Origin of the sequence: Methylobacterium sp. 1973 (assembly GCF_040545035.1) — a bacterium.
Lineage (GTDB): Bacteria > Pseudomonadota > Alphaproteobacteria > Rhizobiales > Beijerinckiaceae > Methylobacterium > Methylobacterium fujisawaense.
Map to the genome: position 1 here is coordinate 1 of NZ_JBEPLA010000004.1, position 56,431 is coordinate 56,431.

Annotated in this window: 53 protein-coding genes (1 of these 53 cut by a window edge); 21 read left to right on the top strand and 32 right to left on the bottom strand. The window is 68.7% G+C overall.

The features are described from left to right. The coding region (locus ABIC70_RS09540; RefSeq protein WP_354439574.1) for a CHASE3 domain-containing protein at positions 1–980 on the bottom strand (980 nt) is incomplete at its 3' end. Positions 981–1,316: 336 nt separating this feature from the next. On the opposite strand from ABIC70_RS09540, the gene ABIC70_RS09545 reads away from it, so the two are divergent. Beyond that, entirely contained in the window at positions 1,317–3,650 is a 2,334-nt protein-coding gene (locus ABIC70_RS09545) for a putative bifunctional diguanylate cyclase/phosphodiesterase (RefSeq protein WP_179696851.1), read from the top strand. Positions 3,651–3,657: 7 nt separating this feature from the next. Here ABIC70_RS09545 and ABIC70_RS09550 read toward each other — a convergent pair whose 3' ends face one another. Continuing rightward, complete coding sequence (locus tag ABIC70_RS09550) at positions 3,658–5,424, bottom strand: acyl-CoA thioesterase (RefSeq protein ID WP_354439576.1); 1,767 nt, start codon at positions 5,422–5,424, stop codon at positions 3,658–3,660. A 281-nt stretch (positions 5,425–5,705) separates the two neighbouring features. Beyond that, positions 5,706–6,587 carry a LysR family transcriptional regulator gene (locus ABIC70_RS09555; RefSeq protein WP_354439577.1) on the bottom strand — a complete coding sequence of 294 codons (882 nt, stop codon included), beginning with the start codon at positions 6,585–6,587 and terminating at the stop codon, positions 5,706–5,708. 173 nt (positions 6,588–6,760) lie between these two features. Here ABIC70_RS09555 and ABIC70_RS09560 point away from each other — a divergent pair, with 173 nt between their 5' ends. The 6 genes from ABIC70_RS09560 (at position 6,761) to ABIC70_RS09585 (ending at position 12,915) form a co-directional block, all read left to right on the top strand. Continuing rightward, positions 6,761–8,071, top strand: a complete 1,311-nt coding sequence (locus ABIC70_RS09560; protein WP_354439578.1) for a dicarboxylate/amino acid:cation symporter — start codon at positions 6,761–6,763, stop codon at positions 8,069–8,071. 51 nt (positions 8,072–8,122) lie between these two features. Continuing rightward, complete coding sequence (locus ABIC70_RS09565; RefSeq protein ID WP_354439579.1) at positions 8,123–8,962, top strand: bifunctional allantoicase/(S)-ureidoglycine aminohydrolase; 840 nt, start codon at positions 8,123–8,125, stop codon at positions 8,960–8,962. Beyond that, entirely contained in the window at positions 8,959–9,471 is a 513-nt protein-coding gene (locus ABIC70_RS09570) for an ureidoglycolate lyase (protein ID WP_354439581.1), read from the top strand. The genes ABIC70_RS09565 and ABIC70_RS09570 overlap by 4 nt, the downstream gene beginning before the upstream one ends. A 257-nt stretch (positions 9,472–9,728) precedes the next feature. Beyond that, positions 9,729–10,763: a TRAP transporter substrate-binding protein gene (locus tag ABIC70_RS09575; protein WP_043758226.1), complete on the top strand. Its 1,035-nt coding sequence runs from the start codon at positions 9,729–9,731 to the stop codon at positions 10,761–10,763. Next, the gene (locus ABIC70_RS09580; protein WP_354439582.1) at positions 10,763–12,400 is read left to right on the top strand and encodes an acyl-CoA synthetase; all 1,638 of its coding nucleotides are present in this window, start codon (positions 10,763–10,765) and stop codon (positions 12,398–12,400) included. The genes ABIC70_RS09575 and ABIC70_RS09580 overlap by 1 nt, the downstream gene beginning before the upstream one ends. A 350-nt stretch (positions 12,401–12,750) precedes the next feature. After that, entirely contained in the window at positions 12,751–12,915 is a 165-nt protein-coding gene (locus tag ABIC70_RS09585) for a hypothetical protein (protein ID WP_167337807.1), read from the top strand. 15 nt (positions 12,916–12,930) lie between these two features. Here the strand turns inward: ABIC70_RS09585 and tkt are convergent, their stop codons facing one another. From tkt to ABIC70_RS09640, 11 genes are all read right to left on the bottom strand, one after another. After that, on the bottom strand, positions 12,931–14,925 hold the full coding sequence (gene tkt / locus ABIC70_RS09590; RefSeq protein WP_354439583.1) for a transketolase: 1,995 nt from the start codon (positions 14,923–14,925) through the stop codon (positions 12,931–12,933). Positions 14,926–15,082: 157 nt separating this feature from the next. Continuing rightward, entirely contained in the window at positions 15,083–16,975 is a 1,893-nt protein-coding gene (locus ABIC70_RS09595; protein WP_354439585.1) for a TRAP transporter large permease, read from the bottom strand. A gap of 137 nt (positions 16,976–17,112) precedes the next feature. Further along, positions 17,113–18,129, bottom strand: coding sequence for a TRAP transporter substrate-binding protein (locus tag ABIC70_RS09600; protein ID WP_354439586.1), 1,017 nt, complete (start codon positions 18,127–18,129; stop codon positions 17,113–17,115). A gap of 131 nt (positions 18,130–18,260) precedes the next feature. After that, positions 18,261–19,148: an NAD(P)-dependent oxidoreductase gene (locus ABIC70_RS09605; RefSeq protein WP_354439587.1), complete on the bottom strand. Its 888-nt coding sequence runs from the start codon at positions 19,146–19,148 to the stop codon at positions 18,261–18,263. Then, positions 19,139–20,161 (bottom strand): transketolase family protein, encoded by a 1,023-nt coding sequence (locus ABIC70_RS09610; RefSeq protein ID WP_354439588.1) that lies wholly within the window; start codon positions 20,159–20,161, stop codon positions 19,139–19,141. Before ABIC70_RS09610 ends, ABIC70_RS09605 begins: the two co-directional genes overlap by 10 nt. Further along, on the bottom strand, positions 20,158–21,021 hold the full coding sequence (locus ABIC70_RS09615) for a transketolase (protein ID WP_051044879.1): 864 nt from the start codon (positions 21,019–21,021) through the stop codon (positions 20,158–20,160). The genes ABIC70_RS09610 and ABIC70_RS09615 overlap by 4 nt, the downstream gene beginning before the upstream one ends. 10 nt (positions 21,022–21,031) lie before the next feature. Next, the gene (locus ABIC70_RS09620) at positions 21,032–21,781 is read right to left on the bottom strand and encodes an SDR family NAD(P)-dependent oxidoreductase (protein ID WP_043758211.1); all 750 of its coding nucleotides are present in this window, start codon (positions 21,779–21,781) and stop codon (positions 21,032–21,034) included. A gap of 225 nt (positions 21,782–22,006) precedes the next feature. Next, positions 22,007–22,903, bottom strand: a complete 897-nt coding sequence (locus ABIC70_RS09625; protein WP_182591663.1) for a LysR substrate-binding domain-containing protein — start codon at positions 22,901–22,903, stop codon at positions 22,007–22,009. A 108-nt stretch (positions 22,904–23,011) separates the two neighbouring features. After that, complete coding sequence (locus tag ABIC70_RS09630; RefSeq protein WP_354439589.1) at positions 23,012–23,242, bottom strand: hypothetical protein; 231 nt, start codon at positions 23,240–23,242, stop codon at positions 23,012–23,014. A 398-nt stretch (positions 23,243–23,640) separates the two neighbouring features. Next, positions 23,641–23,781, bottom strand: coding sequence for a hypothetical protein (locus tag ABIC70_RS09635; RefSeq protein WP_164706378.1), 141 nt, complete (start codon positions 23,779–23,781; stop codon positions 23,641–23,643). A 660-nt stretch (positions 23,782–24,441) separates the two neighbouring features. Beyond that, the gene (locus tag ABIC70_RS09640) at positions 24,442–25,659 is read right to left on the bottom strand and encodes a flagellin N-terminal helical domain-containing protein (RefSeq protein ID WP_354439590.1); all 1,218 of its coding nucleotides are present in this window, start codon (positions 25,657–25,659) and stop codon (positions 24,442–24,444) included. Between the two features lie 295 nt (positions 25,660–25,954). Between ABIC70_RS09640 and ABIC70_RS09645 the strand changes: the two genes are divergently transcribed. Then, positions 25,955–26,590, top strand: coding sequence for a glycosyltransferase family 2 protein (locus ABIC70_RS09645; RefSeq protein WP_354439591.1), 636 nt, complete (start codon positions 25,955–25,957; stop codon positions 26,588–26,590). An 83-nt stretch (positions 26,591–26,673) separates the two neighbouring features. Further along, positions 26,674–27,471 (top strand): glycosyltransferase family A protein, encoded by a 798-nt coding sequence (locus ABIC70_RS09650; RefSeq protein ID WP_354439592.1) that lies wholly within the window; start codon positions 26,674–26,676, stop codon positions 27,469–27,471. Positions 27,472–27,564: 93 nt separating this feature from the next. On the opposite strand, the gene ABIC70_RS09655 is transcribed toward ABIC70_RS09650, so the two are convergent. Further along, a complete protein-coding gene (locus tag ABIC70_RS09655) occupies positions 27,565–28,776 on the bottom strand; it encodes an ATP-grasp domain-containing protein (protein WP_354439593.1) in 1,212 nt (403 codons plus the stop codon). A 197-nt stretch (positions 28,777–28,973) separates the two neighbouring features. Then, complete coding sequence (locus ABIC70_RS09660) at positions 28,974–31,292, bottom strand: Tex family protein (protein ID WP_354439594.1); 2,319 nt, start codon at positions 31,290–31,292, stop codon at positions 28,974–28,976. 285 nt (positions 31,293–31,577) lie between these two features. Here ABIC70_RS09660 and ABIC70_RS09665 point away from each other — a divergent pair, with 285 nt between their 5' ends. Then, entirely contained in the window at positions 31,578–31,778 is a 201-nt protein-coding gene (locus ABIC70_RS09665) for a hypothetical protein (protein ID WP_043352604.1), read from the top strand. A 39-nt stretch (positions 31,779–31,817) separates the two neighbouring features. Here ABIC70_RS09665 and ABIC70_RS09670 read toward each other — a convergent pair whose 3' ends face one another. The 3 genes from ABIC70_RS09670 to ABIC70_RS09680 form a co-directional block, all read right to left on the bottom strand. Beyond that, entirely contained in the window at positions 31,818–31,985 is a 168-nt protein-coding gene (locus ABIC70_RS09670; RefSeq protein ID WP_164706379.1) for a hypothetical protein, read from the bottom strand. Between the two features lie 158 nt (positions 31,986–32,143). Then, complete coding sequence (gene mdoH, locus ABIC70_RS09675; protein ID WP_354439595.1) at positions 32,144–34,303, bottom strand: glucans biosynthesis glucosyltransferase MdoH; 2,160 nt, start codon at positions 34,301–34,303, stop codon at positions 32,144–32,146. A gap of 56 nt (positions 34,304–34,359) precedes the next feature. Beyond that, on the bottom strand, positions 34,360–35,928 hold the full coding sequence (locus ABIC70_RS09680; protein ID WP_043352603.1) for a glucan biosynthesis protein D: 1,569 nt from the start codon (positions 35,926–35,928) through the stop codon (positions 34,360–34,362). Positions 35,929–36,083: 155 nt separating this feature from the next. Between ABIC70_RS09680 and ABIC70_RS09685 the strand changes: the two genes are divergently transcribed. The 3 genes from ABIC70_RS09685 (at position 36,084) to ABIC70_RS09695 (ending at position 37,620) form a co-directional block, all read left to right on the top strand. Beyond that, on the top strand, positions 36,084–36,680 hold the full coding sequence (locus ABIC70_RS09685) for a ribosome hibernation promotion factor (protein WP_043380150.1): 597 nt from the start codon (positions 36,084–36,086) through the stop codon (positions 36,678–36,680). A gap of 143 nt (positions 36,681–36,823) precedes the next feature. Further along, complete coding sequence (gene ptsN / locus ABIC70_RS09690; protein WP_043351295.1) at positions 36,824–37,291, top strand: PTS IIA-like nitrogen regulatory protein PtsN; 468 nt, start codon at positions 36,824–36,826, stop codon at positions 37,289–37,291. Positions 37,292–37,293: 2 nt separating this feature from the next. Then, a complete protein-coding gene (locus ABIC70_RS09695; RefSeq protein WP_043351297.1) occupies positions 37,294–37,620 on the top strand; it encodes a hypothetical protein in 327 nt (108 codons plus the stop codon). A gap of 103 nt (positions 37,621–37,723) precedes the next feature. Here the strand turns inward: ABIC70_RS09695 and ABIC70_RS09700 are convergent, their stop codons facing one another. The 3 genes from ABIC70_RS09700 to ftsE all read right to left on the bottom strand — a co-directional run bounded on the left by ABIC70_RS09700 (position 37,724) and on the right by ftsE (position 40,310). Continuing rightward, positions 37,724–38,500, bottom strand: a complete 777-nt coding sequence (locus ABIC70_RS09700; protein WP_043351299.1) for a YdcF family protein — start codon at positions 38,498–38,500, stop codon at positions 37,724–37,726. A 152-nt stretch (positions 38,501–38,652) separates the two neighbouring features. Continuing rightward, positions 38,653–39,621, bottom strand: coding sequence for a cell division protein FtsX (locus ABIC70_RS09705; protein WP_043351301.1), 969 nt, complete (start codon positions 39,619–39,621; stop codon positions 38,653–38,655). Continuing rightward, a complete protein-coding gene (ftsE, locus tag ABIC70_RS09710) occupies positions 39,618–40,310 on the bottom strand; it encodes a cell division ATP-binding protein FtsE (protein WP_043380143.1) in 693 nt (230 codons plus the stop codon). Before ftsE ends, ABIC70_RS09705 begins: the two co-directional genes overlap by 4 nt. A gap of 182 nt (positions 40,311–40,492) precedes the next feature. Between ftsE and ABIC70_RS09715 the strand changes: the two genes are divergently transcribed. Together ABIC70_RS09715 and ABIC70_RS09720 are read left to right on the top strand one after the other, a co-directional pair. Next, entirely contained in the window at positions 40,493–41,260 is a 768-nt protein-coding gene (locus ABIC70_RS09715) for a zinc-ribbon domain-containing protein (RefSeq protein ID WP_354439596.1), read from the top strand. Between the two features lie 153 nt (positions 41,261–41,413). After that, complete coding sequence (locus ABIC70_RS09720; protein WP_043380137.1) at positions 41,414–42,364, top strand: helix-turn-helix domain-containing protein; 951 nt, start codon at positions 41,414–41,416, stop codon at positions 42,362–42,364. Positions 42,365–42,369: 5 nt separating this feature from the next. Here ABIC70_RS09720 and ABIC70_RS09725 read toward each other — a convergent pair whose 3' ends face one another. From ABIC70_RS09725 to ABIC70_RS09735, 3 genes are all read right to left on the bottom strand, one after another. Further along, complete coding sequence (locus tag ABIC70_RS09725; RefSeq protein WP_345819769.1) at positions 42,370–43,497, bottom strand: glycosyltransferase family 2 protein; 1,128 nt, start codon at positions 43,495–43,497, stop codon at positions 42,370–42,372. Positions 43,498–43,644: 147 nt separating this feature from the next. Next, entirely contained in the window at positions 43,645–44,052 is a 408-nt protein-coding gene (locus ABIC70_RS09730) for a thioredoxin family protein (protein ID WP_354439597.1), read from the bottom strand. A 122-nt stretch (positions 44,053–44,174) separates the two neighbouring features. After that, positions 44,175–44,489, bottom strand: a complete 315-nt coding sequence (locus ABIC70_RS09735) for a hypothetical protein (RefSeq protein WP_043351311.1) — start codon at positions 44,487–44,489, stop codon at positions 44,175–44,177. A 263-nt stretch (positions 44,490–44,752) separates the two neighbouring features. On the opposite strand from ABIC70_RS09735, the gene ABIC70_RS09740 reads away from it, so the two are divergent. Both ABIC70_RS09740 and ABIC70_RS09745 read left to right on the top strand, forming a co-directional pair. Continuing rightward, complete coding sequence (locus tag ABIC70_RS09740) at positions 44,753–45,427, top strand: TetR/AcrR family transcriptional regulator (protein WP_043380129.1); 675 nt, start codon at positions 44,753–44,755, stop codon at positions 45,425–45,427. A 57-nt stretch (positions 45,428–45,484) separates the two neighbouring features. Continuing rightward, positions 45,485–45,946 carry a DUF2852 domain-containing protein gene (locus ABIC70_RS09745; RefSeq protein WP_043351315.1) on the top strand — a complete coding sequence of 154 codons (462 nt, stop codon included), beginning with the start codon at positions 45,485–45,487 and terminating at the stop codon, positions 45,944–45,946. Positions 45,947–46,031: 85 nt separating this feature from the next. Here ABIC70_RS09745 and ABIC70_RS09750 read toward each other — a convergent pair whose 3' ends face one another. Next, on the bottom strand, positions 46,032–47,723 hold the full coding sequence (locus tag ABIC70_RS09750; protein ID WP_354439598.1) for a methyl-accepting chemotaxis protein: 1,692 nt from the start codon (positions 47,721–47,723) through the stop codon (positions 46,032–46,034). Positions 47,724–48,245: 522 nt separating this feature from the next. Between ABIC70_RS09750 and upp the strand changes: the two genes are divergently transcribed. The 4 genes from upp to ABIC70_RS09770 all read left to right on the top strand — a co-directional run bounded on the left by upp (position 48,246) and on the right by ABIC70_RS09770 (position 51,867). Next, a complete protein-coding gene (upp, locus tag ABIC70_RS09755; protein WP_043351319.1) occupies positions 48,246–48,881 on the top strand; it encodes a uracil phosphoribosyltransferase in 636 nt (211 codons plus the stop codon). 177 nt (positions 48,882–49,058) lie between these two features. Then, positions 49,059–50,300, top strand: a complete 1,242-nt coding sequence (locus ABIC70_RS09760; RefSeq protein ID WP_053609903.1) for an ABC transporter substrate-binding protein — start codon at positions 49,059–49,061, stop codon at positions 50,298–50,300. Positions 50,301–50,432: 132 nt separating this feature from the next. Further along, positions 50,433–51,446 carry an NAD(P)H-quinone oxidoreductase gene (locus ABIC70_RS09765; protein WP_354439600.1) on the top strand — a complete coding sequence of 338 codons (1,014 nt, stop codon included), beginning with the start codon at positions 50,433–50,435 and terminating at the stop codon, positions 51,444–51,446. Positions 51,447–51,561: 115 nt separating this feature from the next. Beyond that, a complete protein-coding gene (locus ABIC70_RS09770; protein ID WP_354439601.1) occupies positions 51,562–51,867 on the top strand; it encodes a hypothetical protein in 306 nt (101 codons plus the stop codon). 45 nt (positions 51,868–51,912) lie between these two features. On the opposite strand, the gene ABIC70_RS09775 is transcribed toward ABIC70_RS09770, so the two are convergent. The 6 genes from ABIC70_RS09775 to ABIC70_RS09800 form a co-directional block, all read right to left on the bottom strand. After that, positions 51,913–52,794 carry a 3-hydroxybutyryl-CoA dehydrogenase gene (locus ABIC70_RS09775; RefSeq protein WP_043351327.1) on the bottom strand — a complete coding sequence of 294 codons (882 nt, stop codon included), beginning with the start codon at positions 52,792–52,794 and terminating at the stop codon, positions 51,913–51,915. Positions 52,795–52,977: 183 nt separating this feature from the next. Beyond that, positions 52,978–53,931 (bottom strand): electron transfer flavoprotein subunit alpha/FixB family protein, encoded by a 954-nt coding sequence (locus tag ABIC70_RS09780; RefSeq protein ID WP_354439602.1) that lies wholly within the window; start codon positions 53,929–53,931, stop codon positions 52,978–52,980. A gap of 67 nt (positions 53,932–53,998) precedes the next feature. Further along, on the bottom strand, positions 53,999–54,748 hold the full coding sequence (locus tag ABIC70_RS09785; RefSeq protein WP_043351331.1) for an electron transfer flavoprotein subunit beta/FixA family protein: 750 nt from the start codon (positions 54,746–54,748) through the stop codon (positions 53,999–54,001). A gap of 169 nt (positions 54,749–54,917) precedes the next feature. Continuing rightward, the gene (locus tag ABIC70_RS09790; RefSeq protein ID WP_043380117.1) at positions 54,918–55,490 is read right to left on the bottom strand and encodes a cob(I)yrinic acid a,c-diamide adenosyltransferase; all 573 of its coding nucleotides are present in this window, start codon (positions 55,488–55,490) and stop codon (positions 54,918–54,920) included. Between the two features lie 13 nt (positions 55,491–55,503). Beyond that, complete coding sequence (locus ABIC70_RS09795) at positions 55,504–56,133, bottom strand: acyloxyacyl hydrolase (protein ID WP_043380114.1); 630 nt, start codon at positions 56,131–56,133, stop codon at positions 55,504–55,506. Between the two features lie 139 nt (positions 56,134–56,272). Further along, positions 56,273–56,431, bottom strand: partial view of a twin transmembrane helix small protein gene (locus ABIC70_RS09800; protein WP_053609901.1) — the 3' portion only. The gene runs 27 nt beyond the window's last position; 159 of the gene's 186 nt are visible here — the last part of the coding sequence; the start codon falls outside the window, past its right edge; it ends in the stop codon at positions 56,273–56,275.

Below are 56,431 nucleotides of genomic sequence, written 5' to 3' on the forward strand. Positions count from 1 at the left end.
GTCGCCTGGGCGGTGGCGATCACCTCGGTGGCCCGCTTGCTGATCTGCGCGCCCGAATGGGTGATCTCGTCGACCGTCGCCGCCGTCTCCTGCACCGCCGCGAATTGCTGCTCCACCGAGGCCGCCTGCTCCTGCGCCGAGGCGCGGATCTCCGCCGCCGCCGCGTTGAGATCCGCCGTCGCCGCCCGGTTGGTCCGCGCCAGATCCGACAGACCCGCAACCATCGTGTTCAGCGTCGCTGAAAGTCGGCCCACTTCACCACCGGCGCGAACAGCCAACTGGCTGGACAGGTCGCCCTCGCCGACGCGGCCGACGAAGGCCATCACGCGCACCAGCGGCTGGACGATGAGGCGGTTAATGGCGATTCCGATCCCCAGGCAGATCAGGAGGGTGATGAGCGTTCCGCCCCACAGGGCGATGCTCTCGTTGCGCTCGCCCCGGGCCACGCGCTCGGCCAGAGCCGTCCGTACCACCTCTTCGAGGCCTTCGATGGCCGACAGCTTCTCGCGGAAGGTATCGAACAGCTGCTTGCCCTGACCGTCGGCTTCGATGCGGACCGCCTCGGCCCGTTTCGCCGGATCGGCCGCCATGCGGAGGGCCGCCTCGCCGACCTCGGTCTGCCAGCTGCGAGCCGCCGCCACTGCGGCGGCGAGCAGGCGTGTCCGCTCCGCATCCTGACCGACGAGGCCCCTGAGCCGGTCGATCGCCTCGTCCAGCGTCTGACGGCCGGTTCGGTACGGTTCCAGGCTGCCGTCGCGCCCCGTGATCAGGTAGCCGCGCAACCCGGTTTCCTGGTTGAGCATGGCCGCGCGGAAGCTGTCGAGGGCGCGGACCAGCTGGTTTGACCGGCTTCGCGCGTCGGTCGCGTCCCGCAATTGATCGCCCGTAACCAGGACCGCACCGCTGCTGAGGACCGAGACCAGCGCGATGATCCCGATGGCACCGCCCAATATGCGGTTGAGACCCAGCGATTGGGGCATGGTCTGCTTCATCCTGCTCGGAGCTGCGGACGGCGCCGGATGGGCCGCGATCGAGGCATCGGGGCCTCTTAGCGCCGTCGCCCGGTCGATGCGAGGGAAGGCCCTCCGTCCCGCCTCCGGCAAATGGCGCAACGACGGTCGCCTGGCCCGGATACCGCCGCCTGGGCGCCGTGATCACCGGAGGGGCGGCTGCCGAACTCCAGACCGGAATTTACGAATTGTTCACCATCGAGCAAGTTGAACTTGTGCGGGCGAACCAATTCGTATGCATCTAAGCGCTGATATCCGGAGTTCTTGATCGTAACGGTTTTGCAACGAGCATTTGTGTCGCGGGAGATGCTGATTTCTTTCCTGATCGATACCGATCGCAAGGCTGATCCACTCGACGCGAACCTCAGGGCACGCGCGCGGATCGAGCAGCTCGACGTCGCCCTTCGTCTGGTGCCCTTCACGATTCTCGTGAGCCTGAGCGTCGTACAGGTCATCGTCTACCTGTTCTGGCAGCCCGGGAACCGCGCCTATCTCGCGGGCCTGGAAGCCCTCGTCCTGCCGCTGGCGGTCGTCTCACTCCGGCAGTGCTGGCGCTGGCGCTCGCAGCCCAAGCCGCTCGAGGTGCCATCCTCCTTCGTCAAGCGGCTCGTCCTCGCCGCGCAGATCTATGGCCTTCTCCTGGCCTCCATCCCGGTGATGCTGTTCGCCGGGGCCGATCCGAATGGGCGGCTCCTGATTGCCTCCAGCATGGCGGGCCTGATCGCGACGGGGATGAGCGCGGCGGTGCTGCCCCGAGTCGCCATCGGATATGCCGGCCTGATCATCGTCGGTTCGTTCATCGCCCTCGCGGCGACGGGCGAGGCCTTCTACATCTATGTCGGCGTTCTGCTGTTCTTCTATGCGAGCTTCATCTGCTTCACGATCCTGCACCTCAGCCGCCTGCTCACGATGCGCGTCATCGCGCAGATCGAGCTGGAGCGGCAGCAGGAATTCACCCATCTCCTGCTCAACGAGTTCGAGGAGAGTGCCAGCGATTGGCTCTGGGAGACGGATGCCGACCTGCGGCTGCAGCACGTCTCGCCGCGCCTGATCGAGGTCGCCGGTTCCTCCGAGCGACAGCTCATGGGCCTGCCGCTGGAACGCCTGCTGCTCCCGCCGCTGGCGCCGCCCAAGAGCCATTCGAGCACGGCTCTCTGGAGCTGCATCGCGGAGCGGCGCGTCTTCCGGAATCTCCACCTGCAACTCGACATTGCCGGTGAGCGGCGGACCTGGTGCCTCTCCGGAAAGCCGACCTTCAACCGGGCCGGCGTGTTCTCAGGCTATCGCGGCGTCGGCTCCGATGTGACCGAGAAGCGGCGCTCCGAGGAGCGCCTGTCCTATCTCGCCCTGCACGATTCCCTGACCGATCTCCCCAACCGGGTTCTGTTCCACCAGCTTCAGGAGACGGCCCGGGCACGACTCGCGCAGGGCGACCGGTTCGCCGTGCTCGCCCTCGACCTCGACGAGTTCAAGAGCGTCAACGACACGTTCGGCCACGCCGTCGGCGACAAGCTCCTTACAGCCGTGGCCGAGCGGCTGCGGGGCTTCGAGAGCGCCGACGTGCAACTCGCCCGCCTCGCGGGTGACGAGTTCGCGGTACTCGCGGCCGGGCGGAGCGCCCGGGACCTGCACGCCATCGAGTCCCTCGCGAGCGGCATCGTCGAGGCGCTCGCCTCGCCATTCACCGTCGACGGCATTCGGCTGACCGTCAGTGTCAGCATCGGGATCGCCATCGCGCCACAGGACGGATGCCAGGAGATCATGCGGCGGGCCGATCTCGCTCTTTACCGCATGAAGAGCGAGGGGCGGAACGGTTACCGGTTCTACGAAGCCGAGATGGACGAGCGGATCGAGGCGCGGCGCGCCCTGACGTCCGATCTGCGCGGCGCGCTCGATCGGAACGAGTTCGTCCTCTACTTCCAGCCGATCGTGTCGGCCAAGGAGTGCCGCGTGGGTGGTTTCGAAGCGCTCCTGCGGTGGAAGCATCCCGCACGGGGCTTCGTCTCGCCGGGCGACTTCATTCCACTCGCCGAGGAGACCGGCGTCATCATCCCCCTCGGGGAATGGATCCTCCGAGAGGCCTGCCGGATCGCCGCCGGCTGGCCGGAGGATGTCCGGATCGCCGTCAACCTCTCCCCCCGCCAGTTCCGGCATTCGGATCTGCCGCACCTCGTGCGCTCTGCCTTGCGGACGAGTGGACTGGCCGCCGCCCGCCTGGAACTGGAGGTCACCGAGTCGGTGTTCCTGGAGGCGACGCCGGCGATCAACGCCACCCTGTCCAGGCTGCGTGAGATGGGCGTGCGCCTGTCCCTGGACGATTTCGGGACCGGCTATTCGAGTCTCAGCTATCTGCGCCGGATCGCCTTCGACAAGATCAAGATCGACCAGAGCTTCGTCCGCGACCTGCCGCACGAGGGCAGCGCCGCCGCGATCGTGCGGGCCATCATCGACATGGCGACGCGCCTCGACATGACGATCACGGCGGAAGGGGTCGAGACGGACGCGCAGCGGATCTGCCTCCTCGACCAGGGATGCCACGAATTCCAGGGCTATCTCTTCAGCAAGCCGCTGCCGGCCGAGCAGGCGGCGGTTCTCGCGCGCAGCCGCAAGTTGCTTCCGACCGCCGTCCAGGCGGCGTGAGGTGCCGTCAGGCGCCGAGGGGCGCCACGCCGGCCGGGCTGGGCTCGCCCGTGACCGCGTGGGGCGACACCTTCGGCCAGTAGGGCAGGAAGCCCTCGACGATGGTGCGCGGGATATCGAGGGGCCGGTAGTGGACGGTATCCACGAACATCAGCGACTGCTCGCCGCGGCCGAGCAGGCCGTTGACCTCGCTGTGGATCTCGTGCGCCAAGGTCACGAATTTCCGGTTGTGGCTCGCGATGGAGATCCGGACGGTGACGGGCTCGAACTCCATGGCCTCCCGCCGGAAGTCGTGATGGAAGGACTTCGTCAGGATGTAGAAATCCGTCGATTTCAGGTCGAAATCCGGCATGCAGACGTTGAAGAACAATTCGCGCGCCTTGCCGACCCAGCGCACGTAATTGGCGAAATAGACGTTTCCGACCGAATTCGTATCGTCATAGGTCGGAATCAGGCGCAGGACGAACCAGTGGCCGTCGAAGCCGTGGGAGGCGACGGTGTCGGGCCGGTCGAGCGCGACGGGCACCGCCGCCGCCCGCGGCGCCCGCTCCGCCGCCGGGATCAACGTGTCGGCCGGCTGCGTTGCGCGCCATCCGAGGATCTGTGCGATCATCGGCAGGGCACCGATCAGCCCGATGAGCGGCGCGATGGCCAGGAGCGCCCAACTCGGCGCCAGATAGCCGGTGACGAAGATCAGGCACGCCGTCGCCCCGATCATGGCGTTGAGGACCGAGTCGTACCGCCGCGTCGCGCCCAGCGTCTCGCAGACGAGACAGGCCGCCGCGCCGACGAGGAGCGTGGCGAACGGCATCATCAGGTAGAGGAGCGAGAGATTCGCCCAGATCGCCGCCGCCGCCGTGGCGAGCGCCGCACCCAGGATCCAGACCGGTGAGGACACAAGTCCCGCCGGCACGAAGGCGAGAAGCGGCGAATTGCTGCGCGCCGTGACCGAGGTCCCGAGCCACCGCGTGGCGTTGTAGAAGCTGTCGATCGTGGTGGCGGCCGCGATCGCCGTCCAGACCACGAAGGCGGCTGTCGCACCCGCCACGGATTCCCGCCCGATCGCCTGCGCCACGGCCGCATAGGCCCCCGGCAGCCCGTCCGACGAGACGACCGGCACGCCGAGCCCCGCCCGCGCGGCGAGCAGGGCATTGAGCGTCAGCAGTCCGAGGAACAGCACGGCGCCGGTGACATAGGCCACCCGCACGGATCCCCCCGAACGCCGGATCTCGAGGGCGCGCTGCCAATGCTGGATGTCCATCCACGGGCCGAGCAGGAAGCCGACCAGGGAGGGCACGACGAGACCGTAGAAGCGCTCGTCGAAGGCGTGGACCGGGACCGTCCAGCCGTCCGGATGCCGGGGCAGGTCAACCAAGAGCAGCGCGCAGGCCGACAGTCCGAGGACCAGGGCGACGCCGTGGATCGTCCGGAGGCCGCGCAGCGGAACCGCATGCGCGATCGAGCAGGCGATGAGGATCAGGGCGACCAGGCCGACTACGGAGTCGCGGCCGAACAGCGGAAGCCACGCATAGGCGGCGAAGCCGAAGATCGTGATGGCGACGGCGAAGAATTGGGCCCCCAGGAACAGGAGGGCGTAGGGACCCTGCACGGACGCGACAATCGTGTCGATGCGCCGCCGGGGAGCGCCGAGCAGCCATCCGAACAGGCCAAGGCCCGTGGCATTCGGCAGAGCGAAGGCAAGAAACCCGAGCCATCCATACGTGAGGGTCACGTGGATCGCGTAGAAAAATCCGAGCCCCCAGAACCACGACAAAGCAATCGTCGGCGCCCAGGTCGCTGAGCGAATGAATTGGGAAGGCATTGTGGCCGCGAGCGCTCCGTACCGAGTGTTGCAATAGCGTATCAGACTCGTTTCGGGAATATGTCCGGCAAAAAAGAAGGCGAATATAAGATCTTTCCTGCACGAAAATGCATCGACCTGTCGACAAGCCGCGGCTGCGGCTCAGCGCGGGCACATTTCCGCTCGCCGCGTCCCGATGGACACGCGTTTGGGCCTTGGGTGCACGACCCGTCGCGGATTCCCGGGCGATTTGCCTATTCGGCGGGTTTCGGGCCGCTGCGAACCAGATCGACGAAATTGGCGATCAGCGGAGCCTTCGGGGCCATCCACAACGCGAAGACATCGGCGCGGATGGGCGGCCCTTCGAGGGGCCTGTAGACCACGTCCGCATGCGCCAGACGGGCGACGAATTCCGGGATGATGGCGATGCCGAGCCCCGATGCCACCAAGCTCGTCAACGAGGCCGCCTCGACGGCCTGATAGGTGATGGAGGGGACGAACCCGGCCTCTGCGCAGCAATCCCACAGGTAGTTGGCGAACAGGGAATCCGAGAGCCGCAGGAAGACGAATCGCTCGTCGCGAAGGTCGGAGAGGCGGAGCGCGCCTGTCGCCAAGCGGTGGCCCCTCGGCAGGACGACCCGTACGGTTTCGGTCCACGCGCAGACGCGGACCAGATCGGCATCCTCCGGGGGGCACCGCAGGAAGCTCAGGTCGGTCTGACCGGACTTCAGCATCGCGATCTGCCGATCCGGCGACATCTCGTGGATGCGGAGATCGACCGCCGGATAGGTGCGGGCGAAGTCCCGGAGCGCCGGGCCGAGCGGGCCGGCCAACATCGAGCCGGTCAGGCCGATGTTGATGATGCCGGCGGTGCCCGCGCCGATGGCACGCGCCCGTTCCACCGCTTCGCCGGCCCGCTCCAGAATGGCGAGCGCCTGGACGTGGAAATCGTGGCCGGCCCGGGTCAGCGTCACCCGCCGCGTGGTCCGCTCGAAGAGGGCAGTGCCGATCTCATCCTCCAGGTCGCGGATCTGCTGGCTGAGGGGTGGTTGCGCCACGCCGAGGCTCTCTGCGGCGGCCGTGAAGCTCAGATATTTGGCGACAGCCACGAAATAGCGGAGATGCCGGAGTTCCATCCCGCCATCTATATGCCCCGCCTATCAATGGGAATGAAAAAGATATTTGACGTCTAGATCGGCCGGAACGATTTTGCAGCTCGGCAAATCGAAACGATGCTGCGCGTCACGATCGCCCCGCGCGCCGCCATCGGGCTTCGGTCGCCAGTCCGAGGCTGCCCAGGGGAATTGCGATGCAGCGCGTGTTCGGGTCGCTTTTCGGGCAGGTGGTCGCGGCCCTGATCCTCGGCGTCCTCGTCGGGCGGCTGTGGCCGGACTTTGCGGTCAGCCTGAAGCCCCTCGGCGACGTCTTCATCAAGCTCATCAAGATGGTCGTCGCGCCGCTGGTGTTCGGTGTCGTCGTGCATGGCATCGTCGGCGCCGGTGATCTGCGGAAGGTCGGGCGCGTCGGCCTCAAATCCCTGATCTACTTCGAGGTGGTGACGACCATCGCGCTCGCGCTCGGGCTGGTCCTCGCCTACGTCTTCGCGCCCGGCCAGGGCATGAACGTCGACCTGGCGAAGCTGGATGCCAATTCGCTCTCCAGCTACACCGATCGGGTCGGACAGGTCACAGGAACCGTCGATTTCCTGATGAAGCTGGTGCCGACGACCTTCGTCGACGCCTTCGCGAAGGGCGACATCCTCCAGGTTTTGCTTCTCGCGATCCTGTTCGGGTCCGGCCTCTCGCTCCTCGGCGAGCGCGGCAAGCCCCTGGCCGACAGCCTGGAGCGCATCACCGAAGTCCTGTTCCGGATCATCGGCTTCATCGTGCGGCTCGCGCCGCTCGGCGTGCTCGGCGCCGTCGCGTTCACGGTCGGCAAGTACGGCGTCGGATCCCTGAAGCAGCTCAGCATGCTGGTCGTGCTGTTCTACGGGGGCGTCGCGGCCTTCGTGATCGTCGTGCTCGGCGGGATCATGCGGCTCGCGGGCTTCAGCATCTTCAAGCTGCTCGCCTATCTGCGCGAGGAACTGACCGTCGTGGCCGGCACCGCATCCTCCGACTGCGTGCTGCCGCAGGTCATGCGCAAGATGGAGCGGCTCGGCATCAAGGAATCGACCGTCGGCCTCGTGATCCCGACCGGCTACTCCTTCAACCTGGATGCCTTCTCGCTCTACCTGACCCTGGCCACGGTGTTCATCGCGCAAGCGACCAACACCGACCTGTCCTTCGGTCATCTGATGCTGATCCTCGGCATCGCCCTTCTGACGTCCAAGGGCGCCCACGGCGTGCCCGGCTCGGCGATCGTGGTCCTCGCCGCGACGCTGTCGGCGGTCCCGGAGATCCCGGTGATCGGTCTGGTCCTCGTCCTGTCGGTCGACTGGTTCGTCGGCATCGCCCGTGCCCTCGGAAACCTCATCGGCAATTGCGTGGCGACCGTCGTCATCGCAGCCTGGGAGGGCGATATCGATCGCGCCCAGGCTCACCGGGTTCTCAACGGCGAGGACACGGCCGACACCGCGGCGATCCTCGAGGCCCCCGTCGCGCAGCCGCACACCGCGTGACCGATCCGGGGCAGCCGATTACAGCTTGAAGCCGAATCCCGGAGACCGACCATGAGCGCTGGAGCCTACAACCCCCCGTGCGGCGGCCTGCCCGGTCAGACGGCGCTGATGACCGGCCGCGCCGTGTTCACCGAGGCCTACGCGGTCATCCCCCACGGGGTGATGAGCGACATCGTCACGAGCCTCCTACCGGGCTGGGGCGGGACCCGGGCCTGGATCCTGGCACGGCCGCTCTCGGGCTTCGCCGAAACCTTTGCCCAGTACCTCATGGAGGTCGCCCCGGGCGGCGGCAGCGAGACTCCCGAGCCGGAGGCTCAGGCGCAGGGCGTGCTGTTCGTGGTCGCGGGCACGGCGAGCCTCATCCTCGACGGCGCCCGGCACGCCCTGCGGCCGGGCAGCTACGCCTATCTCTCCCCCGGCGCGGCCTGGTCCCTGCGCAACGACGGCGACGGGCCCGTGCGCTTCCACTGGATCCGCAAGGCCTACCAGCCGGCGGCGGGGCTGGACGCGCCGCCCTCGTTCGTGACGCACGAATCGGCGGTCGAGCCGACCGGCATGGTCGGCACCGACGGCGCCTGGGCGACCACCCGCTTCGTGGGCTCCGACGATCTGCGCCACGACATGCACGTGAACATCGTCAGCCTGCGGCCGGGCGCCTCGATTCCGTTCGAGGAGACCCACGTGATGGAGCACGGGCTGTTCGTGCTGGAGGGCAAGGCGGTCTACCGACTCAACCGCGACTGGGTCGAGGTCGCGGCGGGCGACTTCATGTGGCTGCGCGCCTTCTGCCCGCAGGCCTGCTACGCGGGCGGGCCCGGCCCGTTCCGCTACCTCCTCTACAAGGACGTCAACCGCCATCCGGCGCTCGCGCCGCGCGGACTCGGCCGTTGAGCGCGGACGCGCGCAGGATCGTCGCCCAGCCTCTGACCGCGGCGGCCTTCGCCCCGTTCGGCACGGTCATCGACGCGGCTGCCGTGGCGCCGCGGCCGATGAATGCCGGGATGGCCCGCCGCTTCCACGATCTCGCCGAGATCGAGGTCGTGGGGGAGGGCGCGCGCGTGGTGATCGGCTTGGTGGAGGCGCAGCCCTATCCGCTGCCGCTGCGCCTCGGCCTGGTGGAGCGGCATCCGCTCGGCGCGCAGGCGTTCCTGCCGCTGAGCGCGGCGCCGTTCCTGGTCGTGGTCTGCCCGGACGAAGAGGGCCGGCCCGGGCGGCCGCAGGCCTTCGTCACCGCGCCCCGCCAGGGAATCTGCTACGCGCGCAACACGTGGCACGGGGTGCTCACGCCCTATGGTCAGCCACAGGATTTCGTCGTGGTCGACCGCGGCGGCCCGGGCGTGAACCTTGAGGAACACACCTTCGCCGAGCCCTGGACGGTCCATCTGCCCGGCCTGGACTGAAGGCGGACGCAGACCGCGCCCGTGGCGCGCCGAAACGACGGCGATTCCGTCGCGCAGGCGGTCTCGCGCGGTCGGGACCGCTTTTGGCGGCGCTCGGCGTGTCAGGGGCGCCCAGATGCAATCAATCCCGGGGGTGGGGCCGCGAAAGTCCGTTGACTGGCACCGGTCAGCGGCTATCGAGGCCGCAACGATGGAGTCCGCACCAACGCGGACCCGAGGAAACGCCGGGCCCGCGGGCCCGCACCGGAAAGGCCGCCATGTCCCTGTCCCGCACGCCCCTGTCCCGCCGGCGATTCCTCGCCACTGGCTCGACGGCGCTCATCGCCGGCACCGTGGCGGCGCCGCACGTGGCGCGGGCGCAGAAGGCGGAGTTCACCTACAAATACGCCAACAACCTGCCCGACACGCACCCGATGAACATCCGCGCCCGCGAGATGGCGGAGGCGCTCCGCACCGAGACCGGCGGCCGGTTCGACCTCAAGATCTTCCCGACGAGCCAGCTCGGCTCCGACACCGACACGTTGAGCCAGCTGCGCTCGGGCAGCGTCGAGTTCTTCACGATGTCGCCGCTGATCCTCTCGACCCTGGTCCCGAACGCGTCGATCAACGGCATCGGCTACGCCTTCCCGAGCTACGACGCCGTCTGGCCGGCCATGGACGGCGAGCTCGGCGCCTGGGTCCGCCAGCAGATCGCCAAGTCCGGCCTCGTCGCCATGGAGAAGATCTGGGACAACGGCTACCGCCAGACCACTTCGTCGACCCGGCCGATCGCCACGCCCGACGATTTCAAGAGCTTCCGGATCCGCGTCCCGGTCTCGCCGCTCTGGACCTCGATGTTCAAGGCCTTCGACGCCGCGCCCGCCTCGATCAACCTCAACGAGACCTATTCGGCCCTGCAGACCAAGATCGTCGAGGGCCAGGAGAACCCGCTCGCGGTCATCTCCACGACGAAGTTCTACGAGGTGCAGAAGTACTGCTCGCTCACCAACCACATGTGGGACGGGTACTGGTTCCTGGCGAACCGCCGCGCCTGGGAGCGCCTGCCGCCGGATCTGCGCGAGACGGTGGCCCGCCACATCAACGCCGCCGGGATGAAGGAGCGGGCCGACGTCGCCCAGCTCAACGCCAACCTGCAGGCGGAGCTCTCGAAGAACGGCATGGTCTTCAACAAGCCCGATCCGGAGCCCTTCCGCGACAAGCTGCGCAAGGCCGGCTTCTACGCCGAGTGGAAGGGGCGGTACGGCGACGAGGGCTGGTCGCTGCTGGAGAAGGCCTGCGGGAAGCTCACCTGATGAGCGCTGCGGGGGCGCCGCGCGGCGGGGTCGCGCCGTGCTCCCGGCGGGTGATGAACCTCGCGCACTTCCTGCGCCGGGCCGCGCGCCGCTTCCCGGATGCGGTGGGGCTCGCCTGGGGCGCGCGCAGTTGGACCTGGGCCGAGCTCGACGCCCGTGTCGACGCCATGGCGGCGGCGCTCGCCGCCCGCGGCGTGACCAAGGGCGACCGCGTCCTGGTCCAGGCGCGCAACAGCAACCAGCTGTTCGAGTCGATGTTCGTCTGCTTCCGGCTCGGCGCCGTTTGGGTGCCGACCAACTTCCGGCAGACGCCGTCGGAGGTCGCGTATCTCGCGAGCGCCAGCGGTGCCTCCGCGCTCATCTGCGGGGCCGGCTTTCCGGACCATGCCGCCGCCGTGCGCGCGGCCTGCCCGGACCTGAACTGCGTCGTCGAGATCGGCGGCACGGCCTTCGGGGCGGATTACGACGCGCTGGTCGCCGAACATCTGGGCCGCGCCGCGTCCGTTTCCGGCATCGAGCACGACGATCCGTGTTGGTTCTTCTTCACGTCCGGCACGACCGGCCGGCCGAAGGCGGCGGTGCTCACACACGGCCAGATGGCCTTCGTCGTCACCAATCACCTCTGCGACCTGATGCCGGGCACCACCGAGGCCGACGCGTCCCTGGTCGTGGCCCCCCTCTCGCACGGCGCCGGCATCCACCAGCTCGCGCAGGTCGCGGCCGGTACGAAGACGGTGCTCACCGCCGGCGAGCGGCTGGATCCCGAAGAGGTCTGGGGGCTCGTCGAGCGTTGGCGCATCGCGAACCTCTTCACCGTGCCGACCATCGTGAAGCTGCTGACCGAACATCCGGCCGTGGAGGCGCACGATCATTCCAGCCTGCGGCACGTGATCTACGCGGGCGCGCCGATGTACAGGGCGGATCAGCAGCACGCGCTGCGTGTGCTCGGCCCGGTGCTGGTGCAGTATTTCGGCCTCGGCGAGGTGACCGGCAACATCACCGTGCTGCCGCCCCGCCTGCACGCGGCCGAGGACGGCCCCGATGTGAAGGTCGGCACCTGCGGCGTCGAACGCACGGGCATGCAGGTCCAGATCCAGGACACGGAGGGGCGCGAATTGCCGCCCGGTGAGACCGGCGAGATCTGTGTCTGCGGCCCGGCCGTCTTCGCGGGCTACTACGACAACCCGGAGGCCAACGCGGCGGCGTTCCGCGACGGCTGGTTCCGGACCGGGGACCTCGGCCATTGCGACGCGGAAGGCTTCCTGTTCATCACCGGCCGCGCCTCGGACATGTACATCTCGGGCGGCTCGAACGTGTATCCGCGCGAGATCGAGGAGAAGCTCCTGACGCATCCGGCGATCTCCGAGGCCGCGATCCTGGGCGTGCCCGACCGCGCCTGGGGCGAAGTCGGTGTTGCGGTCTGCGTCGCGCGTCCCGGGGCGTCGGTGGAAGAGGGGGAATTGATCGCGTGGTTGTCCGCCGCGGTCGCCCGCTACAAGCTGCCCCGGCGTGTGTTCTTCTGGGAAGCCCTTCCGAAATCCGGCTACGGCAAGGTGACGAAGCGCGCGATCCGCGCGGAACTCGAGTCGCGCGGTGATCTGCCCCTCGAAAAGCCGGCCCAGGCGTCGGATCGGTAGACGTCTGGCGGACGGCTCTCACGGCATCGTCGCGCGCGCGGCGACGCAAGATCGGCGTCGCGGGAGATCGGCGGCCGTGGCACCGCTGGATCGCTTCGCTGCCCGCGGAGACGTCCAGACCCACCACAGTGCAGCTTGCGCATTGAGCGGGCTGCGCAGACCGCACTGCACACGTCGCCGAGATCGCCACACCGTCCTGATTCCGGCGTCTGTTAACGTCCCATCCCGAAAGCATGTTTTCGCTGCATGACAGCCCGAACGCGCAGCCTCTGACACGCGCTCGCAAACCGGCTCATATTGCATCGCAACACGCCGGGCGCCCCGCCCGGGCATGACCGGGATCGGGTACGATGACCACCCTCGCGAATCTCGTCGGCTTCCGCACCCAGAGCGGCGCGCCGCTCCTCGCGCAGATCGCCGGGCGCTTCGGCGTCGCGATGCGCCGCGCCGCGGCCGGGCGCTACGCCGAGCAGCGCGACCGCATCGTGCGCACCGGCGGCGCCGGCATGATCTGAGTCCTCAGGCGCGTCTCAGCGCAGGCGCGCCCGTGCAGTCTCCGCCACCGCCTCCGCGGTGATGCCGAAATGGCGGAACAGGTCTTCCGGCGCTCCCGAGGCGCCGAAGCCGGTCATGCCGACGAAGCCGCCATCCTCGCCGATCCAGCGGTCCCAGCCGAAGCGAAGAGCGGCTTCGACCGCCACCCGCACGGTATCGCGGGGAATGACGCTCGCGCGATACGCGGCATCCTGCGCGGCGAAGGCTTCCCAGGAGGGCATGGAGACGACGGCGGTCGGCACACCCTCGGCCTGCAGCATCGCGCGGGCCGTAAGCGCCAGCGCGACCTCCGAGCCGGTCCCGATCAGCGTCACCCGCCGGGGACCCGAGGCCTCCGCCAGAACGTAGGCGCCCCGCGCGCTCCGGTTCTCCTCGATGCCCGGCCCGCGGAGTGCCGGCAGAGCCTGGCGCGAGCAGACGAGCGATGTCGGGCCGGTCCGGTTGGCCAGGGCCATCTCCCAGCATTCGGCGGTCTCGACCGCGTCGGCCGGGCGCAGCACCAGCATGTTGGGGATGGCCCGCAGGGACGCGAGGTACTCGACCGGCTGATGGGTCGGTCCGTTGCGGCCGATGGCGATCGAATCGTGGCTGTAGACGGTGATGACCGGCAGGTTCATCAGCGCCGCCATGCGCAGGGACGGCCGCATATAGTCGGAGAAGACCAGATAGGTCGCGCCTACCGGCACCAGCCCGCGATGGGCCGCGATGCCGTTCATCATCGCGCCCATCGCGTGCTCGCGGATGCCGTAATGCAGGTAGCGGCCCGACCGGTCCTGGGCCGTGAAGGCGTGGAGCGCGCCCTTGTGCTTCGTCGGCCCCTCCAGATCCGGGGCACCCGAGAACAGTTCGGGCATGCCGTCGGACAGGGCGGCGACGATCTCGGCGGAGACCTCGATGCTGGGCCGCGCCGCCCCGGCCTCGGCGAAGCGGTCGCGCAACCCGCGGAGCGGCGCATGCCAGCCCTCAGGAAGGCGGGCGTCGGAAACACGGTCGAATTCCGCCCGCACTTCGGCCGGCAGGGCGTCCCGGCGCCTCGTCCAGGCGGTGTAGCCGTCGCGGTTGCGGCCGGAAACGCCGGCCTGCCACGCCGCGGCGACATCGTCGGGCACGGTGAAGGGCGGGTGATCCCACCCCCGGGCGGCCCGCGCTTCGGCGCAGTCGCTGGCGAGCACGCGCCCGCCATGGGCGCCGCGCTGGCCTTCGAGGCGCGGCAGGCCCCGCCCGATCACGGTGCGGCAGGCGATCAGGGTCGGGTGCGGGTCGCCCTGGGCGAGCCGGATCGCCGCCGAGACCGCCTCAACGTCGTGCCCGTCGGCGTCGATCACCTGCCAGTCGGCGGCGCGGAAGCGCGCGCGGACGTCCTCCGAGATGGACAGGTCGGTGGCGCCGTCGTCGGTGATGCGGTTGTCGTCCCACAGGAAGGTGAGCTTTCCCAGGCGCAGATGGCCGGCCAGCGAGATCACCTCGTGGGCGATGCCTTCCTGCAGGCAGCCGTCGCCGACCAGGGCGTAGGTGCGGTGATCCACCAGATCGGAGCCGAAGGTCGCCGCGAGCCTGGCCTCGGCCACCGCCATTCCGACGGCGTTGGCGATGCCCTGTCCGAGCGGGCCGGTGGTCGCCTCAATCCCGAGTTCCGGGGCGATTTCCGGATGGCCGTGGGTGTGGGCGCCGAGTTCGCGGAACCGCCGGATCTGCTGCATCGGCAGGCCTTCATAGCCGGCGAGATGGAGGGCCGCGTAGAGCAGCATGGAGCCGTGGCCGTTCGAGAGGACGAAGCGGTCGCGGTCGGGCCAGACCGGGTCGGCGGGGTTGCAGCGCAGATGGCGGGTGAACAGCGCCACGGCGATCTCGGCGCAGCCGAGGGGCGCGCCGGGATGCCCGTCCCCAGCCCGCTCGATGGCGTCGAGGGCGAGGAAGCGGATCGCGTCGGCCATCCGGGCCGTGAGCAGGGCATCGGGCGTGTCGGGCATGGGTCTGGCTCGGGCGGTGCGAATTTTCGGCGCGCGAAGGCCGCCCGGGCGGCACCGCGGCGGCCCGGGATGGATCTCGGTCTGTGTTCTGACCCGCCGTCCCGCGCCGATCCGGCATCCGCCGGGGCGCAGAGCCTTCAGGTTCGCGCAGGCGCCTTCAGAGGAAGCCGATCGAGAACCAGGGGACGAGGATGATGGCGAGGAGGCCGATCAGCAGGGCCACGATGTAGCCGACGATCGGGCGCATCCCGGCGTCGGGGTGGATCCGGCTGATCGCGCAGGCCGCGTAGTAGCCGACGCCGAAGGGCGGGGCGAACAGGCCGATGCCCATCGCGAGGATCACCACCATGGCGTAGTGGACCTCGTGGACGCCCACCGCCCGTGCGATCGGGAACAGCAGCGGCCCGAAGAGGACGATGGCCGGGATGCCCTCCAGCACCGAGCCCAGGATGATGAAGGCGACGGCCGAGACGAACAGGAAGCCGAGGGCTCCGCCGGGCAGACTCTTCATCACCTCGGCGAGCGTCTGCGAGAAGCCCGACTGTGTCAGCGCCCAGGCCATGCCGGTGGCCGCCCCGATGATCAGCAGGATCGCCCCCGACAGGGTCGCGGTGGTCACCAGCATCGGGTAGAGCCGCCGCCAGTCGAACTGGCGGTAGATCAGCAGGCCCGCCAGCGTCGCGTAGACGATCCCGATAGTCGAAACCTCCGTGGCGGTTGCGATGCCCTCGACCACGGCGAAGCGGATCACGAAGGGCAGCGCCAGGGCCGGGATCGCCACCAGGAAGGCGCGACCGATGATCCGTCCGGACGGCCGGGCGACGTGGCTCAGGTCCTCCCGGCGGTAGCGCCACCAGACCAGCGCGCACAAAGTCACGGCGAGGACGAGGCCCGGCAGGAGGCCGCCGGTGAACAGGGCGGTGATCGATACGCCGGTGACCGAGCCGATGGTGATCAGCACGATCGAGGGCGGGATCGTCTCGGTCTGTGCGCCCGTGGTGGCGAGAAGGGCCACGAGGTCACCCTCCTTGGCGCCGCGGGCCTTCATCTCCGGGAACAGCACGGGCGCCACCGCCGCCATGTCGGCGGCCTTCGAACCGGAGATGCCCGAGACGAGGTACATCGCCCCGACCAGCACGTAGTGCAGGCCGCCGCGGACGTGGCCGAGCAGCGAGGCCAGGAACCCCACCATGGCGCGGGCCATGCCGGTCATCTCGATCAGGAGGCCGAGGAAGACGAAGAGCGGCACCGCAAGCAGGATCAGGTGGCTCATGCCCTCGTCCATGCGGCCGACCACCACCATGGAGGGCGCGTCGGTGGTGAGCGTGATGTAGGCGAAGGTCGAGAGGCCGAACGCGAAGGCGATCGGCACCCCCGAGAAGACCAGGGCGCCGACGCCGAGGACGAAGAACAGCAGCAGGTTGAGATTGCCGAGGTCCCTCAGCCAGGGTTGAAGCGCCAAGAGGCCGGCGGCGACTCCGCCGCCCAGCACGAGCGCCCCCGCGGTCAGCCGCCAATCGGCGGATTCCAAGAGGCGGATCACCGCGACCACGAGCATGAGGCCGAGGCCGATCGGCAGGGCGGCGGCGCGCCACGCGTTGTTCAGCTCCAGCGCCGGCGTCTGGACGAAGGTCTCCTCGCTGGCGAACTCGAAGGCCGGTTCCAGCAGCAGGGCCACGAAGATCAGGCCGGCCACCAGCGCCACCGTCTCCAGGAAGGCGCGCAGGCGCGGGCCGCTCATCGCCACGAAGGCGGTCATGCGCATGTGCTCGGCGCGCCGGAAGGCGACCACGGCGCCCAGCATGGCGAGCCACAGGAACAGGATCGAGGCGAGTTCGTCCGACCAGACGAGGGGTTCGCGGAACACGTAGCGGCTCACCACGCCGCCGAGCAGCACCGCGATCTCGGCCAGGACGAGCAGCGCCGCGGGGATCTCCACGAGATAGCCGAGCCCGGCATCGAGCCGGCGCAGCCAGCTTCCGGCGCGCAGGGGCGGACCGGACAACTCTACCCCTGCCGTCGTCTCGACAGCCGCAATATCGATCTGCATGGCGCCCTCCCGTCGGAACCGCTCCCGATGCCGCTGCCGGCGGGAACGTCTCCGAGTGCGTCTTCGCGTGTTTCTTGTGGTGCGTCTCGGCGCGCCTTCGTTCTCCGATACCGTTACCCGATCCGGCGGAAAGCGCGTCAGGTCAGTTTGCCCGACACGTCCTCAAGATGCGACCACGCCACGTCGCCGTACTTGGTTTTCCAGTCCTTGTAGAAGCTCGTCCGCCCCAGGGCCGCGCGGAATTGCGCGCGGTCGACGTCGATGAAGGTGATGCCCTTCGCGGCCAGGCTCTCCCGGAGGGAGACGCTGAGCTTGGCGACGTCGGCCCGCTGGGCGTCGGCCGACCGGTCGAGTTCCCGCGAGACGATGGTGCGCAGATCCTCGGGCAGGCGCTGCCACGCCCGCTTGTTGCCGAGGATCCAGTAGCCGTCCCAGACATGGCCGGTCAGGCTGCAGGATTTCTGCACCTCGTACAGCCGGGTCGTGGCCGTGATGGCGAGCGGGTTCTCCTGGCCCTCGACCACCCTGGTCTGGAGCGAGGAGTACAGCTCGTTGAAGTTGATCGGCGCCGCGCCGGCGTCGAAGGCCTTGAACAGCGAGGTGAGCATCGGCGCGGGCGGGACGCGGATCTTGAAGCCCTTCAGATCCTCCGGCGTCCGGATCTCGCGGGTCGAGGAGGTGATCTGCCGGAATCCGTTATCCCAGACCTTCGACACGGTCAGGATCGGCGTCTTGGCGATCTCGGACCGGACATAGGTGCCGAGGCCTCCGTCCATCGCCGACCAGACGGCGTCGTAATCCTTGAACGCGAAGCCGGTGTTGGGCAGGCTCGCGGCGGGCACGAAGGTGGCGAGGATCGAGGTCGCGAGGTTGAAGAACTCGACGCTGCCGTTACGGACCTGCGCCAGCAGGTCGGTGTCCGAGCCGAGCTGGTTGGCGGGGAACAGCTTGATCTCCAGGCGGCCGTTGGTGGCCTCGCGGATCCGTTCGAGGGCCTCCTGGGCCCGGATGTTGACCGGATGGGTCGGGTCCTGGCCGCTGGCGAGCTTGTAGGTGAACTCGGCAGCCTGCCCGCGCCGGGTGAGGATGCCGAAGGCCGGTAGTGCGGCCGCGCCCACGAGCAGGCTGCGGCGACTGAGACGGGTGTCGCGCATGGTTTCACTCCCTGGGTGGTCCAGGCCGCCCGATCCCCGCCGTTGACCGTCGGTGGAGCGTGCGACCCGCATTGCTGTCCGGGGCGGCGGGTGCGGACCCGGCGCCGTCGTCGCGCGCCCTGCGCGGCGCGTCAGGCGCCGTCGCCGTTGAGCAGGCGGTAGGCGCGGATCACCTGGCTGTCGTCGGCGGCGCCGTCGCCGCGCCCGGAGGTCGAGACGAAGAGCTGATGGGCGAGCGCCGCGAGCGGCAGCGCCGCCCCGGCGCCGCGGCCGGCCTCCAGCACGATGCCGAGGTCCTTCACGAAGATGTCGACCGCGCTCGTGACCCGCGGTTCGTCCTCCAGCATCCGGGGGCCGCGGTCCCGCAGCATCCAGCTCGCGGCGGAGGAGCCCGTGAGGATCTCGAGGACCACGTCGCGGTCGACGCCGACGCGCCCGGCGAGGGCCAGCGCCTCGGCGGCGGCGGCGATGTGCACGCCGCACAGGAGCTGGTTGACGGCCTTGACGGTGGCGCCCTGTCCGGGCCGCTCGCCGACATGGAAGATCCGGTCGCCCAGGGCCTCCAGCACCGGCCTCAGCGCGGCCAGCGTCTCCGCGGGCGCCGCCGCCATGATCGTGAGCGTGCCGGCCTGCGCGCCGACGACGCCGCCCGAGACCGGCGCGTCGACGAAGCGGCGGCCGGTCGCCGCCACGCGCTCGGCGAGGTGCTCCACCGCTTTCGGCGGACAGGTGGCCATCAGGGCCACGATGCCGTCCGGTTCCATTGCGTCGAGGGCGCCCTGGGCGAACAGCACGTCCTCGGCCTGCGCGGCGTTCACCACCATGAGAAGGAGCGCGTCGCTGCCCTGGGCGACAGCGGCCGGCCTTTCGGCCGCAACTCCGCCGGCTGCCGCGAAGGCCGCGCGGCTCTCGGGCCGCAGATCGTAGCCGCGGACCGCGAAACCTGCCGCGACCAGATTGGTCGCCATCGGCAGGCCCATGGCGCCGAGGCCGACGAGGGCGATGCGGGTCAGAGCCATGCGCGGATGCTCCGCGCCATCGCGGCGGCCGAGATGCCGTAGCGGTCGTGGAGCGTCGGCAAGGCGCCGGCATCGAGGAATTCGTCCGGCAGGCCGATCTGGCGGAAGCCGCGGCCCGGCATCACGCCGTTGCGCATCAGGAGACCGGCCACCGCCTCGCCGAGGCCGCCGATCACGCTGTGGTTCTCCGCCACCACCACGAGCCGGCCGCCGCGCCCGGCTTCGTGCAGGATCGTCGCCGTGTCGAGGGGCTTGATCGTCGGCACGTGGAGCACCGCAACGTCGACCCGGTCGTCGCGCAGGGCCTCGGCGACCTCCAGGGCGCGCATGGTCATCAGGCCCGATGCAATCACCAGGACGTCGCGGCCGTCGCGGATCGTCTTGGCCTTCCCCAACTCGAACCGGTAGCCGTACTCGTCGAGCACCAGGGGCACGTTCCCGCGCAGGAGCCGCAGGTAGACCGGCCCCTTATGGGCCGCCATGGCGGGGACGACCTGCTCGGTTTCGTGGGCGTCGCAGGGGTCGATGATCGTGAGGTTCGGCATCCCGCGGAAGATCGCGAGATCCTCCGTCGCCTGGTGGCTCGGGCCGTAGCCGGTGGTCAGGCCGGGCAGGGCGCAGGCGATCTTGACGTCGAGATTCTCCTCCGCGATCGCGAGGCAGATGAAGTCGTAGGCGCGCCGCGCCGCGAAGACCGCGTAGGTTGTGGCGAACGGCGTGAACCCCTCACGAGCCAAGCCCGCAGCGGCGCTCATGAGGAGCTGCTCGGCCATCCCCATCTGGTAGAACCGCTCGGGATGGGCCTTCGCGAAGATGTGCAGGTCCGTGTATTTCGACAGATCTGCCGAGAGGCCGACGATGTCGGGCCGGGTCTTGGCGAGCTCGACCAGGGCGTGGCCGAAGGGCGCGGCCTTCGTGCGCTGTCCGGGGGCGGCGAGCGAGGCGATCATCGCCGAGGTCTTGGCGCCGCCGCCGGTGCGGGGGGCGGGTTTCTCGTATTTGGAGCGTCTCACCGCACCCTCCCTTCATCCAGGATCGCCAGGGCCCGCTGCCACTCGTCCGGCTCGACCCGCAGGAAGTGGTTGCGCTCGCGCGCCTCGAGGAACGGCACGCCCTTCGCCATGCGGGTGTCGCAGATGATGATCCGGGGCTGCGGTCCCGGATGGTGGCGCGCAGCGTCGAAGGCCCGGACCAGCGCGTCGATGTCGTTGCCGTCGACCCGCTGCACGAACCAGTTGAAGGCCTCGAACTTCGGCGCCAGCGGCTCGAAATCGAGCACCCCGTGCGAGGCGCCGTCCGCCTGCATGCCGTTCACGTCGACGAGGCCGATCAGGTTGTCGAGCTTGAACGAGCCGGCCGACATCGCCGCCTCCCAGGTCGAGCCCTCGTCGAGTTCGCCGTCGGAGAACAGGTTGTAGATGAAGCTGTTCGAGTTCTTCCGCTTCAGCCCCAGCGCCATGCCGACCGCGATGCCGAGCCCGTGGCCCAGCGACCCGCCGGTGATCTCCATGCCGGGCGTGTAGGCGGCCATGCCGGACATCGGCAGGCGGCTGTCGTCGCCGCCGTAGCTCGTCAGCTCGTCCTCGGGGAGGATCTCCGCCTCGATCAGGGCGGCGTAGAGGGCGATGGCGTAGTGGCCGATCGACAGCAGGAAGCGGTCGCGGCCTTCCCATTCGGGATCCTCGGGCCGGTAGGTGAGCGCGTGGAAGTAGCTCACCGCCAGAACGTCGGCGATGCCGAGCGCCTGGGCGATGTAGCCCTGGCCCTGGACCTCGCCCATGCGCAGGGCGTGGCGGCGGATGCGGTAGGCGCGCTCGCTCAGCGGCACGTTGGAGCCGGCGCGCGGCCGCTCGGTCGGGACGTCGATCGCCATGGCGACCTCCTCAGTGGATCAGCATGCCGCCGTTCACGTCGATCACCGCGCCGGTGATGTACGTGGACAGGTCGGAGGCGAGGAACAGGCAGGCATTGGCGACGTCGTCCGCCACGCCGAGGCGCCCCAGCGGGATGCCCTTGGCGATCTCGACCTTGAGCTCGGGCGTGAGCTTGCCGCCGGTGATGTCGGTCTGGATCAGGCCGGGGGTTACCGAGTTCACCCGCACGCCGTCCGGACCCAGCTCCCGGGCCATGGCCTTGGCGAGGCCCAGCACACCGCCCTTGGCGGCGCTGTAATGCGGGCCGCCGAAGATGCCGCCGCCCCGCTGGGCCGAGACCGACGACATGCACACGATCGCGCCGGAGCCCTGGCCGCGCATCGCCGGGATCACGGCCTGGCTCATGTAGAGCGTGCCGCGCAGGTTCACGTCGGTGACCGCGTCGTAGTTCTCCGGCCCGATCTCCATGATCTTCAGGGGCTGGGTGATGCCGGCATTGTTGACCAGCACGTCGATGCGCCCGAGGCGGCCGATGATCTCTTCCGCCGCCGTCGAGCAGGCCGCCCGGTCGGTGACGTTGCAGGCGAGGCCGATATGGCCCGGGCCGATGTCGCGGGCGGCAGCCTCGGCCTGGCCCGCATCGAGGTCGAGAACGGCGACGCGGGCGCCGTGGCTTGCGAAGAGCCGCGCGGTGGCTTTGCCGATGCCGCGGGCGGAGGCCGCCCCAGTGATGACGCACACCCGGTCGTTCAACAGCATGGATCCCTCCCGGCGACCCGCGACAGCGCGGGATCGGACCTGTCGTCGCGACGGAAGGGGCGTCCGGCCGGCGGCTGCGATTCCAGGGACCGAGCCCTTGGATCGAGCGGCCTGCCGCGTCGTCTCCTCCCGCCTGTTCTGTTGGAACGAGAGTGCCGACGCGCTGCCTCCGCGACAAACGCGGAATTTGCACGCGCAGGTGAATCCCAGTCACCTGTCGCCGCGTCACGCGAGGTCGGGACTCAGCGTGATCCCGAGTTCCTCGGCCAGCCACCGCGCGAAGACCCGCAGCGGCGCGCGCCGGCGCACATCGGCGGGGCAGACGAAATGGTGACCGACGTAGCTGATGTCCTGAGACCGTCCGGCCAGCGGCGCGACGAGGCGGCCGGCCGCGACCTCGCGCTCGGCGAGGCGGGTGGATTCCAGGGCGACACCGAGCCCGTCGGCGGCGGCAGCCAGGGCCAGGAAGCTCCGATCGAAGCGGATGCCCGCGTTCGGCTGCGCGGCAAGCTGATTCCGCTCGAACCAGTGCGTCCAGCGCACCTGCTTGTTGTCGCTTTGGATCAGGGTATGCGCCAGGAGGTCGGCCGGCTCGCGGATCCGGGCGGCCCGCGCGGGATCGCAGAGCGGCGTCACCGTTTCCGGGCCCAGCGGCATGCGCAGCAGACCTTCCCCGCGGGGCGGTCCGTAGACGATGTCGGCGTCGAATTCGTCGGTGATGAAGCGGGCGTAATCCATGCCGGCGGCGAGGCGGACCTCGAAGCCCGGATGGGCGCTGAGGAACCGGGCGAGGCGCGGGGCGAGCCACTGCGCGGCGAAGCTCGGCGCGCAGTGCAGCCTGAGCAGCTGCGGCCCGCGATTCGCCACGAGGTCGAAGCCGCGGTTGAGCTCCGCGAAGGCGCGCCCGACATGATCGCACAACGCTTCACCGGCGGGCGTCGGCACGATGCCCTGCCCGACGCGCTCGAACAGAACGACGCCCAGGGCTTCTTCCATCTTGCGGAGGGCGTGACTGACCGCGCTCGGTGACAGGTTCAATTCGCCGGCTGCGGCTTTGAACGAGCGTCGCCGGGCAGCGGCCTCAAAGATCCGGATCGCGGAGAGGGGGACGGGTGGCCTCATCCCGAGCAGAATGGGCTTTGGTCCCCGATCCTGGCAATGGCGCCGATCTCGCGGGCAGGCTGCGGCCCGGCGCGCGACGCCGCAGCGGCGCGACGATCAAGTCGACCGTCAGCGATGGATACGCACCGGCGCGACCGCCACCCCATCGGACCGTGCCCGGCCGCCGTGACGATCGGTATCCTCGTGAGCGCCGCGCCACGCGATGGAGATGCCCGCGAAAATGGCCGCTGCACTGGCCGCGAGGGGCACGAGGATCAGCGCGGCCAGACCGCTGACCGGCGCGAGAATCGCCGCCGTCGCGAGTCCACCGGCGATCGCCGCCGCAATCAACACGATCATCGGAGCCTCGCCCGATCGACGTGGCCTGGATCATGTGCCGGGCCATGGCAGGATGATCCTGCCGTGAGAATTAAAAATTCGTTACCCGAAGAACTCCGCGATTCGCTGATCTTCCCGACGATCTTGCCCGTCGCGCGCCGATCGTTGCGTCTGAAGACGTCGTGCAGCATGGCCAGCGATGGGCGTCCGAGCCTCCCGGATGAACGGCCGCACGGAGATGTCCGATCGGTCAACGTCCGCACGCGATGCGCGCGTTTGAGGCCATCGACGACATCGCAGCCGAAAGGCCCGCATCAGGCGCCGATTTCGCTTGGAATAGATTTCGCCGATTGCAGAGGGCGCCCGGGCCGACAGAATCCGTTCAGAGGCGGGGACGGCGAAGGGCTATGGCTGCGTCCTCAATGACCCTGCGCGATCCAGCCGAGCACTGTGGCGCAGCGCTCGGCCTGCCAGCGAGTCAGACCAGAAGCCACGACGGCGCCATTCCGATAGACCACGAAGGTCCCGTCATCGGTTGCACGGATCTTGATGGACGCCATCAGTGAGCTCCCGACGTCAGCATCTGAAGCTGGACCAGTCCGGCCGGGGTGATCTGCCAGACGGCGACCGTACCCTCCGAGTCTTCGCAATGGTCGACCCGTCGGAGATGACCGGTGCTTTCGAGCGCGAGGAGCCGGCTGTGGTCGCCGGGCCAGGACGCGTTCGCCTGTCTGCAGACCGCAATCCGGTGTCCCACAGTCTCGGCTGCTCGGATGAGAAGGCGGCGCTCGTGATTCACCAGCATCGGCGCTCCGGCTCGGATCGATCCGTATGAACTGCGTAGAGGCTGGCGCATATGGTCAAGCTTGGCAAGCCTGCGGGCGTATCACGCTTTGGATCACGGCGATCGGTCCGTCGGCTTCGATGCTGTGCGAGCGCCGGGTTCAGGGTGCCGTGCACGGGCCGACGGAGACCTTCGCCACCTGGAGCGGATGGCGATGGCAGGTGCAACCGGGACCGTGCGGGATCGCGTGATCGCGATGTGGATTGCGGCCGAAGCCGCGGACATGCCGGGTCCGGGCTCGATGGGCGGTTGGCCGTTGCGAGAGCGGACGGAGCGGATCCGCATCTCGTCCGTCCGGTCAATCCACCCGATCGCGCCCAAACGAAAACGGCCGGCCAGGAACCCTGGCCGGCCGTCGTTTCGAACCGCGTGCCGCTTAGCGCAGGAGCTGGAGGACGCCCTGCTGCGCGGAGTTGGCCAGGGACAGGGCGGAGATGCCCATCGACTGCCGGGTCGACAGCGCCTGGGAGTTGGCCGCTTCCTGGTTGAGATCGGCGTTGGTCAGGTTGGCCGAGCCGGTCTGCAGCACGTTGATCAGCTGCTTGGAGAAGTCCTGGCGGTTCTGCACGACCGACAGGTTCGAGCCGAGCGCGCTCGCCGCGGAGCTCAGCGCGTTGCCGGCGCTCGTGAGGGTCGACAGGGTCTTGTTGACGTCCGAGTTCAACAGGAAGTTGCCGAGGCCGTTCTGGCTGGCCGTGCTGTTCGAGTTGGTGATCGACGACAGGCCCAGGCCGCTGGCCGTGGCATCCACCGAGGCGACGTTCAGGGTCGAGCTGCCGGTGTCGTTGAACTTGATGTTCATGTCATTGCCCTTGCCGGCAATGAGGTTGACGCCGTTGTAGCTGGCATCGCCGGCGAGCTGCGTGATCTGGTTGAGCAGGTTGTTGTACTGGCTCGCCAGAGAAGCGCGCTGCGACACGCCGGAGACCGAGAGGTCGCTGGAGACGACGGTGGTGGCGGCGGTGCCGTAGGTCGAGGCGGTGGTGCTCGATCCGGTGAAGCCGAGCGCCGTCTGGCTGCCGGAGTTCTGAAACTCCACGTCGGCCTGGGCGTTCAGGACGATCTTCGTGCCGGTGCTGTCGATCGAGAAGATCGCGCCTGCGCCGAACGAGCCGCTGGACGAGGTCGACGCCGAGCTGACCGCCGAGTTCAGGGCCGCGACGGTGGCGCTGATGCTCGACGAGGCGGCGACGTTGGCCGACACGGAGGTGCCGTTGATGGTCAGGAGCACCGTCTGAGAGGCGGTGCTGGCGCTGTAGGCGTTGGCGGCGGTTCCGGTGGTCGAGAGCTGGGTCGAGAGGGCCTGGTTGGCGATGGACTTGGCCTGATCGACCAGCTTCTGGATCGAGGTGATGCCCTGGTTGGCGGCCTGGATCGACTGGACGCCGTTGGAGATGCCGTCGAGCAGGGTGTTCAGGCTCGAGGACCGGGCGTCGAGGGACTGGGAGGTGAAGAAGTTGGTCGGGTTGTCGAGGGCGGAGTTGACCGTCTTGCCGGTGGCGAGGCGGTTCTGCGTGGTCGCCATCAGCTGGGCGGTATCCTGCAGGGAGAGCAGGTTCTGACGCGTGGCGGCCGACAGGGTGATGGAGGACATGGGTCGTATCTTTCTGATTTGATGCGCCCGTTTCTCGGGCACGCCAGTAATCGCGCTCCAGATGTTTCGTGGGGGTTAATCCGATTGTCGATACTCAAGTCGACCGAAGTGATCCTTAATGAATCGCCATCGAAATCCATTAAGTATTGATGGAAGACGGCGCCGTTCAAGATCCATTAACCATCCGCGGCCATAACCGACGGCGCTCGCCAATTCTGTGGTGCCTGCCCGGCCGGTCTCGATCCGGCGTGGCAGGCGAAGGGAAATGGGGCACACCCTAGTACGGAGCTCAACTGTGATCGCTCAAGCGTCCGGTGATGTTGGCGACCCGGCCCCCTCCGCGCCGACGAAATTTCCCCATGTCGCGATCGCGATCCCCTGCGGGACCATGGTCCACGCGGATTTCGCCGTCAGCCTCGGATCCATGATGCATTCCCTCGGCGAGATGCCGATGTCGATCGTGGTCGGGAAATCATCGATCGTCGCCGACGCGCGAAACCTGGGCCTGGAATACGCGCAGAAACACAATGCGGAATACGTCCTGTTCATCGACAGCGACATGACCTTCCCGAAGGACGCCCTGCTCAAACTGCTGGTGCGGCAGGTCGACATCATCGGCGCGACCTATTCCCGGCGCACGGCGCCCTTCCATTTCCTCGGCGAAATCCTGCCGGAGCAGCCGGCCGACGCCCCCAAGGGCCTGCTGGAGATGGCTCGGATCCCCACCGGCTTCCTGCTGATCAAATCGACCGTCTTCGAAAGCCTCAAGCGGCCGTATTTTCGGTTCCGCGTCGACGAGGAGGCCGGGGTGAACATCGGCGAGGACTTCGACTTCAGCGACCGGGTCCGTGCGGCCGGCTACCGGATCTGGTGCGATCCGTATCTGAGCAAGGAACTCGGACATATCGGCGAACAGTCCTTCAAGCTCTGAGTGACGGCCGGCAATTCGATCGGCCGCGACGCAACTGCGCGCCGCGTTTCCGCGAGCTGCGCTCCAAACGATGAGGCGTGGGAATGCGGATTGCGATCATCACGCCGTCCCGGATGAAACCTTCGACTCTGGCCGGAAAAACCGGCCAGTACTTCCTGGAACACGCGGTCGAGAGCGCGAACAGCCAGGAACTCGACAGGCCGGCGACGATCCATTTCTTCGTCGGGACCGACCCCGAGACCGAGATCCCGGCGCGGCTCGCCGCGAATCCGCAGATCACCTTCGTGCGCGGCGAGCGCAAGGGGCAGATTCCCGCCCTGAACGCGGCCATCCGGGCCGTCGATGAAAGCTGGGACTTCGTCGGCTTCCTGGAGGACGACGACCATTGGCTGCCGCCCTATCTCGGTTTCGCGCTTCGGACCCTGGACAGCTTCGATTTCGTCTCCTCGACCCAGGTCGAGACGGACGAGGCCGGCGAGGTCGTCCGGATCAACGACTTCCCGACGCCGTCGGGCTGGCTGATGCGTCGGTCCACCTTCGCGCAGGTCGGCGCGATCAACCCCGCCTCGAAATGGCATTACGACAACGAATGGCTCGGCCGCCTCGCCGAGACCGGCCTGCGCCGCGCCCACCTCGTCGAGGCGACGGCGCCCGGCACTCTCGAGAACGCCGTTCAGGTCCGCCCGTGGCTCGCCAACGTGCTTCGGTTCGGCGGCCCCAACACGCACCTCGTGCGCCACGGCTTCATCCTGCCGCTGGTGTGCCGCCTGGTGCATCCCGGCTCCGGAACCTCGGATGTCGGACAGGGCGGGACGTCGAAAGTCGAGAGCGACGCCGAGTATCAGCGGCTGATCGACCGCTTCGGCCGCATCCCCTGGTGACAGGGCGGCCCTGTCCGCCGTTCGAACTCCCGCAAGGCCTGGATCGGGGCCCGCCCCCTTCGGAAAGGGCGTGAATGCCCGACCGTGCGCGTCCTAGGCGGGTCGCGTCTGAGCGCGCCCGCGGACGGCCTGCTGGAATGCGGAGAACACCCTGCGCATCTGCTGCAGCTTGTAGGGAAACAGGTCCACGGGATCCATGTCGTGGACGACCATCCCGGTATCCGCCTCGAAGATCAGCAGCCGGCCATCCGAGCTCTCCGCGCAATCGAGGATCAGGTAATCGAGCCCGATCCTTCGGTGGATCTCGGCGAACGCGGCGCGATGGCGCTGCGCGAACGCGGCGTCGAACGTGGCCATGGCGGTGGCCTCCGCCGTCCGCTTCTCGGCATCCTCGAGCATTCCGGCGTTGAGGTAATGAATCATCCAGTGGTCGCGGATGGCCAGGTGACACAGGAACGGGACACCGTCGATCAGAACGACCCGAAGCTTTCGGAATAGTCCATCGGGGCCACGATAGTCGCAGAACTGCGTGACGTAGAACCGCTCCGCGGTCGCGTGGTCGAGGTAGCGCGTCAGATCCTCGGCCCGATCGACCTTCTGGAGGTCGTTGCCGGCATGGGTATCCAGGGGGCGCACCAGCACCGGATAGTCCAGGCCCTCGGGAAGGCGGGACGCCGAGGCGCTCAGCGCCGCCCGGTCCAGGAGGGCGACGGCAGGCGCCAGGATCCCCTCGGCGCCGCGGAGCGCATCCGCGATCCCGTGCCGGGACGTCTTCAGAACCGCGCGCGGGTGATTGACGATCGGCCGCGACCAGCCTTCGGCGGCTGCCGCGACGGCTTCCAAAAGCGGCTCGGCGCCACTCGAATACGCGATGCCCGTGATCAGCACATCGTGCTCCGGCAGGTCGCGCGGCATGTCTTCGCCGGGGCAGAGGAAGAGATAGGTGAGGCTGAAATCGTTGTCGTTCAGCAGGAAATCGATCGGCGTGTTGGCCATGAGATCACCGGCCGTGACGAGGATGAGCACGCGGACCCGCGCCTGATCCGGGTTCGAACGCAGCGAGAAGAGCCGTTGGCCCTGAAGGATGTCGGTCTGGAGCTGCAGCGCCTCGTCGGTGCGGTGCATCAGCAACAGGATCGTCGCCAGATCCATCGCCGCCCCGGCGTCGATGACGCCATCGGCCGATCGGGCGAGGATCTCCTGGGCCAGCGCCGCCATGTCCGAAGCTTCGAAGGCGGCTCTGATGAGGCGTGCCGGGCCGATCATCGGGCTCGGATTGTCGATCCCCGCAGCACGCGCTTGCATCACAGCCTCCGAGAAGGGGAGCCGCCGCTGCGATGCGGCCGCCGGTATCCGGCCACAGGGATCGCACAGGGCGGCACGATCCCCGATCTGTGACCGGAGGGAGGTTTACGAAGCGCTAACCATAACGGGGCGCATGCGGGACGTCAGCCGAGGCGCTTCCCGTTCCGCGCCGGCGGTTGCCGCGTGTCTCGCGATGGTCAATTGCGCCGCGCCGATGCGGCGGCGCGACGGAGCGCTTCCGCCAGCGGTCCGGTCGGCGCGGATTCCGCGGTGGCGTTCGGCCGCGTTCGCGGCGCGTCGATCTTCGATTCGCCCCCGCGTCGGGCGGGCTGAGCCGGATCGATCGGATCGTCGAGCCGCATCGACAACGCGATGCGCTTGCGCGGCACATCGACCCCGAGGACCAGCACCCGGACGACCTCGCCGATCCGGACGATCTCCGTCGGCGACGCGATCCGGCGCCGCGCCATCGCCGAGATGTGGACGAGCCCGTCCTGATGAACGCCGATATCGACGAAGGCACCGAACGCGGCCACGTTGGTCACGACGCCCTCCAGCTGCATGCCGGGCTTGAGATCCCCGATCGTCTCGACACCCTCCTGGAAGCGCGCCGTCTTGAAGGCCGGCCGCGGATCGCGCCCCGGCTTCTCGAGCTCGGCGATGATGTCGCGGACCGTCGGCAGGCCGAAACGCGCGTCGACGAACGGCTCCGGCGCCAAGCGGCCAAGGAGGGCGGCATTGCCGAGCAGGACGTGGATGTCGCTCTTCGTCGCCTGGAGGATGCGGCGGACCACCGGATAGGCTTCCGGGTGGACGCCCGACCCGTCGAGCGGGTCGTCGCCGCCCTGGATGCGGAGGAAGCCGGCGGCGAGCTCGAAGGTCTTCGGGCCGAGCCCCGGGACCTTCTTCAGCGCCGTGCGCGTCCGGAACGGGCCCTGGGCGTCGCGATGGGCGACGATCCGCGCCGCCATCGCGCCGCCGAGGCCGGAAACCTGCGCCAGCAGGGCCGGGGAGGCCGTGTTGACGTCCACCCCGACGGCGTTGACCGCGTCCTCCACCACCGCGGAGAGCGAGCGCGACAGCTTCGCCTCGCTCACGTCGTGCTGGTACTGCCCGACGCCGATGGACTTCGGATCGATCTTGACCAGTTCGGCCAGGGGATCCTGAAGGCGCCGGGCGATCGACGCGGCGCCGCGATGGGACACGTCGAGATCGGGCAATTCCCGCGCGGCGATCTCCGAGGCCGAATAGACCGAGGCGCCGGCCTCGGAGACCATGACTTTCGCGAGCGGAAGATCCGGGTTCGACGCGATGATCTCCGCGGCGAGGCGTTCGGTTTCGCGGGAGGCCGTGCCGTTGCCGATGGCCAGAAGCTCTACGCTGTGAAGGCGGCACAGGCGCCCCAACGCCGCCACCGCCTCGCGCCAGCGGCGCTGGGGCTCGTGCGGATAGGTGGTCTCCACCGCGACGACGCGGCCGGTGCGATCCGCCACCGCCACCTTCACGCCGTTCCGATAGCCGGGATCGAGCCCCATCGTGGTGCGGCCGCCCGCCGGAGCGGCCAGGAGCAGGTCCTTCAGGTTTCCCGCGAAGACCGTCACGGCCTCATCCTCGGCCCGCTCGAACAGGCGGTTGCGCAGATCCTGCTTGATGCCCACCCGAATCTTCGTCCGCCAAGCCGCGCGGACGGTTTCGACGAGCCAGGAATCGCCGGGGCGACCCCGCAGGGCGATGTCGAAGCGGCGGCAGATCGCGGTTTCGAACGGTCCGGGAATCCCGGGCGCGGAATCCTCACCCTCCGCGGTGAAGCCGACCTCGAGAATCTCCTCCCGTTCGCCGCGGAAGATCGCCAGGATGCGGTGTGAGGGCATCCGCTCCAGCCGCTCGCTCCAGGCGAAATAATCCGAGAATTTCGCGCCCTCGTTCGCCTTGCCCTTCCGGACCTGGGAGACGAGCTGGCCGCCCCGCCAGTAATCCGTGCGCAGGCGCCCGACGAGGTCGGCGTCCTCGGCGAAGCGCTCGATCAGGATCGCACGGGCACCGTCCAGTGCGGCGTCGACATCGGTGATGCCATGGGCGTCCGACAGGTAGCGCGCCGCCACCGTCTCGGGCGCGCTATCGGGCCGGCGCAGGAGAAGCTCGGCCAACGGTTCGAGGCCGGCCTCCCGGGCGGCGTGGGCCTTCGAGCGCCGCTTGGGTCGGAACGGCAGATACAGGTCTTCCAGGCGCGCCTTCGTATCGGCGGCCTCGAGGGCTGCGGCGAGAGGCGGAGACATCTTGCCCTGCGCGGTGATGCTCGCGACGATCGTGGCGCGCCGGTCGTTGAGATCGCGCAGATACGAGAGCCGTTCTTCGAGCCGGCGCAACTGCGTGTCGTCGAGGCCGCCCGTATTCTCTTTCCGATAGCGCGCGATAAACGGCACGGTCGCACCGCCATCGAGGAGCGCGACGGCGGCGGCAACCTGCGCCTCTCCGACACCGAGCTCATCGGCGATCAGCGCGTTGACGGCTTTCATGGAAACTCCGGCGGGGTGCGCAGCAGGGATGCGCCGTCTGCCTGAAACGCCAAGCCGTCGGAAACAAGGCGTCCGTCAGGCCCGTTCGCATGCCGCCGCTTCTGCAGCCGGATCCCGCACGCGCTTCGGCATGGTTTCCAGCCGGCGACGCACCGAACCCGGTGGAAGACTTCCCTGAACCGGACGGGCGGCTCGAAAGCCGTGACGATCATCCCGTGTCGTCATCGGGATGTCACCGGCTGATGAGAGCCTTTCCCTTCGCATGTCCCGGAAAGGCAGGCGCCCGTGCAATTCGAGATCCGTGAGCACAGCCGGTCGCTTTGGTCGTGGGTTCTCGTCAACGAGACCGACGAGCCGGTGCTCGAATCGCGGCGTAGCTTCCCGTCCCGCGCGCAGGCGACGGCGGCGGCGCTCGCCTTTTCCCAGCTGGTTGCGCGGGCCGGGCGGAGTTTGACCGGCGGTCCGCGACCGGTGGGCTTCCTGTAGGGAAGCGATTCCCGGCTTCGGGCCGGACGGCGATTCCTCTCAGGTCGGCCGCGCCCGGTGGCGGAGGAGGCTGGCCACGCTCAAGCAGGCGATCACGCAGCCCACCCCCATCGCGCCGAGGCAGCTGATGGTGCGGACCGGCTCGCCGCGGGCCAGAACGATGGCAAGCGCGAGCGGCAGGAGCAGGAACACGAACAGCAGGGTCATGACCGGATCCGAGTGACGATGGCCGAGTCTAGGATCCGAATGGTTAACCCCTTCTCTCGACACCCGGCCGCGCCCTTGAGCCGGTGCCGCGACGGCTGCGCGCAGCACGAGGACGTGATCGCCGAACACCCCGCCCGAGATTCCGGCGCGAACCGCAATCAGGCTTGGCTGGTCTCGAGGCGCACGAGACGGTCCACGAGGGCCCGGTCGTGAAGCAGGGCCATCCGCTCCTTCTGGGAGAGCCACAGCTGTGCCTCCGCCACCGTCTCGGCCTCGCAGATCTTGGCGGCCGCAAGCGTCTGGTCGGCGTCGATCGCGCCCCGGGGCCGCCGCTGTCCCTTCGGAAGCATCCGGCTATGGGCATGCGCAAGGGCGGGATCGGCGTGGATCGCCACGAGGGAATCGGTGTCGTCGTAGCCGCGAGCCGCATTGCGGGTCGCAAGCGCCGCTGCCCGCAGCGCGATCTCCGGCGGCGATGCCTCTTCGGGCGTGGCGAGTAGCATCCGGCGCTTGAGCGCCAGGCCCAGGGTCAATTGTCCGCTCGCCCAGGAAATCGGGATCGCGAGCACCAGACCCAGGATCGTCGGGCTCATCCAGAGGAACAGCGACGTCGCGATCGCGAAGGCCGCGATTCCCGCCACAAGCCCCAGAACGGTGTGCCAGCGGTGACGGCGGACGATGTCCCGCAGCGGGATCGAGCCGTCGTCGCGGCGCTGCGGATTCCAGCCCGTGTCCCGTCCCAGGAGAATGCCGATCACCGAGCCGGACTGGATGACCATCGCCACCGGCGCCACCAGCGCGGAGAGCAGGATCTCGACCAGGCTCGACAGGATGAGCCGCCCGGCGCCCCCGCAGGCGCGCCGCACCGGACCATCCAAGAGGGCCAGGATCAGGCCCAGGACCTTGGGCGCAAGCAGAACCGCCATGGTCAGGCCGAACAGCTGGAGCGCGCGGACCGGATCGAACCGCGGGAAAACCGGCGAGAAGCCCGCTCCCCCGAAATAGTCCGGCCGTTCCGTGGCGGTCTGCAGCACAAGCAGGATGCCGACCACCAGCTGCATCAGCCAGAGTGGCGAGGCGAGATAGCCGGCGATGCCGGTGGCGAAGTGCTGGCGGGTCGCGGGATGCAGCCCCGCGGCGCCGATCACTCGCGCATGTTGGAGGTTGCCCTGCGCCCAGCGCCGGTCGCGCACCGCGACGTCGATCAGCGACGGCGGGCTCTCCTCGTACGAGCCCGGCAGGCGGTGGAGCATGTACACCGCCCAGCCCGATCGGCGGATCAGGGCCGCCTCCACGAAGTCGTGCGACAGGATATGGCCGCCGAAGGGGGGCTTCCCGGGCAGATCCGGCAGGCCGCAGGATTCTGCGAAGGCGCGGGTGCGGATGATCGCGTTATGCCCCCAATAGTTGCCGTCCCGCCCCGACCACGCGGAAAGCCCGGCTGCGATCACGGGGCCGTAGATCCGGGCCGCGAATTGCTGAAGCCGGGCGAACAGGGTGTTGCGATTGATGATCAGCGGCAGGGTCTGGATGATACCGGCATCCGGATCCGCCTCCATGGCGGAGGCCAGCGCCACGATCGCCGATCCGCTCATCAGGCTGTCGGCATCCAGCACGAGCATGTGCTCGTAGTGGCCACCCCACCGCGTGACGAAGTCGCCGATATTGCCGGCCTTGCGATGGTGATTCTTCGCCCGGTGGCGGTAGTAGAGCCGGGCATCGTGACCCAGGCGGCCGCGCAATTCGAGGAAGGCGCGCTCCTCGGCGATCCAGGCATCGGGCTGGGTCGAATCCGACAGGACGTACCAGTCGAAATGGTCTCCCAGTCCGGTGGCCTCGACCGCCTCGCGCATGGCCTCGACACCCGCGAAGGTGCGGGCTGTCGCCTCGTTGTAGACGGGCATCAGGACCGCGGTCCGCGTGGTCAGGGCCGTCGGAGCCGACATCGGACGCGGCCGCCGCAGCAGCATCCCGAAGCCGAGCACGGCGCTGGTGAAGGCGAGCGCGATCCACGAGAACGTCAGGCAGAACAGGACGACCAGCACGAGCTGGAGCGCAGTCGGATTGCCCGAGACCGACACGGTCTCGACCATCTGCCAGCCGCCGAAGGCGGTCAGCGCCAGCGCGCCGCCGAAGACCAGAATCCGCGCCGGCCAGGGATCACGGCCGGGCCGTGCGGGCCGATGGCCCTGGCCCATGTCCCAATGCGACAGATCTTGGACGGGCATGGCCAGCGGCGCTTCGCGCGGCATGCCGCCTCCGTCATCGGGGCTCGCCTCGGCCACGCGCGCGGCGTCGATCGCGGGCGGCACGGTCATCGTCTCGTCCAATTGCACGGTGCAGGCCGGTCCTTGATGTTGAGGCGGATCGGGGATCACGGTGTCCAGCGGAACAACCACGACTCGCTGACCCGGGCTTGGCCGCGCCGGAGGGCGAGGCGCAGCTCGCTCGCGCGGGCGCTGCCGGGATCGAGTTCGAACAGGATCCGCAACGTCTTGCGCTCGGGATACCGAAACCGGTCCTGGCGTGTGATCGTCCCGGCCGACGCGCTGAGATCGACGTCGATATCGCCGGGCTGAAACAGCGTGTCGCCCTCGAAGTCGACGGCGAAGAGGCGGCGGCTGCCGGTGCTGCCATGGCCGCAGCGGCTGTCGCGCACCCGTGCGATCTCCGGAGGCAGTGGATCCGGCCAGCCCTTGGACCAATGCTGACGGCACTGGAAGCGCATCTCCACGCCCTTCGCCAGCTTCGCCTTGGGTCGCCAATAGGCGAAGACGTTCTCGTTCAGCTCGGAATCGCTCGGGATCTCAAGCAGGGTGACGGCACCCTCGTTCCAGTCATCCAGCGGCTCCAGCCACAGGGATGGGCGCTGTTCCCAATGACGCCGGTCATCCTCGAAGTCATCGTACGCGCGGGCGCGCTGCATGAGGCCGAACCCCTTCGGACCCCGATCTACGAAGGCAGAGACCTGGAGGGCCTCCGGATTGTGAACGGGCCGCCAGATCGGCTCGCCGTAGCCGTTGTGGATCGCCAAGCCCTCCACCGAGAAGGCCGCGGCGCGCAGATCGTCGACGCGGTTCCGGTCGAGGGGTCCGAACAGGTAGCTCCCCTGCATGCCGCCGAGCCCGATATGGTCGAGGTCGGCGCGGGCGAAGACCGTTCCCTCGATCGCCGCCGTGGAGACGTCACGGCCGGGCGTGAGCGTGATCTTGAACGCCGCCGTCGCCGACTCGGAATCGGCGAGGGCATGAACGACGACCGGCTGACCGGGCGCGGGCGTCTCCACGAACAGGGCCCGGAAGAGCGGGAACTCCTCCCCGCGGGAATCGGCCGGCCGCAGGGCCAGCGCGCGGGCGTTGATGCCGAAATCCTGGCCCTCCGCGACGAGCCGGAAAAACGAGGCGCCCTGGAACAGCGCGAAGCTCGACACGTCCTCCGCACCCTCGAACCGGGCCCGGAGGCGGAAGCCCGAGAAGGCGGCGTCGGGTTCGAGATCCGGCAGATCGAGGCCGGGGGCGACGAACGCCGTCTTGTCGTACGCGACGGGCTGAACCAGCCCGTTCTCGACGACGAACAGCGACACCGGCGTCTCGAAGATCGATCCGCGCAGGAGCGGCTCCAGAACGTAGCCCACGTTTCGGTCGGCCCAGAGCGCGCGGCCCTCCGCCGGGTGGATCGCGTCGTACGCCTCCCGGGACAGAGCCTTCAGGACCGCCGGGACGTCGCCGGTCTTCGGCCCCGCATAGGGTGCTGCGGCACGGGCGCGGGCCAGATCGGTCAGGGTGTTCGCCTCGAAGGCCTCGCCCTTGCCGGGCAGCGCGGGCGCTTTGTCCGGCTCGGCCGAACGGGCCACTGCCGGAAGCAGTCCCGCGGCAGCACCCAGCGTGCCGACCAGCAGGGCGCGGCGTGTCGGTGCGGCGGAAGGCACGGCGTCGATCGTCATGCAGGCAGTCGTCTCACGTCTCGGGAGCCTCCCTGTATACGGACAGGCCGGCTGAACCCAGGGTTAAGCAACCGCCTGAACCGCAAGTGGCTCCGTTGACTTAACCCGAGCCGGCTCTCTAAGTCGGCCGTCTGCATCGAAACGGGGGAGGCAGCATGGGATCGTTGCGAGTCACTGGCCACGGCGTGGATCTCGGAGAGAGCCTGCGCGGCCGCGTCGAGGAGCGGATGTCCGCGATCCAGGCCAAATATCTCGACTCGCACATGCACGATTCCTGCAACGGCCATGTCACGCTCCGGCGTGACGGCACCGCCTTCCGGACGGATTGCGTGCTGCACCTCGTGTCCGGCCTCACGATCGAGGCGAACGGCTTCGCCCACGATGCCCGGGCGAGTTTCGAGCAGACCGCCGAGCGCCTGGAGACGCGGCTGCGCCGCTACAAGCACAAGCTCAAGCAGCACGCCACCGGACCGGGGGACGACGCGGCGATCGAGGCCGCCTATGCGGTGTTCGCCGCCCCGCCGGAGGAGGACGACGAGGACGCCGTCGAGGGTGACGCCCATCCGCCGATCGTCGCCGAAAGCACCAAGACCCTCCAGCGCCGCACCATCGGCGAGGCCGTGACGGCCCTGGACATGACGGGATCCCCGGTGGTCGTGTTCGTCCACGCTGGCACCGGACGCGTCAACGTCGTATATCGGCGCAGCGACGGAGCGATCGGCTGGGTGGACCCACCGAGCGCCGCCGAGTGACGCGATAGGTCGGGAGAAGCGGAGCCGGAACCGGCTGGTTTCCCCACCTATTGATCCAGCAGGGGCGCGGCCGGAACGGTCGACGACGCCCCTGCGACGAGGCCCGCTTCCTCGCGAACGGGTGACGGGGCAACGGTCGTTCGATGCCAGTTCTGGAATTTCTCGACCCCGAGTCGGTCGTGCCGGCCCTGCGCGCCCGCGCCAAGAAGCAGGTGCTGCAGGATCTCGCCGCGCAGGCGGCGCGGCGCCTGCCGGCGCTCGGCGAGCGGCCCGTCTTCGACACCCTTCTCCAGCGCGAGCGGCTCGGATCGACCGGCATCGGCGATGGGGTGGCGATTCCCCACGGCAAGCTGCCCGGACTCGATCGGCTCTTCGGGCTGTTCGCCCGATTCGACCGCCCGGTGGACTTCGACGCCCTCGACGGCCAGCCGGTGGATATCGCCTTCCTGCTCCTCGCGCCCGAAGGGGCGGGGGCCGATCACCTGAAGGCGCTCGCGCAGGTTGCCCGCATTCTCCGCGAGCCGGGCATGCTCACGCATATCCGCGCCGCTCGGGATGCCGGTGCCCTCTACGCCCTTCTGACGCGCTCGACGGCACCGCAGGCGGCCTGATGATGCCGATCTTTCGGACCACCGCCGCTCTGGCCTTCGCGGCCATCGCCTCGACCGCCGCCGCGGCGCAGGGGGAGACGACCTGCGCCCGCGATGTCCTGGTGGCGCAGTCCATGCAGCGCCAAGCCCTCGACCAGCTCGAGCAGGCCGACGGTGACGACGCCAAGAACTGCCGCATCTGGCGCCGTCACGTGGAGACGATGCGCCGCGTGGCGAGCGTGTACGGGCGCTGCCTGTCGGGCACCGAGCGCAGCGAGCGCCTCGCCCAGGTTCAGGGATCGGACCGGGAATTCTCGGCGGCCATCAAGGCACGCTGCAAGGGTCCGTAGACCGCTGCCGAGCGCCCCTGATCCGGACGGTCACGCGCGGTGATCCACGATGACATGGGGCCGAACTGTCGGCTCCGACGGGACGGCGCACCCGGGGGCGAGGTCAGTCCACGCCGCGCATCATCAGCGGCTCGGCCACCATCTTCACCGGCTTGCCCCGCCCGATAAGGATCGCGGCGCGCGAGCGCTCGGGGTCCGCCTCGAAGCGCGTACGGACCCAGCTGACGAGGAATTTCATATATTCGGAGGCCAGAAGGCGCGCGGCAGGCGGGTCGTGCCACCAGCGATCGGCGTCGAATGCCTCCGTCACGACGGGATGCGGCAGGACGCGGTCGCTGTCCTGCAGAGCATGATCGAGTTCGATCAGCGTCCGCGGCATGTGATAATTCGAGGTGACGACCGCGACGGTGCTGAAGCGGTGCGCCCGCATCCAGCGACGGGTTTCGATCGCGTTCCCGATCGTGTTGCGCGCCCGGTAGTCGAGATCGACACAGCAGGCGATCAGCGCGCGCTGGGTCGGGTTCAGGCGGGCGATCTCGTCGCGGCTGGTCCGCTCGTTGACGCCGGTGATGAGAAGCCGCCGGCCGTAGCCTCCGGCCAGCAGGTCGATCGCATCGCCGATCCGCTGCGCACCGCCGGTCAGCGCCACGATTCCGTCGGCCCGATCAGACGGCGCACGCTCGTGTCGCGCCAGCGCGCCGACGAAGATCAGGAATCCGGCAAACAATGCCAGCGCGCCCAAACCCGCGCCGAGGCTGCAGGTCCACAGCGCGATCCGCCGCCGGCGGCGCGGGCGCACGACGGCGCGGGGCGGGTAATCCCACACGTGCCAAGCCCAGCCGACGGGGTCGGTCATGAGCGGATCCGATGCGCGCAGCATACGCGTGGTCATCCTCCGGAAGATCGGAGCCGATTGCGGCAACCCGGAGGCCGGCGCCGTCAGCCGTATCAACACCGCGATGATAAAGTTTCCAGATGGTAAACGTGCTATCGAGACTCCCTATTTCCACCTGAACGCGACGTCGCACGCCCTCACGCCAAGAACCGCCGGACGGTCACGCGCGAGACGATGCCGGTGACCAGAGACGCGATCACGCCGATCAGGAGCACGCTGGCATAGCCGCGCACGCCGATATGGAATGCGCCGAACAGAGCCTCGACCTCCTGGCCGGCCGGTCCAGACCGGGCGGCCCTGGCCAGGAGGCCGGCGATGACGAAGGCGACGAGAGCCAGTCCGGCCCCGATCGCGCCACCCCGCAGGCCCAGGCCGAAGAAGCGCCGCTGAAATGCCCGGGCGATGTAGTCGTCGTCGGCACCGACGAAGTGGAGAACCTCCACGACCTCGCGGTTGCTCGCCATGGCGCCGCGGGTCGCGAAGGTCACGGCGAGCCCGGTGGCGATCAGAACGAGCAGCACGAGTCCGATCCCGATCCCCACGAAGGCGTTGGCGGCGGTCGAGAGCCGCTGCAGCCAGAGGGCGTGGTCATCCAGGCTGGCCACACCCGGCAGAGCCTCGACGAGCCGAGTTCGCAGGCGCTTCAGATCCGCAACCTGGCCGCTCGCGAGCTTGAGGGCGATGAGCCGCGGGACCGGGAGGTCCGAGAGGTCGAGCCCGGTCCCGAGCCACGGCTCGAGGAGGCGCTCGGCCTCGGCCTTGCTGAAGACCCGCGTCTCCGCGATCCCCGGTTCGGCCTTGGCGATGCCGTCGGCGCGGGACACGTCGGCATCGACGTCGCGGCCGGGACCCGGCCGGACCTGGATGGTGACCTCCCGGGCCACATCGCCCTGCCATTGGGCGGCATTCGTCGCGACCATCTCGGCGGCCCCAGCGCAGAGCCCCGCCAGGAAGGTCAGGATCGCGATGACGGCCGCCAACGAGCGGCCGGCCGCCGTGTCGGTGGGGACCAGCGGCGCGTTGCGACGCAGGTTGGCCGGCATCGACGGGTCGGGCGGCACGGCCGATCCGCCGGGCTTCGTCCGCGGGATCGCCTGCGTGCTCATTCCTCGATCCGCAGCCGGCCTTCACCCAGGACCATCCGGCGGGCGTCGACGGCGTCCATGATGCCGAAATCGTGGGTGGCGATGATGACCGAGGTCCCGAGCTTGTTCAGTTCGAGGAAGAGTCGAAGCAGCCGTCGCCCGAGGCCCGGATCGACGTTGCCGGTGGGCTCGTCGGCGAGCAGCAGGTCGGGCCGCGCGATCAGCGCCCGGGCGATCGCGGCGCGCTGCTTCTCGCCGCCCGAGAGCAGCGGGGGAAGGGCGTGCATGCGCTCGCCGAGGCCGACCCAGCGCAGCAGCTCCACCACCTCGGCCCGATAACTGGCCTCGGCCCGGCCCTGGACGCGCAGGGGCAGGGCCACGTTCTCGTAGGTGGTGAGGTGGTCGAGGAGCCGGAAATCCTGGAACACCACGCCCATGCGCCGCCGGAGACCGGTCAACGCCTTGGCTGAGATCCCGCTGACCTCCTCGCCGAAGATCGAGACGAGGCCGCGGGTCGGCCGCACCGAAAGCAGGATGAGGCGCAGCAGCGTCGTCTTCCCGGCTCCGGAGGGACCGGTGAGAAACTGGAAGGAGCGCGGCGCGATGCGGAAGCTCACGTCGGACAGCACTTCCGGCCCAAGCCCGTAGCGCATGCCGACATTCTCGAACTGCACCACCGGCCGCTCAGCGCCGGGCAGCAGGCTTTTCATGCTCGCCTGTAGGTTCAAGGCCGTGCCGTGTCTCGTCTGTCCATCCCTCGGGAATCGCCGGACGGGCGGGCGTTTTCAAGGCCTCCTGAGTTTCACCGCCGCTTAACCCTGTTCAGCGACACTTCCTCAAGCACTTTTAATTTCCGCCCCGGCTGCGGCCGATCGATGCGAGTATGCGGCGTATGCTGATCGCCTGCCCGAGCTGCGCGAGCGAATATCGCATCGATGCCAGCAAGGTCGGCATGGAGGGCCGTTCGGTCCGCTGTGCCGCCTGTCGCGAGACGTGGTTCATCACGCCGGCCGATGTTCTCGCCGGCCATGAGGCGGAACTCGCCGCGCGTGCTGAGGCCGATCCGCTCGCCGACGCCGCGTGGGAGGAGGCGACGGCCTCGGTTCGAACGGCGGCCGACGTCCCAGCTCCCACCGTCCCGCGAAAGGCCCGGCGTTCGAAATCCGCCGGGACAGGCCGTCGCGCGATTCCAGGCCTGTCGCCGTCCCTGGCCTTCGGTCTGGTGCTCCTCGCTTCACTGCCGCTCGCCTGCCTTGCCCGGACGAGCGTGGTCAAAGCCGCGCCGCAGACCGCCTCCTTGTTCGCACGCGTCGGCCTGCCCGTGAACATCCGAGGCATCGAGATCCGCGACGTGGTGGCCTTCACCAACCCTGCCGAGGACGGCCATCCTGCGGAACTGGTGGTGGAAGGCGACCTCGTCGGCGTTGCCCGTAAGGACGCTGCGGTCGCGCCGCTGAGCGTTGAAATTCGCGACGCCGGTGGCCGGACGATCCGCACCTTCTCGGCTGCGCCGCCACGGGCGGTCCTCGCCGCAACTGAGACCGCCCGATTCCGTGCGAGCCTGTCGGCACCACCGTCCGATGGCCGCGCGATCCTGGTGCGTTTCGCCGATGCGTCGGGCGCCCGGCCGGACGCGCGGGTGGCAGCGTCCGAGCGTTGATCGCTCCCGGCGTCGCTCCGCGGCGAGACCATTCGGCTTATCGGCGTCATCTATTTAAGGTTGCGCCGCGACCTTAGATCTGCAATTTGCTTCGTTGAGGTTCCAACGCGCGAAGGCGCGCAGGCTGTTGTTGGCGCCCGGGGCAGACCCGCTTTGAGTGTCCGCGAGACGGTTCCCATCGTCATCCAGACGACCGACACGGTCGAGCAGAAGCGCGCCTTCGATTACTGGCGCAGCACAGCTTTGGCCCGGGTGGACGCGACGATGCTCGCGCCCGATGTGCCGTTCACGGCGGGCCGCAGGCTCGCGGTCTCCACGCACGGCGTGGTCCTGCACACCCTCAGCGGTCCGATCGGGGTCGAGCGCACGGCGCACCATGTGCGCCAGGACGGGCGCGACGACATCGCGATCGCGTTTCTCGTTCAGGGGGGCGGCTTCGTCGAGCAGGGTAACAGCGGCGCCCTGCTGAGCGCCGGCGACATCACGGTCCATGCCATGGATCAACCGTTCGCGATCGGCAGCCGCGACGCCTACGAGGAGATCCGCCTACAGGTGCCCCGTGCCGCCTTCCTGGCGCAAGTGGGCAACGTGCCGGCCTTTGTCGGGCGCAAGCTCCGGGCCACGCCGCTCAGCGGCCTGTTCGCGACCTATCTTCGGTCGTTCTCGGAGACGGTCGGCGGCATGACGGAGGCGGAGGCCGGCATCGCGCTGGAGGGCGTGTTGCATCTTCTGCGCGCGCTCGCCGACGGTCAGGGCGACCAGGGGGACAACGATCTCTCCGGCGAAGCCGTCCGGTCTCTGGCCCTCGCCCATATCGAGCGCCGGCTGCACGATCCCGCCTTCGGGCCCGAATCGCTTCCGGCCGCCCTGCGGGTCTCGCGCAGCCGGCTCTACGCGGCCTTCACGGGCGACGAGGGCGTGGCGGCGAAGATCCGCGACGCGCGTCTCGACCGCGCCTACCGGCGGCTGCGGTCGCGCACGAGCGGAACCCGGATCGGATCCGTGATGGCCAATTGCGGCTTCACCGATGCGGCCGCCTTCAGCCGCGCCTTCCGCCGCCGGTTCGGCATGGCCCCACGGGACGTCTTGGAAGGCCGTTTCTGAGGATATCAGATCCGGCTGCCCCGCGGATCCGCGACCGGCCGGCCGGAGGCCGCTGAACCCGCGATCCGCCGCGCGAAGCCCAGGAGGCCGAAACCGAGGCGGAGTGCGGCGACGCCGAGCCGCGCGATCCGGATCTGGCCGGGCAGCTGCCGCGGACCGATCGGACGATAGGCCAGATCCGGGCTGAGCCGCTCAGCCTCGGCGATGGCCTGGCCAAGGGGGAGGGCAGCGATCCGCCGCGCCTCCACCGGGGCGATCCCGATGGCCCGCGCCCAGGCCTCGTTCCGGGCGAGCAGCCCGCGATCGTGCATCCGACGGAACCGCCGGCGCCAGGCGTAGCGCCGCACGGCGCGCGGGAAGGTCTCCATCCGGGCGTCGCAGAGCGCGTCGGGCTCCTCGCAACGGGAGCGGATGGTGTCGGCGACACCGCCCGGAGCCCGCCCGGCGAGTCGCGCCGAGATGGTCACGCACACATCGGTGGCGTGACGGACCCGCAAGCCGTGTTCGAGCAGGCGCGCGATGAAGGCACCGTCCTCCCCGAGGGGGATCTCGGGCATGCCGCCGACCGCAAGGTAGGCGCTTCGGGTCACCGCCAGGGTCGCCCCGATCGCTGTCCGATGACACGGCCAGGGATCGTGCGGGTCGGGGTCGATCCGCGCCTCGGCTTCGGTGATGAGGGCGTCGTAGAGATCCTCCAGGCGGCCCCGGGCAGGGAGCGAGGGCGGCAGCAGCGCCGCCTCCGCGGCATCGAGCTCGACCCGACCGGCCACCGCGTCGGCCCCCGCCCGGATCGCCGCGCGATTGCGGGCGACCCAATTGGGCGGGACCCGGCTGTCGGCGTCGGTGGACAGGATGATCCCCGTATTCCCCGCATCACCCAGCCAGGCGGCGGCGGCATCCATCGCCCTGCGCCGGGCCCAGCCGGCATGGGCGCCGGAAAAGTCCTCGCTCAGCACCCGGACCGGGATCGACAGCGTCGGCACCAGGGCCGACACGAGGGCCTCCGTACCGTCCGTGCAGTTGTTCAGGAACAGCACCAGCCCGAGGCGGCCGGGTTCCAGACCCTCCTGGGCGTCGATCGCCTTCAGACAGGCGGCGATCCGCTCCTCCTCGTTTCGCACGGGTACGGCCACGATCGCATCGGGACACGGATCGTCTGACAGGAGGGCGCTCGACACCGGTGAAGTTCTCCGCCGGACCCGTCGCGCGGGCCCGCATCGGGCTTATGTCGGAGCTTCCCTGAACGGGACCGGACAGGCCGGCCTCGCAGGAGCGGCCGATCAGAGAGTCTTCTCCACGAGGCCCTCGATCCATTCCGGCTGAGTCTCGCCGACCGAGCGTCCGACCTCGGTCGTTCCCTTGTAGGCGATCAGCGTGCTCTGCATCCGGACGTTCAGGCGCCTCAGCAGATCCTTCTGGCTGTCGAAGTCGATGTCGAAGATCTGGAGGTCCTTGAAGCGCGGCTCGGCCGCGAGCTTCGCGAGGATCGGCTTCTGCGTGCGGCAGATCGGGCACCAGGGGGCGCTGACCGCGACCAGCACCGGCTTTCCGGCTTTCTGCGCAGCCTCGAAGGCCGCATCCGAGAACGGGAGCGTCTCGGCCGCCCTGGCCGGGGCCGGCATTCCGAGGAGGATGGGGCAGGTGAGGGCGAGGCCGGCCAGCGCGAGGACGTGACGGCGGTTCTTCATGGCGTGCTTTCCTCCCGGCCTGCTGATGGACCGGATTGCGGTATTTGAGGAATGCTACGCCGTGCGCCCGTGCGCGTCGCGAGATCCCGGGCGGCCCGAAGATCGAAAGCGCCCGCGCACGATCACATTGTCGAGACGCCGGTCGACGGCGCTCCGGACGACCGGTCTTCCTCGGCCAGCGCCGCGATGTCGTCGGCATCCACCGCGTCGATGGGGCGCCGGATCCGCAACGCCCGCGTGGGCGCGCCGGCGCGCATCACCAGCACGATGGTCTCCATGTCGGGACAGCCTGGATCGGTGCAGGCGATCTCGTTCACCGCCAGGGTATCGTCCTCCCCGAGGCGCAGGGCCAACCGCAGGTCCTGCTTCAGGCGCGACGCGATCTCGGCACGCTCCGCCGAGCGGGCGCGCCACGCCTTGAGGCTCACAAAGGCCATGCGCGATGCTCGTCGTCCTGCACTGGAAGCCCCGGCATTCGCCGCCGTCCGGGGGGATCGTCGATCCCTCTGGATTTTCCGATGTAATAGTGTTGCATGCTTGGGAGGTGGTCAAGCGTGGTGCGGGGCGGCCCGAAACAACCGTCGCGTTCGGCCGTCATACCGAAGGGCGGGCCTGGAGACACAGTCTCTGGCGGCCTTGGACTCGACAGCGGCGCTGGGGTCCTGTGAGGTGCAACAGGCGCGCGAAGGATGATGAGATCTTGCGACCCTGGCGGGACGGGCCGGACGACCGGCGCAGCTACCATCACGGCAATCTGAAGGAGGCCCTCCTGGAGGCCGCGCGCCGGTTCATCGCCGAGCGCGGAATCGGCGGCTTCACCCTGGTGGAAGCCGCGCGCCTCGTCGGCGTCACCCCGGCCGCGCTGTACCGCCATTTCCGGGGCCGGGAGGCGCTTCTGGAGGAGCTGGCCGGGCGCGGTTTCGCGGAACTCGCCGCCCGTCTGGCGCGGGCCCTGACGTCGCGCGGGACGCCGTTGGAGCGGTTCACGCGGATGGGTGAGACCTACCTCGCCTTCGCCGAAGAAGAGCCGGCCTACTATGCGGCGATCTTCGAGACGCGCGGCTTCCCCACCGGCGGCGCCGACCTCGACACGGCGGCCAGCGATGCGGTGGCGTCGCGGCCGAGCCCGTTCGATCTCTTGGTCGAGGCGCTGCAGGCGACGTTCTCGGACGGATTCGGGGGCGTGGCACCCCGCTTCATCGCCCTGGAGGTGTGGGCCTTGGCCCACGGCCTCGCGACCCTGTCGGCCGCCGGACATCTGCCGCGCGGACCGGGTTTTCCGGACAAGTACGAGTTGCTGCGGGCCGGGGTCCTGGCGCTCGTCCACGGAGCCTCCCGACAGACCGAGCGCGAGGGCGGTCTCGGACGACCTTGAAAGGCACCTTCGGGACCCGCATGTTAACCGCGTTCACATGAACAGCGGAGCACAGCCGTGACCTCTCAAACCTCTTCACCCTGGGCGACCGGTAAGCTCTGCCGGACTGGCCCGTTCCCGCGCCGGTCGTTGGAGATTGGCGCAATCGTCGTCGGTTTCATCTACTGGTGGCCGGTCGGCCTCGCGTTGGTGGCCTGGAAGCTTGCAGGTTATCCGGCCTTCGCGGAAATGCGCGACGCGGCGCGGCGCGCGGCTTCCGAGTTCGAGGGGGGACGTCCCGCCTCGCGCTTCGCCCGGGCGTTCGAAGCCGCCAACCGACGCGACAGCAGCGGCAATGCTGCCTTCGACGCGTACCGTCGCACCGAGCTCGACCGTCTTGAGGCGCAGCGGCGTGCGCTCGAGGAAGAGAGCCGCGCCTTCTCCGAGTTCGTGGAGGAGCTGAAGCGCGCCCGGGATCGCGAGCAGTTCGATGCCTTCATGGCCAAGCGCCGGGCCGAGGGCGGGGATCGCTCCGTCTGATCCTGCATCTGTGGGCGTCCGGGCTCAGGGGCCCGGACGCGCCGTCCCGGTGGTTCAAGCGCCGGCGTGACGCCTATCCGACGGTTCAGGCCGCGCGGACGGTTTCCAGGAATCGTGCCACTTCGGCGTTCAGGTGCTCGGATCGCTCCGAGAGCCGCGACGCTTCGACCAGAACCTGACCGGCCGCCGCGCCGGTCTTTTCGGCTGCGTCGGCGACGCTGACGATGTTGCTGGTCACTTCGCTCGTGCCGGCCGCGGCTTGGCCGACGTTGCGAACGATCTCGTGGGTGGCGGCGCCCTGCTGCTCCACGGCGGCGGCGATCGAGGTCGCGACCCCGTTGATCTCGCGGATCCGCGCCGTGATGGCGCCGATGGCCGATACGGCCTCCCCCGTCGAAGCCTGCACCCGCGTGATCTGACTCGAAATCTCCTCCGTGGCGCGGGCGGTCTGCTCGGCCAGCGCCTTGACCTCCGTGGCGACGACAGCAAAGCCGCGTCCGGCGACACCCGCTCGGGCCGCCTCGATCGTGGCGTTCAACGCCAGAAGGTTGGTCTGGCCGGCGATGGTGGAGATCAAACCGACGATGTCGCCGATCCGCGACACGGCCTCGCTCAACTTCTGGACAAGCGCACCGGTCTGATCCGCCTCGTCCACGGCACCCCGCGCCAAGTTGGCCGAGCCATCGACCTGCCGGCCGATCTCCTGCACGGAGGTGCCGAGTTCCTCGGCGGCCGCCGCGACGGTGCTGACGTTGCTCGCCGCCTGCTCGGCCGCCGCAGCGACCGTCGTGGATTGCTCGGCGGTCACCGCCGCAGTGGCCGTCATCGACCGGGCCGTGGTCTGCAGCCCGATGGCCGAGGCCGAGACCTCCGCGATGATTCCACCGACGGTCTCCGCGAAGCGATCGGCAAGCTGGCGCATCCCGAGCCTGCGCTGGGCCTCCGCATGCTGTCGCGCTGTCTCCGCTTCGGCCTCGAGCTGATGGGTGCGGAGCAGATTGTCCTTGAACACCTGGACCGCCGCCGCCATGGCGCCGATCTCGTCGCGCCGGTGCTTGAACGGGATGTCCGCGCGAGCGTCGCCCTCGGCCAATTTGGTCATCGCACCCGTCATCGCGGCGATCGGGCGCGAAACATGACGCAGGCCGAAGATCGCCGCGCCCAGAGCCGACACAAGGGCAAGGGCGATTCCTACATATGCGGCCACCGACGCAGTGTTGACCCTGGCTATCGCGGTATCGGCGTTCCGGGCCGCGGCCTCCTCGTCATGGGCCACCAGACGCGCGAGGGCCGCACGGGCGGTATCGTACATTCCGACGACGTCGGGGTTCACCAGGAGGGCGCGGGCCTCCCGTTCCTGGCCCGATTCGAGCAAGCGAAGCGCCTCGTCATCCGCTTGCTCGAATCGGCTCCATGAGGCCGTGAAGGCATCGTAGAGCTTCCGTTCCTCAGCCGTGCTGATCAGGGGCTCGTAGGCGCGACGGGCTCGCAACAACTGGGCGTGCGTCTCCGCGAGGTTGGCCGCGTTGGTCATCCGATGCTGAGGCGTGTCCGACAGCAGGATGAGGCGGTATTGCTTGATGCGCACCTCGGATGCCGCCATCTCGATGGCGCCCACTTTCTCAAGCGAGGGGATCCAGTTTTTAGCAAGGGTCGTCGCCGCTTCACCGATGTCGCTGAGCTGATGCAGGGACAGGCCACCCTGAGCCGCCGATATTAATGCGAGCCCTCCGAAGAGGATTCCAAGCATTGCTGTGATTGACGTGGTCAGACGCATAAACGGGGCCGATCGGATCGGAGGATCGAAGGGTCGCATCGGAAGCAAGGATGCTCGTGATCCGATTTAGAGCTTTAATGAATCTGAGCAAGTCACGGCGATGGCGTTCAATTTAAAGCAAAACCCTGCAATATGGCACAAGCTCTTATTTCATTATCGTCGCATATATTGCAAATGTAGCGATTTTATTTTTATTTAGTGGATCACAATCCGCTGGCGTATTAATATAAAAATGAATGGCCATGATGAAAGATCTGTTATGAGGGTCGGCGGCCGCGATTTTTAAGGCGCATGATCCGCGGCTTTCAACCCGACACTCGTTGGATAGGCATTCCGCGGCTCGCCTGAGTGTTCCGATCGCCGCGGTGACCGGTCGCCCGCGCCGAACTTGTCTTTGCGCCGCGCGCTCCGCAGTGCCTCCGAGCGCCCTCGACACATGGGCCGTCGCCGGGCCGCAGCGTCGAGTTGCGCCTCGGCGCGGGCTCCGGCATTGATCCTCCCTTACTGATGGAGGGGGGGCGAATGCCGACGGGTCGGGTCACCGTGGTCGATCACCCGCTTGTGCAACACAAGCTGACGCATCTTCGTGACAAGAACCGCTCGACCAAGGGTTTCCGTCAGATCCTGAACGAAATCGGCATGCTCCTCGCCTACGAGGTGACGCGCGACCTGCCGCTGGAACCGGTGACGATCGAGACGCCGCTCCAGCCGATGGAGGGACGCCAGATCCAGGGCAAGAAGCTGGTCCTGGCGCCGATCCTGCGGGCCGGGGTCGGCTTCCTCGATGGTATGCTGTCGCTGGTTCCGTCGGCCCGCGTCGCCCATATCGGGCTGTACCGGGATCCCGAGACGCTGGAGGCGGTCGAATACTATTTCAAGGCGCCGTCCGATCTCGCCGACAGGACCGTTCTGGTCCTCGATCCGATGTTGGCGACGGCCAATTCGGCCATCGCGGCCCTCGACCGGCTCAAGGCGCGTGGTGCCTCCGATCTGCGCTTCGTCTGCCTGCTGGCGGCTCCGGAGGGCCTCGCCAAGTTCCAGGCCGCCCATCCCGACGTGCCGGTCTGGACCGCGGCGATCGACAGCCATCTGAACGACCATGGCTATATCGTCCCCGGCCTCGGCGATGCCGGCGACCGGATGTACGGCACCCGGTAGGATCCAAACTCAGCCGTCGTCGCGGTCGGATCGCGATTTCAGATGTGCGCGCGGCAGACGGATCATCTGTCACCGCTTTCCGTATCTGCACATTGTATTCACGCGCCTGAATAGAGCACAATCCTGCCTCGGATCCGATGCGGCGCCAAAAGCCGCACGGGCCGCAGGAGGAAGCCCATGCCGATGGAACGCAGCGTTTCGAGTCGTGTCCTGGCCCTGCTCGCAGTGGCCGGAGTGCTGGGGTCGACGCAGGCACGCGCCGCCGACCCGATCCGGATCGGGGTCATCGCCGAGGCGCAGTCGGTCGTCGGCGCCTCGATCCCGCAGGCGGTCCAGCTCGCCGCCGACGAGATCAACGCCAAGGGCGGGATCGACGGGCGCCAGATCCAGATCGTCAGTTACGACGACAAGTCGTCCGCCTCCGACGCGGTCCGGGCCTTCCAGCGGGCGGTCTCCGAGGACAAGGTCAACCTCGTCATCGCCAGCTACATCTCCGAGGTGGTGCTGGCACTGATGCCCTGGGCGGCGCGGCTCAAGACGCCGATGATCACGCCCGGTGCCGCCTCCAACGAAATCAGCCTCGCGGTCCACAAGGACTACGCCCGGAACAAGTACACCTTCCACGGCTACCTGACCTCGGCGGCCCTGGCGCAGTCGATCTGCGATTCCACGAAGGACATGCTGATCGATCTGATGAAGGTGAAGACGGCCGCGATCATGAGCGAGGATGCGGCTTGGACCCGTCCCCTCGATGTCGGTTACGAGAAGTGCCTGCCCGAGATCGGTGTGAAGGTCGTCGACCATATCCGCTTCTCGCCGGACACGGGGGACTTCACGCCGATTTACAACAAGATCGAGGCTGCCAAGCCCGACCTGATCGTCACCGGCATCTCGCATGTCGGCGTGCAGCCGACCGTGCAGTGGCAGAACCAGCAGGTTCCCCTCGCCATGACGGGGATGAACTCGCAGGCGACCTCCTCGACCTTCTGGGCGAACACCAACGGCGCCACGCAGGGCGTGATCTTCCAGAGCATCGCGGTGCCGGGCGCGGCGATCACCGACAAGTCGCTCGCCTTCAGCGACGCGTTCAAGAAGCGCTTCGGCAGCGATCCGTCCTACGCAGGCTACATGGCCTACGATCAGGTCTACTACGCGGCGGATGCGGTGAAGCGCGCCGGCTCGACCGAGGCCGACAAGCTCGTCGAGGCCCTGGAGAAGACCGACTGGGTCGGCACCGTGGGGCGGACGCAGTTCTACGGCAAGGACGACCCGTTCACGCACTCGATCAAATACGGTCCCGGCTTCGTCACCGGATTGATGGCGCAGTGGCAGGACGGCAAGCAGGTCGCGGTCTGGCCGAAGAGCCTAGCGCAGGGCGCGATCGTCTTGCCGGCGGCCGTCAAGGCGGCCGCCCGCTAGCTTGCCGTTCGGATCGGCAATGGACGCGTGCGGCGCCTTCGGCTTGCCAAGCGCGCCCGTTGCCGCAAGTAGAGCCGTACCGCGTCAGCGTGAACGCGGCTGAGATCACGTGCGCGCAAAGGATTATCGTTGATGGCCAGCACCGACCTGCCCGGGACCATGCGTCAGATCCGCTTCGCGGGTTCCGGGGGCCCGGAGGTGATCAGCGTCGAGACCGCCCCTGTGCCGCATGCGGGACCCGGACAGGTCCTGATCGAAGTGGTGGCGGCCGGCGTGAACCGCCCCGATGTCGCGCAGCGCGCGGGGGTCTATCCGCCGCCGCCCGGCGCCACCGAGATTCCCGGCCTCGAAGTCGCCGGTCGTGTGGTCGCGATCGGGAGCGAGGTCACGGGCCTGTCGCTCGGCGATGAGGTCTGCGCCCTGGTGATCAGCGGCGGCTATGCGGAGTATGCGGTGGCCGAGGCGGCCCATTGTCTGCCGCGTCCGAAGGCGGTCTCGCTCGTCGATGCCGGCGGCCTGCCGGAGACGTTCTTCACGGTCTATTCGAACGTCGTCCAGCGCGGACGGCTCGCGCCCGGCGAGAGCTTCCTCGTGCATGGCGGATCGAGCGGCATCGGTGCCACGGCGATCCAGATCGCCAAGCATGTCGGCGCGCGGGTCTTCGCCACGGCGGGCTCGGCCGAGAAGTGCCGGTTTTGCGAAGATCTGGGGGCGGATGCCGCGATCAACTACAAGGAGGCGGACTTCGCCGAGGAGGTGAAGCGCCTCACCGACGGACGTGGCGTCGACGTGATCCTCGATATGATCGGTGCGAGCTATCTCGCCCGGAACCTGAAGTCGCTGGCTCCGGACGGCCGGCTCGTGATGATCGCCCTGATGGGCGGCTACAAGGTCGATGGCCTGAACATCACGCCGATCATGCGCAACCGCCTGACCTTTACCGGCTCGACGCTCCGGCCGCGCGGGAAGACCGACAAGGCAGCGATCGCCGAGGGGCTGCGCCGGGATATCTGGCCCGAGCTCGATGCCGGGCGCATCCGGTCCGTCACCCATGCCACGTTCCCGCTGGAGCAGGCTCGGGAGGCGCACGAACTCATGGAGTCGAGCGCGCATCTCGGCAAGATCCTTCTGACGACCGGGCGGTGACACCGCGATCCGGCAGGAACCTGCCTCGGCGGCCCCGCGTTGGCGGCCGGTAACGAGATCGTGTCGCACAGCGCCCGTTTCGGCGTGTGGCGTCCCGCCGAGGAAGGTCCTGCAGATGGTCGAGAGATTGAATCCCAACGAGAGCCGTCAGGGCGAGCGCGGCAAACCGATGCTCTGGGTCCTGGTGGGGAGCCTCGTTCTGCTGGCGATCGCCACCGTGGGTCTCCTCACGTGGAACGGCGCCAATTCGCCGAAGGATTACGCCAGCCAGAGCCAGGACGCGTCCCGCAAGGAAGTGACGGGTTCGGTGAACGGGCAGTCGGGCACCGCGTCGCCGACCAACAGCACGGGCGTGCCGGGCGGTAACCCGTCCTATCCGCAGCCCGCGCAGCCGGGGGCTAACGGCAACGCGCCGAAATAACACCGACCCGGGACGGCTTCTCCAGCCGTCCCGCGGCCTGACGGCTCAGCGGGTCGGGATCGGCGTCGGCCCGCGGTAATCGTAGAACCCGCGTTTGGCCTTACGGCCGAGCCAGCCGGCCTCGACATACTTCACGAGCAGAGGGCACGGGCGGTATTTCGAATCCGCCAAGCCTTCGTAGAGCACCTGCATGACCGACAGGCAGGTGTCGAGACCGATGAAGTCCGCGAGCTGAAGCGGGCCCATCGGATGGTTCGCGCCCAGCCTCATGGCCGTGTCGATCGATTCGACCGATCCGACACCCTCGTAGAGCGTGTAGATCGCCTCGTTGATCATCGGCAGCAGGATGCGGTTGACGATGAAGGCCGGAAAATCCTCCGACATCGTCGAAGTCTTGCCGAGCTTGGCGATGAACGCCTTGGCGGATTCGTAGGTCGTATCCTCGGTGGCGATGCCCCGGATCAGCTCGACGAGCTGCATCACCGGCACCGGATTCATGAAGTGGATGCCGATGAACTTCTCCGGCCGGTCCGTCGCCGCCGCCAGCCGGGTTATGGAGATCGACGACGTGTTCGTCGCTACGAACGTCTCCGGACGCAGCGATCCGCACAGGCTGCTGAAGATCTCGCGCTTCGTGGCCTCGTTCTCGGTCGCAGCTTCGATCACGAGGTCGCACGGCTCGAGGGCGGCGAAGTCCCGGGCGGATACGATCCGCGACCGAACCTGAGCGCTGTCCTCCTCCGACAGCGTGCCTTTCGAAACGAGGCGGCCCAGGCTGCCCTCGATGACCGTCAGACCATTCTCGAGCCGGGCAGGATCGCGATCGTTCAGCAGGACGTCGAGGCCGGCGGTGGCGCAGACCTGCGCGATGCCGCTTCCCATCTGGCCTGCGCCGATGATGCCGACCCGCTTGATCTCCATATGCATGTGCCGACCTGTGCCCCCAATGCGGATGCCGATACACGGCCGCCCGGTTCGACCGAGGGCACGAGCGCGACGGCACCGCGCGAAGTCTCGCCGTCGCAGCGTTCTAGACCAATCTTCGATCCGGAAGGAACCCGCGAATCCGCCTTCGGCGACAATACTCGCGGGTTGCCAGATTCCGCTCCGTTATTGACCCTTGGCTTTGCCGATCTCGGATTGCAGCTCCGGCACGACCTGAAAGAGATCGCCCACGAGCCCGTAATCGGCCACCTGGAAGATCGGTGCGTCCTCATCCTTGTTGATGGCGACGATGACCTTCGAGTCCTTCATGCCGGCGAGGTGTTGGATCGCCCCCGAGATGCCCACCGCGACGTAGAGGTCCGGCGCTACGACCTTGCCGGTCTGCCCCACCTGCCAGTCGTTCGGCGCGTAGCCCGCATCGACGGCGGCCCGAGAGGCGCCGACGGCGGCTCCGAGCGAGTCGGCCAGCGGCTCGATCAGCTCGTGGAACTTCTCGGACGAGCCGAGCGAGCGGCCGCCGGACACGATGATCCGCGCCGAGGCCAGCTCCGGGCGATCCGACTTGGCGATCTCCTCGCCCTTGAAGGTCGAGCCGCCGGCCTCGGGCGCTCCCGCCGACACGGCCTCGATGGGGGCGGCCGCGCCACCCTCGGCCGCAGCCTTGAAGGCGGCCGTCCGCACGGTGATCACCTTCTTGCCCGCCGGCGCCTGAACGGTCTGGATCGCGTTGCCGGCATAGATCGGCCGATCGAACGTGTCGGGCGCAACCACCTTGATGATGTCGGAGACCTGCGCGACGTCGAGCAGGGCTGCCACCCGGGGCAGCACGTTCTTGCCGGTCGTCGAAGCCGAGGCGATGATCGTGTCGTAGGGCTCGGCAATCGACGCGATCAGCGCCGCGACCGGCTCGGCGAGATCGTGGTCGTAGACGCCGTCCTCGGCATTCAGGACCTTCTCGACGCCGTCGAGCTTGGCCGCCGCCGCGGCCACGGCCTGCGATCCCGAACCCAGGACCAGAGCGTGGATCGGGGCGCCGATCTCCTTGGCGGCCGAGAGCGCCTTCAGCGTCCCGTCCTTGATCTGACCGTTGCCGTGCTCGACGAAAAGGAGTGTCGTCATGGTCTGCTGGTGCCCTTGAGGGTTGTGGCGCGAGGCTCGACCGTGGCTCGGGAGCCCCGCCTGCGGATCAGATGACGCCGGCTTCGACCTTGAGCTTCTGCACGAGCTCGGCCGCGGAGCCGACCTTGACGCCGGCCGAGCGGCCCGGCGGCTCGGCGGTCTTCAGCACCGTGAGCCGCGGCGTCACGTCGACGCCGAGCGCGTCGGGCGTCAGCTCCTCCAGCGGCTTCTTTTTCGCCTTCATGATGTTCGGCAGCGATGCATAGCGCGGCTCGTTGAGGCGCAGATCCGTCGTCACGATGGCCGGCAGCCTGAGGCTGACGGTCTGCAGGCCGCCGTCGACCTCGCGGGTCACGTCGAGGCTGCCCTCGCCCGGCTCGATCTTGTACGCGAAGGTGCCCTGCGGCCAGCCGAGCAGCGCACCGAGCATCTGCCCGGTCTGGTTCGAGTCGTCGTCGATCGCCTGCTTGCCGAGGATGACGAGCTGCGGGCTCTCCTTCTCGACGACGGCCTTCAGAAGCTTCGCCACCGCCAGCGGCTCGCAGGTCACGTCCGTCTTGACCAGGATGGCACGGTCGGCGCCCATGGCCAGCGCGGTGCGCAGCGTCTCCTGCGCCTGCTGCGGGCCGATCGACACCGCCACGATCTCGGTGACCGTGCCCTTCTCCTTGAGCCGGATCGCCTCCTCGACGGCGATCTCGTCGAAGGGATTCATCGACATCTTCACATTGGCGAGCTCGACCCCGGAGCCGTCGGCCTTCACGCGTATCTTGACGTTGTAGTCAACAACCCGCTTGACGGGCACCAGCACCTTCATGGCGGTCACGATCCTTCCCCGGAGGATTCTTGTCGTCGTGCAGGCCACTTCCACGGCGCGCAAGGCGCAGCGTGGCGGGGGCACGCAAGGCGCGCGGACCGTAACGGCCACATTTCCGCCTTGTCAACGCGGCGCCGTGGCGGCCCGGCGAAAACTCCTCGGCCCGGGCTCAACGATTGGCGCCGGGCACCCAGAGCACGTCGTCGGCGCCGTCGGAATTGGCGGCCCGGCTCGCCACGAACAGGAAATCGGAGAGGCGGTTGAGGTAGCGCAGCGCCTCCGGCGACACCGTCTCGTCCTCCCGGGCGGCGAGGCTGACCGCCAGGCGCTCGGCGCGGCGGCAGACGGTTCGGGCGAGGTGCAGGGCCGCCGCGGCCGGCGATCCACCGGGGAGCACGAAGGATTTCAGTGGTGGGATCGCCTCGTTCAGGCCGTCGATGTCGCGCTCCAGCCGCTCGACCTGGCTCGCGACGATCCGCAGCGGCTCGTAGGGGAGGGGCTCCGGGCTCGGCGGCGTCGCGAGGTCGGCCCCGAGGTCGAACAGGTCGTTCTGGATCGCCCCGAGCATCTGGTCGAGCGGCCCCTGCGTGTGCAGGCGCGCCAGTCCGATGCAGGCATTGGTCTCGTCGACGGTCCCGTAGGTCTCGACCCGCAGATCCGCCTTCGAGCGACGCTGTCCGTCCGCCAGGGCGGTCGTGCCCTTGTCGCCGGTCCTCGTGTAGATGCGGTTGAGCTTGACCAAAGGGTTTGATGCCTCAGAACGTGTAGCCGATCTTGCCGCCGTAATTCGTCAGGCCGCGATTATTCGCGCAGAGCCCGGCATTCGACATGTGCTCGATCGTCGCCATGATGCTCCAATGTTCCGTGATACGGAAGCCGAGAGCCGCCGCCTCGCGGAACATGGGTGAGCACCCCAGCGTGTTGAAGCCGTAGGGCGTCTCCGCCTTCGGGCCGGTCCAGCCGTTATGGGCCACGCCGCCGAAGAACCCGTCGAGGAAGACGCGGCGGTTGAAGGTCTCGGGAAAGACTTCGAGGGTCCAGGTCGCGCCGAGATAGGCGTAGCTGGTCCGGCCGCCGGTGTTGTAGCTGCCGCCGACGGTCGGCCGCGGCACGAAAGCCTGCCAGAACGGATCGGCGCTGAGGATCGGCTTGGCGAAGAGGATCTCGCCGTTGACGTTCGCCTTGCTGAACCCGGGGAGCTTGCCCTCTGCGCTGCCCGGGTCCTGCACCGCGCCGCCGATCCGGATCTCGGACACGATGCTGAGCGGCTGGACGGGGGCCAAGTAGGCGGCAGGCGGCGGCGGTGGCGCGTCCGCGGCCGAAGCCGGCATGATCGCCGCCCCGGTCAGGATGCCGAACAGACAGAGGCGGGAAGGGGCAGTCATGCGGGCTCGGCCGATTAGGCGCAGCGATTTGCTTCTACCGAGCGTAGCAGAGGCCCGCGATATGCGGCGGCCAATTCATCCGTTACCGGGCCGAAAGGTGTTCGGTGCGGCGGCGCGGTCACACCCGTCCCGGTGGAATTCAGGCCGAGCGCCACCAGACGACGCCCATGATGATCACGATCGCCACGAATTGCAGGAGCACGCGCAGGCGCATCAGCCTCTGCGAGAGACTGGCGCTGCCGCCGCGCATCATGTTGGCCAAGCCCAGGAGCAGGACGGCGGCGACGGCAAGGCAGGC

Coding starts and splice junctions, on each gene's coding strand:
- ABIC70_RS09545 (WP_179696851.1), top strand. CDS start 1,317: ATGCTGATTTCTTTCCTGATCGATACCGATCGCAAGGCTGATCCACTC.
- ABIC70_RS09555 (WP_354439577.1), bottom strand. CDS start 6,587: ATGGAACTCCGGCATCTCCGCTATTTCGTGGCTGTCGCCAAATATCTG.
- ABIC70_RS09560 (WP_354439578.1), top strand. CDS start 6,761: ATGCAGCGCGTGTTCGGGTCGCTTTTCGGGCAGGTGGTCGCGGCCCTG.
- ABIC70_RS09565 (WP_354439579.1), top strand. CDS start 8,123: ATGAGCGCTGGAGCCTACAACCCCCCGTGCGGCGGCCTGCCCGGTCAG.
- ABIC70_RS09575 (WP_043758226.1), top strand. CDS start 9,729: ATGTCCCTGTCCCGCACGCCCCTGTCCCGCCGGCGATTCCTCGCCACT.
- ABIC70_RS09580 (WP_354439582.1), top strand. CDS start 10,763: ATGAGCGCTGCGGGGGCGCCGCGCGGCGGGGTCGCGCCGTGCTCCCGG.
- ABIC70_RS09585 (WP_167337807.1), top strand. CDS start 12,751: ATGACCACCCTCGCGAATCTCGTCGGCTTCCGCACCCAGAGCGGCGCG.
- tkt (WP_354439583.1), bottom strand. CDS start 14,925: ATGCCCGACACGCCCGATGCCCTGCTCACGGCCCGGATGGCCGACGCG.
- ABIC70_RS09595 (WP_354439585.1), bottom strand. CDS start 16,975: ATGCAGATCGATATTGCGGCTGTCGAGACGACGGCAGGGGTAGAGTTG.
- ABIC70_RS09600 (WP_354439586.1), bottom strand. CDS start 18,129: ATGCGCGACACCCGTCTCAGTCGCCGCAGCCTGCTCGTGGGCGCGGCC.
- ABIC70_RS09605 (WP_354439587.1), bottom strand. CDS start 19,148: ATGGCTCTGACCCGCATCGCCCTCGTCGGCCTCGGCGCCATGGGCCTG.
- ABIC70_RS09615 (WP_051044879.1), bottom strand. CDS start 21,021: ATGGCGATCGACGTCCCGACCGAGCGGCCGCGCGCCGGCTCCAACGTG.
- ABIC70_RS09620 (WP_043758211.1), bottom strand. CDS start 21,781: ATGCTGTTGAACGACCGGGTGTGCGTCATCACTGGGGCGGCCTCCGCC.
- ABIC70_RS09625 (WP_182591663.1), bottom strand. CDS start 22,903: ATGAGGCCACCCGTCCCCCTCTCCGCGATCCGGATCTTTGAGGCCGCT.
- ABIC70_RS09630 (WP_354439589.1), bottom strand. CDS start 23,242: ATGATCGTGTTGATTGCGGCGGCGATCGCCGGTGGACTCGCGACGGCG.
- ABIC70_RS09635 (WP_164706378.1), bottom strand. CDS start 23,781: ATGGCGTCCATCAAGATCCGTGCAACCGATGACGGGACCTTCGTGGTC.
- ABIC70_RS09640 (WP_354439590.1), bottom strand. CDS start 25,659: ATGTCCTCCATCACCCTGTCGGCCGCCACGCGTCAGAACCTGCTCTCC.
- ABIC70_RS09650 (WP_354439592.1), top strand. CDS start 26,674: ATGCGGATTGCGATCATCACGCCGTCCCGGATGAAACCTTCGACTCTG.
- ABIC70_RS09655 (WP_354439593.1), bottom strand. CDS start 28,776: ATGCAAGCGCGTGCTGCGGGGATCGACAATCCGAGCCCGATGATCGGC.
- ABIC70_RS09660 (WP_354439594.1), bottom strand. CDS start 31,292: ATGAAAGCCGTCAACGCGCTGATCGCCGATGAGCTCGGTGTCGGAGAG.
- ABIC70_RS09670 (WP_164706379.1), bottom strand. CDS start 31,985: ATGACCCTGCTGTTCGTGTTCCTGCTCCTGCCGCTCGCGCTTGCCATC.
- mdoH (WP_354439595.1), bottom strand. CDS start 34,303: ATGACCGTGCCGCCCGCGATCGACGCCGCGCGCGTGGCCGAGGCGAGC.
- ABIC70_RS09680 (WP_043352603.1), bottom strand. CDS start 35,928: ATGACGATCGACGCCGTGCCTTCCGCCGCACCGACACGCCGCGCCCTG.
- ABIC70_RS09685 (WP_043380150.1), top strand. CDS start 36,084: ATGGGATCGTTGCGAGTCACTGGCCACGGCGTGGATCTCGGAGAGAGC.
- ptsN (WP_043351295.1), top strand. CDS start 36,824: ATGCCAGTTCTGGAATTTCTCGACCCCGAGTCGGTCGTGCCGGCCCTG.
- ABIC70_RS09695 (WP_043351297.1), top strand. CDS start 37,294: ATGCCGATCTTTCGGACCACCGCCGCTCTGGCCTTCGCGGCCATCGCC.
- ABIC70_RS09700 (WP_043351299.1), bottom strand. CDS start 38,500: ATGCTGCGCGCATCGGATCCGCTCATGACCGACCCCGTCGGCTGGGCT.
- ABIC70_RS09705 (WP_043351301.1), bottom strand. CDS start 39,621: ATGAGCACGCAGGCGATCCCGCGGACGAAGCCCGGCGGATCGGCCGTG.
- ftsE (WP_043380143.1), bottom strand. CDS start 40,310: ATGAAAAGCCTGCTGCCCGGCGCTGAGCGGCCGGTGGTGCAGTTCGAG.
- ABIC70_RS09715 (WP_354439596.1), top strand. CDS start 40,493: ATGCTGATCGCCTGCCCGAGCTGCGCGAGCGAATATCGCATCGATGCC.
- ABIC70_RS09730 (WP_354439597.1), bottom strand. CDS start 44,052: ATGAAGAACCGCCGTCACGTCCTCGCGCTGGCCGGCCTCGCCCTCACC.
- ABIC70_RS09735 (WP_043351311.1), bottom strand. CDS start 44,489: ATGGCCTTTGTGAGCCTCAAGGCGTGGCGCGCCCGCTCGGCGGAGCGT.
- ABIC70_RS09750 (WP_354439598.1), bottom strand. CDS start 47,723: ATGCGTCTGACCACGTCAATCACAGCAATGCTTGGAATCCTCTTCGGA.
- upp (WP_043351319.1), top strand. CDS start 48,246: ATGCCGACGGGTCGGGTCACCGTGGTCGATCACCCGCTTGTGCAACAC.
- ABIC70_RS09760 (WP_053609903.1), top strand. CDS start 49,059: ATGCCGATGGAACGCAGCGTTTCGAGTCGTGTCCTGGCCCTGCTCGCA.
- ABIC70_RS09765 (WP_354439600.1), top strand. CDS start 50,433: ATGGCCAGCACCGACCTGCCCGGGACCATGCGTCAGATCCGCTTCGCG.
- ABIC70_RS09770 (WP_354439601.1), top strand. CDS start 51,562: ATGGTCGAGAGATTGAATCCCAACGAGAGCCGTCAGGGCGAGCGCGGC.
- ABIC70_RS09775 (WP_043351327.1), bottom strand. CDS start 52,794: ATGCATATGGAGATCAAGCGGGTCGGCATCATCGGCGCAGGCCAGATG.
- ABIC70_RS09780 (WP_354439602.1), bottom strand. CDS start 53,931: ATGACGACACTCCTTTTCGTCGAGCACGGCAACGGTCAGATCAAGGAC.
- ABIC70_RS09785 (WP_043351331.1), bottom strand. CDS start 54,748: ATGAAGGTGCTGGTGCCCGTCAAGCGGGTTGTTGACTACAACGTCAAG.
- ABIC70_RS09795 (WP_043380114.1), bottom strand. CDS start 56,133: ATGACTGCCCCTTCCCGCCTCTGTCTGTTCGGCATCCTGACCGGGGCG.